The 57,193-nt window shown below is 71.0% G+C and carries 47 protein-coding genes, 1 tRNA gene and 1 pseudogene (1 of these 49 only partly in view); 14 read left to right on the plus strand and 35 right to left on the minus strand.

Features of this window, described 5'->3' with window-relative positions:
• The 4 genes from ACYVAK_RS02580 to pilG form a co-directional block, all read right to left on the minus strand.
• A partial coding sequence (locus tag ACYVAK_RS02580) for an Hpt domain-containing protein (RefSeq protein WP_461057680.1) occupies positions 1-3,546 on the minus strand: 3,546 nt, incomplete at its 3' end.
• Positions 3,547-3,602: 56 nt separating this feature from the next.
• Positions 3,603-5,636, minus strand: coding sequence for a methyl-accepting chemotaxis protein (locus tag ACYVAK_RS02585; protein WP_461057682.1), 2,034 nt, complete (start codon positions 5,634-5,636; stop codon positions 3,603-3,605).
• 65 nt (positions 5,637-5,701) lie between these two features.
• Positions 5,702-6,229 (minus strand): chemotaxis protein CheW, encoded by a 528-nt coding sequence (locus ACYVAK_RS02590; RefSeq protein WP_461057684.1) that lies wholly within the window; start codon positions 6,227-6,229, stop codon positions 5,702-5,704.
• Positions 6,226-6,627: a twitching motility response regulator PilG gene (gene pilG, locus ACYVAK_RS02595; RefSeq protein ID WP_461057686.1), complete on the minus strand. Its 402-nt coding sequence runs from the start codon at positions 6,625-6,627 to the stop codon at positions 6,226-6,228. Before pilG ends, ACYVAK_RS02590 begins: the two co-directional genes overlap by 4 nt.
• A gap of 183 nt (positions 6,628-6,810) precedes the next feature.
• Between pilG and gshB the strand changes: the two genes are divergently transcribed.
• Both gshB and ACYVAK_RS02605 read left to right on the plus strand, forming a co-directional pair.
• Entirely contained in the window at positions 6,811-7,758 is a 948-nt protein-coding gene (gshB, locus tag ACYVAK_RS02600; RefSeq protein WP_461057688.1) for a glutathione synthase, read from the plus strand.
• A 44-nt stretch (positions 7,759-7,802) separates the two neighbouring features.
• The gene (locus ACYVAK_RS02605) at positions 7,803-8,663 is read left to right on the plus strand and encodes an energy transducer TonB (protein ID WP_461057690.1); all 861 of its coding nucleotides are present in this window, start codon (positions 7,803-7,805) and stop codon (positions 8,661-8,663) included.
• Here the strand turns inward: ACYVAK_RS02605 and tsaB are convergent.
• Genes tsaB through mrcB form a run of 5 tightly spaced genes read right to left on the minus strand, consistent with a single transcriptional unit; the run spans position 8,660 to position 14,426 of the window.
• Entirely contained in the window at positions 8,660-9,400 is a 741-nt protein-coding gene (gene tsaB, locus ACYVAK_RS02610; protein WP_461057692.1) for a tRNA (adenosine(37)-N6)-threonylcarbamoyltransferase complex dimerization subunit type 1 TsaB, read from the minus strand. The genes ACYVAK_RS02605 and tsaB overlap by 4 nt on opposite strands.
• Positions 9,397-9,519 carry a hypothetical protein gene (locus ACYVAK_RS02615; RefSeq protein WP_461057694.1) on the minus strand — a complete coding sequence of 41 codons (123 nt, stop codon included), beginning with the start codon at positions 9,517-9,519 and terminating at the stop codon, positions 9,397-9,399. The genes tsaB and ACYVAK_RS02615 overlap by 4 nt, the downstream gene beginning before the upstream one ends.
• Positions 9,509-11,539 carry an ATP-dependent DNA helicase gene (locus tag ACYVAK_RS02620; protein WP_461057696.1) on the minus strand — a complete coding sequence of 677 codons (2,031 nt, stop codon included), beginning with the start codon at positions 11,537-11,539 and terminating at the stop codon, positions 9,509-9,511. The genes ACYVAK_RS02615 and ACYVAK_RS02620 overlap by 11 nt, the downstream gene beginning before the upstream one ends.
• A 41-nt stretch (positions 11,540-11,580) precedes the next feature.
• A complete protein-coding gene (locus ACYVAK_RS02625; protein WP_461057698.1) occupies positions 11,581-12,117 on the minus strand; it encodes a tetratricopeptide repeat protein in 537 nt (178 codons plus the stop codon).
• Between the two features lie 8 nt (positions 12,118-12,125).
• A complete protein-coding gene (gene mrcB / locus ACYVAK_RS02630; RefSeq protein WP_461057700.1) occupies positions 12,126-14,426 on the minus strand; it encodes a penicillin-binding protein 1B in 2,301 nt (766 codons plus the stop codon).
• A gap of 665 nt (positions 14,427-15,091) precedes the next feature.
• On the opposite strand from mrcB, the pseudogene ACYVAK_RS02635 reads away from it, so the two are divergent.
• Positions 15,092-16,081: pseudogene (locus ACYVAK_RS02635) on the plus strand (glycosyltransferase); the annotation flags it as partial.
• Between the two features lie 501 nt (positions 16,082-16,582).
• Positions 16,583-18,694: a glycosyltransferase gene (locus tag ACYVAK_RS02640; RefSeq protein ID WP_461058614.1), complete on the plus strand. Its 2,112-nt coding sequence runs from the start codon at positions 16,583-16,585 to the stop codon at positions 18,692-18,694.
• Here ACYVAK_RS02640 and ACYVAK_RS02645 read toward each other — a convergent pair.
• Together ACYVAK_RS02645 and ACYVAK_RS02650 are read right to left on the minus strand one after the other, a co-directional pair.
• Positions 18,691-19,590 (minus strand): hypothetical protein, encoded by a 900-nt coding sequence (locus ACYVAK_RS02645; protein ID WP_461057702.1) that lies wholly within the window; start codon positions 19,588-19,590, stop codon positions 18,691-18,693. The genes ACYVAK_RS02640 and ACYVAK_RS02645 overlap by 4 nt on opposite strands.
• Positions 19,590-21,728, minus strand: a complete 2,139-nt coding sequence (locus ACYVAK_RS02650; protein WP_461058616.1) for a RelA/SpoT family protein — start codon at positions 21,726-21,728, stop codon at positions 19,590-19,592. Before ACYVAK_RS02650 ends, ACYVAK_RS02645 begins: the two co-directional genes overlap by 1 nt.
• A 123-nt stretch (positions 21,729-21,851) precedes the next feature.
• On the opposite strand from ACYVAK_RS02650, the gene ACYVAK_RS02655 reads away from it, so the two are divergent.
• On the plus strand, positions 21,852-22,325 hold the full coding sequence (locus ACYVAK_RS02655) for a hypothetical protein (protein ID WP_461057704.1): 474 nt from the start codon (positions 21,852-21,854) through the stop codon (positions 22,323-22,325).
• Positions 22,326-22,328: 3 nt separating this feature from the next.
• Here the strand turns inward: ACYVAK_RS02655 and hrpA are convergent, their stop codons facing one another.
• Positions 22,329-26,252 carry an ATP-dependent RNA helicase HrpA gene (gene hrpA / locus ACYVAK_RS02660; RefSeq protein ID WP_461057706.1) on the minus strand — a complete coding sequence of 1,308 codons (3,924 nt, stop codon included), beginning with the start codon at positions 26,250-26,252 and terminating at the stop codon, positions 22,329-22,331.
• Between the two features lie 62 nt (positions 26,253-26,314).
• Between hrpA and ACYVAK_RS02665 the strand changes: the two genes are divergently transcribed.
• Positions 26,315-26,782: a Dps family protein gene (locus ACYVAK_RS02665; RefSeq protein ID WP_461057708.1), complete on the plus strand. Its 468-nt coding sequence runs from the start codon at positions 26,315-26,317 to the stop codon at positions 26,780-26,782.
• Between the two features lie 11 nt (positions 26,783-26,793).
• Here ACYVAK_RS02665 and ACYVAK_RS02670 read toward each other — a convergent pair.
• The 11 genes from ACYVAK_RS02670 to ruvB all read right to left on the minus strand — a co-directional run bounded on the left by ACYVAK_RS02670 (position 26,794) and on the right by ruvB (position 34,901).
• Positions 26,794-26,869, minus strand: a tRNA-Lys gene (locus ACYVAK_RS02670).
• Between the two features lie 85 nt (positions 26,870-26,954).
• A complete protein-coding gene (gene queC, locus ACYVAK_RS02675) occupies positions 26,955-27,674 on the minus strand; it encodes a 7-cyano-7-deazaguanine synthase QueC (protein WP_461057710.1) in 720 nt (239 codons plus the stop codon).
• Positions 27,675-27,699: 25 nt separating this feature from the next.
• Complete coding sequence (gene queE, locus ACYVAK_RS02680) at positions 27,700-28,404, minus strand: 7-carboxy-7-deazaguanine synthase QueE (RefSeq protein WP_461057712.1); 705 nt, start codon at positions 28,402-28,404, stop codon at positions 27,700-27,702.
• 7 nt (positions 28,405-28,411) lie between these two features.
• A complete protein-coding gene (gene ybgF / locus ACYVAK_RS02685; protein WP_461057714.1) occupies positions 28,412-29,269 on the minus strand; it encodes a tol-pal system protein YbgF in 858 nt (285 codons plus the stop codon).
• Positions 29,270-29,281: 12 nt separating this feature from the next.
• Positions 29,282-29,788 carry a peptidoglycan-associated lipoprotein Pal gene (pal, locus tag ACYVAK_RS02690; RefSeq protein WP_461057716.1) on the minus strand — a complete coding sequence of 169 codons (507 nt, stop codon included), beginning with the start codon at positions 29,786-29,788 and terminating at the stop codon, positions 29,282-29,284.
• 68 nt (positions 29,789-29,856) lie between these two features.
• The gene (gene tolB / locus ACYVAK_RS02695) at positions 29,857-31,173 is read right to left on the minus strand and encodes a Tol-Pal system beta propeller repeat protein TolB (protein WP_461057718.1); all 1,317 of its coding nucleotides are present in this window, start codon (positions 31,171-31,173) and stop codon (positions 29,857-29,859) included.
• A 75-nt stretch (positions 31,174-31,248) separates the two neighbouring features.
• A complete protein-coding gene (locus tag ACYVAK_RS02700; RefSeq protein ID WP_461057720.1) occupies positions 31,249-32,202 on the minus strand; it encodes a cell envelope integrity TolA family protein in 954 nt (317 codons plus the stop codon).
• The gene (tolR, locus tag ACYVAK_RS02705) at positions 32,202-32,639 is read right to left on the minus strand and encodes a protein TolR (protein WP_461057722.1); all 438 of its coding nucleotides are present in this window, start codon (positions 32,637-32,639) and stop codon (positions 32,202-32,204) included. Before tolR ends, ACYVAK_RS02700 begins: the two co-directional genes overlap by 1 nt.
• A 33-nt stretch (positions 32,640-32,672) precedes the next feature.
• On the minus strand, positions 32,673-33,452 hold the full coding sequence (tolQ, locus tag ACYVAK_RS02710) for a protein TolQ (protein ID WP_461057724.1): 780 nt from the start codon (positions 33,450-33,452) through the stop codon (positions 32,673-32,675).
• Positions 33,446-33,874: a tol-pal system-associated acyl-CoA thioesterase gene (ybgC, locus tag ACYVAK_RS02715; protein WP_461057726.1), complete on the minus strand. Its 429-nt coding sequence runs from the start codon at positions 33,872-33,874 to the stop codon at positions 33,446-33,448. Before ybgC ends, tolQ begins: the two co-directional genes overlap by 7 nt.
• The gene (gene ruvB, locus ACYVAK_RS02720) at positions 33,864-34,901 is read right to left on the minus strand and encodes a Holliday junction branch migration DNA helicase RuvB (protein ID WP_461057728.1); all 1,038 of its coding nucleotides are present in this window, start codon (positions 34,899-34,901) and stop codon (positions 33,864-33,866) included. The genes ybgC and ruvB overlap by 11 nt, the downstream gene beginning before the upstream one ends.
• Here ruvB and ACYVAK_RS02725 point away from each other — a divergent pair.
• Positions 34,888-35,205, plus strand: a complete 318-nt coding sequence (locus ACYVAK_RS02725; RefSeq protein ID WP_461057730.1) for a hypothetical protein — start codon at positions 34,888-34,890, stop codon at positions 35,203-35,205. The genes ruvB and ACYVAK_RS02725 overlap by 14 nt on opposite strands.
• Before the next feature lies 1 nt (position 35,206).
• Here the strand turns inward: ACYVAK_RS02725 and ruvA are convergent, their stop codons facing one another.
• The 10 genes from ruvA to ACYVAK_RS02775 all read right to left on the minus strand — a co-directional run bounded on the left by ruvA (position 35,207) and on the right by ACYVAK_RS02775 (position 45,211).
• Positions 35,207-35,803 carry a Holliday junction branch migration protein RuvA gene (gene ruvA / locus ACYVAK_RS02730; RefSeq protein WP_461057732.1) on the minus strand — a complete coding sequence of 199 codons (597 nt, stop codon included), beginning with the start codon at positions 35,801-35,803 and terminating at the stop codon, positions 35,207-35,209.
• A 40-nt stretch (positions 35,804-35,843) separates the two neighbouring features.
• Positions 35,844-36,371, minus strand: coding sequence for a crossover junction endodeoxyribonuclease RuvC (ruvC, locus tag ACYVAK_RS02735; RefSeq protein WP_297865810.1), 528 nt, complete (start codon positions 36,369-36,371; stop codon positions 35,844-35,846).
• Positions 36,368-37,096, minus strand: a complete 729-nt coding sequence (locus ACYVAK_RS02740; RefSeq protein WP_461057735.1) for a YebC/PmpR family DNA-binding transcriptional regulator — start codon at positions 37,094-37,096, stop codon at positions 36,368-36,370. Before ACYVAK_RS02740 ends, ruvC begins: the two co-directional genes overlap by 4 nt.
• Before the next feature lie 472 nt (positions 37,097-37,568).
• A complete protein-coding gene (locus ACYVAK_RS02745; RefSeq protein WP_461057737.1) occupies positions 37,569-38,192 on the minus strand; it encodes an alpha/beta fold hydrolase in 624 nt (207 codons plus the stop codon).
• 14 nt (positions 38,193-38,206) lie between these two features.
• Positions 38,207-39,973: an aspartate--tRNA ligase gene (gene aspS / locus ACYVAK_RS02750; protein WP_461057739.1), complete on the minus strand. Its 1,767-nt coding sequence runs from the start codon at positions 39,971-39,973 to the stop codon at positions 38,207-38,209.
• Between the two features lie 68 nt (positions 39,974-40,041).
• The gene (locus ACYVAK_RS02755; RefSeq protein ID WP_461057741.1) at positions 40,042-40,596 is read right to left on the minus strand and encodes a hypothetical protein; all 555 of its coding nucleotides are present in this window, start codon (positions 40,594-40,596) and stop codon (positions 40,042-40,044) included.
• Complete coding sequence (locus ACYVAK_RS02760) at positions 40,593-40,877, minus strand: FmdB family zinc ribbon protein (protein ID WP_461057743.1); 285 nt, start codon at positions 40,875-40,877, stop codon at positions 40,593-40,595. The genes ACYVAK_RS02755 and ACYVAK_RS02760 overlap by 4 nt, the downstream gene beginning before the upstream one ends.
• A 77-nt stretch (positions 40,878-40,954) precedes the next feature.
• The gene (locus ACYVAK_RS02765) at positions 40,955-42,877 is read right to left on the minus strand and encodes an ABC-F family ATP-binding cassette domain-containing protein (RefSeq protein WP_461057745.1); all 1,923 of its coding nucleotides are present in this window, start codon (positions 42,875-42,877) and stop codon (positions 40,955-40,957) included.
• A gap of 292 nt (positions 42,878-43,169) precedes the next feature.
• A complete protein-coding gene (gene rsgA / locus ACYVAK_RS02770) occupies positions 43,170-44,258 on the minus strand; it encodes a ribosome small subunit-dependent GTPase A (protein WP_461057747.1) in 1,089 nt (362 codons plus the stop codon).
• A gap of 32 nt (positions 44,259-44,290) precedes the next feature.
• The gene (locus tag ACYVAK_RS02775; RefSeq protein ID WP_461057749.1) at positions 44,291-45,211 is read right to left on the minus strand and encodes a M23 family metallopeptidase; all 921 of its coding nucleotides are present in this window, start codon (positions 45,209-45,211) and stop codon (positions 44,291-44,293) included.
• A gap of 71 nt (positions 45,212-45,282) precedes the next feature.
• Between ACYVAK_RS02775 and ACYVAK_RS02780 the strand changes: the two genes are divergently transcribed.
• Positions 45,283-45,675 carry a DUF4345 family protein gene (locus ACYVAK_RS02780; protein ID WP_461057751.1) on the plus strand — a complete coding sequence of 131 codons (393 nt, stop codon included), beginning with the start codon at positions 45,283-45,285 and terminating at the stop codon, positions 45,673-45,675.
• Between the two features lie 15 nt (positions 45,676-45,690).
• Here the strand turns inward: ACYVAK_RS02780 and ACYVAK_RS02785 are convergent, their stop codons facing one another.
• The gene (locus ACYVAK_RS02785) at positions 45,691-46,791 is read right to left on the minus strand and encodes a hypothetical protein (RefSeq protein ID WP_461057753.1); all 1,101 of its coding nucleotides are present in this window, start codon (positions 46,789-46,791) and stop codon (positions 45,691-45,693) included.
• 126 nt (positions 46,792-46,917) lie between these two features.
• On the opposite strand from ACYVAK_RS02785, the gene ACYVAK_RS02790 reads away from it, so the two are divergent.
• From ACYVAK_RS02790 to ACYVAK_RS02815, 6 genes are all read left to right on the plus strand, one after another.
• Positions 46,918-48,162, plus strand: a complete 1,245-nt coding sequence (locus ACYVAK_RS02790; RefSeq protein WP_461057755.1) for an aminotransferase class I/II-fold pyridoxal phosphate-dependent enzyme — start codon at positions 46,918-46,920, stop codon at positions 48,160-48,162.
• Positions 48,163-48,170: 8 nt separating this feature from the next.
• Positions 48,171-48,833: an SGNH/GDSL hydrolase family protein gene (locus ACYVAK_RS02795; protein WP_461057757.1), complete on the plus strand. Its 663-nt coding sequence runs from the start codon at positions 48,171-48,173 to the stop codon at positions 48,831-48,833.
• A 230-nt stretch (positions 48,834-49,063) separates the two neighbouring features.
• Positions 49,064-53,536: a glutamate synthase large subunit gene (gltB, locus tag ACYVAK_RS02800; protein WP_461057759.1), complete on the plus strand. Its 4,473-nt coding sequence runs from the start codon at positions 49,064-49,066 to the stop codon at positions 53,534-53,536.
• Positions 53,536-54,951: an FAD-dependent oxidoreductase gene (locus ACYVAK_RS02805; protein ID WP_461057761.1), complete on the plus strand. Its 1,416-nt coding sequence runs from the start codon at positions 53,536-53,538 to the stop codon at positions 54,949-54,951. The genes gltB and ACYVAK_RS02805 overlap by 1 nt, the downstream gene beginning before the upstream one ends.
• Before the next feature lie 88 nt (positions 54,952-55,039).
• The gene (gene grxD, locus ACYVAK_RS02810; RefSeq protein ID WP_461057763.1) at positions 55,040-55,966 is read left to right on the plus strand and encodes a Grx4 family monothiol glutaredoxin; all 927 of its coding nucleotides are present in this window, start codon (positions 55,040-55,042) and stop codon (positions 55,964-55,966) included.
• A 182-nt stretch (positions 55,967-56,148) separates the two neighbouring features.
• A complete protein-coding gene (locus tag ACYVAK_RS02815; RefSeq protein ID WP_461057765.1) occupies positions 56,149-56,475 on the plus strand; it encodes a hypothetical protein in 327 nt (108 codons plus the stop codon).
• Positions 56,476-56,513: 38 nt separating this feature from the next.
• Here the strand turns inward: ACYVAK_RS02815 and ACYVAK_RS02820 are convergent, their stop codons facing one another.
• Positions 56,514-57,193 carry the 3' portion of an AMP nucleosidase gene (locus ACYVAK_RS02820; protein WP_461057767.1) on the minus strand. 94 nt of this gene lie beyond the right edge of the window, so the window shows 680 of its 774 coding nt (coding positions 95-774); its start codon lies beyond the right edge, outside the window; its stop codon occupies positions 56,514-56,516.

Genomic DNA, 57,193 nt, shown 5'->3' on the forward strand with positions numbered 1-57,193 from the left:
TTCGGCGGCAGCGGCTTCGGCGGCAGCGGCTTCGGCGGCAGCGGCTTCGGCGGCAGCGGCTTCGGCGGCAGCGGCTTCGGCGGCAGCGGCTTCGGCGGCAGCGGCTTCGGCGGCAGCGGCTTCGGCGATGGCAAGTGCCATCGCGGCCTCCGAGGCGGCCTGTGCCTCGCGTTCGGCCTGCCTGCGGGCGGCGCTCTCGGACGCGATTCGCGCCGCATCCGCAGCCTCGGCCTCCGCAAGGACCTGCAGCACGCGGCGCTGGGCAGCGTAAGCCGCTTCCTCGGCACGCTCGTCGGCGGGCGGCAGGGCAGGCGCCATCGACGGCGCTTCCGCGACCGCCAGAGTCCCGTCACGGACCTCGTCCGCCCCGGCGATATCGAACTGCGCCGGCAACGGCGCATCGAGGAACGAATCGAGCGTCAAGCGCTCCGGATCCTCGGCGTCGGCAGGGAGGAGAGGCTCGGGGGCGACGGCGTCGTCGGCTTCGAAACGCGGGAGCTCCCCGGTGTCGATGCCGCCCATGTCGACGGCGAGGATGGTGTCCTCTTCACCGAGGCTGATGACCGGGGCACCCGGCTCCGGGAGTGCGTCGCGTGCGGCCAGCAGCGCCGCGGCGAGGGCCGGGAACTGCGGGAGGCGGGCTTCGGCTTCGGCAAGCGCCTCCAGCGTCTGGCGGACTGCGAACGTGGCCTGGCGGGCCAGCACCACGTCGTCGGCACACGGCAACTTCTGCGCCGCGATGATGCGCTTCAGGAGCCCCTCGAGCGGCGAGGTGACACCAGTGATGGCGCTCACTTCCGTCATCGCGAAGGCGCCATTCATCGTGTGCACCGAACGCAACAGGCGCTCCTCGACGCGCTGCGGCCCGAGCGCCTCGGAGCGCGACAGCCATTCTTCGACGACCTCGAGATGACCTTCGACTTCGGGGCGCAAGATTTCGAGCAGCACCGGATCGAGCGCGAACGACACCGCCTCCGGGACAGCCTCGAAGGCCGGAAGCATCGGCCAAGCGCTTGCCGTCGGAGCGGGGACCTGGAACGGCGGGAGTTCCGGGAGCGGCGGCGGCTCCGTGGCCGCCGGTCGGTCGTCGCCCGTGGATGCATCGATGGCCTCGACCACCGCGGGCCCCGGTTCGGGATCATGTGCCGCGGGGGCGACGTAATGGGCGTCCTCGCCGGCCGCCACGCGGTCGGCAATGGCCTTCAGGCCTTCAAGGTCGGCATAACGCTCCTCGCCCGCCAGAGCGGCGCGCAAGTCCGGTAGGACACGCGCCGACTCGGCGACGATGTCGTACACCGCCGACGTCGGCGGCCGCGTGCCGTCCAGCACGCGGTTGAGCATGTTTTCGATCTTCCAGCTGAACTCGCCAAGCGTCTTCGCGCCCACCAAGCGACCGGAGCCCTTGAGCGTGTGGAAAACGCGGCGGATCGGACGCAGGGCGTCGACGTTGTCGAGCTTCGCCCCCCAAGCCGGGAGCAGGTTGGCCAGATTGTCGATTTCCTCGGAGAACTCCTCGAGAAAGACCTCCTGGATCTCGGCATCGACGTCCTCGTTCGACGCGGCGTCGTAGCCCGGGAGGCGCTCCCCGACGACCGGCCCCGCGGGTCGCGCGGCGGTGGCGGGAACCGGCGCCTCGGGCGTGGAGGCCGCAGGTGCGGAAGGAAGCGCGTCCACGGCGGCGACCGGCGCCACCGGCGCCACGGATTCTGGTGCGGGCGCATCGATCGCCGCAACCAGGGCCGGGTCGACCGGCACGACGGACGCCTTGACCGTCTCGGTGGTCGCCGGTTCGTCCGCGGCGGCAATGGCCTCGGGTGGCGCAGCGACGGGCGCCGGGGCGACGACCGCGGGCAAGGGCCAGTAACCGATTGCCGCCAGACTGTCGCGGGCGATGTTGAGGATCTGGTCCGGGTTGGGGCGCCGGTCGCGCACCGCCTCGAGGAAGTATTCGAGCGACGCCAAGGCGTCTGCGAGCCGATCGAGCTGGTGGCCCGTCGGCACGCGACGCTTGCCGGCGAGTTCTTCCACCGTGAAGCGGGAGATCGCCGTCAGCAGGTCGACGGCCGCGGGCACCTCGAGGATTCGAAGGGCGCCTGCCACTTCGGACAGCAGTGGCGCGACGTCCTGCAGGCGCGTGTGGTCCCAATGCGTCTCGACGAAAGCGACGAAGCAGGCGCGCGCGTTGCTGAAGTTGTTCAGCGCCTCGCGGGCGACCACGTCGAGCACGGCGCGCGCCTCGGCGGCCGGCAGCAGCGGCTGCGGCGCGCTGCCATCGGCTTCAGCGTCGCCCAGCCTTGCGACCTGGTCGTCGAGCATGGCCTCGACATAGAGAAGCGCACCCGCGATGTCGAGCAGCGCGGACTCGTCCGGCGCGCGATGGCCGCCGGCGATCGCGTGCATGGTGGCGAGCTGGTCACGCACCACGCGCTGAGGCACGCCGAGACCGAGCACGCCGAGGGTCTCCTTGACGCGATCGAGGGTCTCGATCTGTCCACCAATCTCCGCGACGACGCCCGCCGGCGCGCGCATGTGCAGGTCGAGCGCGTCCTTGACCCGCAGCAGGTCTTCCTTGATGGCATTGGTGACCGTCGACAGCAGAGCACGGTTGTGGCCGGCCATCGCGCTGCGCGCATGCTCGACCTCCCGCTCGCTCGGCATGTAGCTCTCGAGGGCGAACGCGGTGTTGACCTCGCCGAGCCGGCCGGACTTCTCCGGCGCGTGGGCGATGAAGTACAGCAGCTGGCGCGTCAGTTCGAGCGGCGGTTGGGTGCGGAACGCGGCGTCGCCCTCGGTGGCGAGGCGCTTGATCTCGCGCTCGATGCGGGCGATCACCTGCTGGTGCGCGCGCTCCACCGGGAAGGCGCCACGCGCCGCAGCATCGAGCAGCGAGGACGCCACCCAGAACAGCCGGCGCGCCGATTCGGCGCTGGTGAACTCGACCATCTGCAGGCAGACGTCGGCGAGGTCCCGGGCGGAAGCTCTGTCGCCGTCCTTCAGCCACTTCAACAGCGAGCCCTGGAACAACTGGCTGGCGACTTCGGCGCGGCGCTTGACCTGGTCGAGGGGCAGCGGCGTGCCGGGGCCGCGGGCGGACGCAGGAAGCTCGACGCCGAGGTTGGGCGAGAACAGCATCGCCTCGGACACGCCTTTCTCGCCGCGGGCGCCACGCAAATCATTGAGCAGCGGCAGTAGCACCAGCGGAATGTCGCGGAAGCCGGTCTGCAGGCGCTCGAGATAGTCGGGCAACTGCATGATGCCGCGCATCAGCGCGCTGAAGGCGTTGTCGCGATCCTCGATGCCCCCAGCGATCAGCGCCTTGGCCAGCGCGTGCATTTCCTCCGCGACCATCGCCGCGCCGTAGAGCTCGACCATGCGCAGCGCGCCGTGCACCTGGGCGAGCCCGTTGGCGCACAGTTCGAGCTGGGCCGGGTCCTGGCCGTTCTCGACGTAGTCCTCGAGGCCCTGGCGGGCCAGCTTGAGGGTTTCGTCGATCTCCGGCTTGACCCAGGTCAGCGTGGTGTAGTCGTTCTGGTCTTGCAGACGCATCGTGCGCTCTCGGCAGTACGGGGGTCACGCCGCGGCGGATGCCGCGGGAGAGCGGATCAGTCCGGCAGCTTGAAGTCGGCGACCGAGCGGCGCAGGTCGGCAGCGAGCTGTGCCAGGTTGCCGATCGACTCGGCCGTCTGGCTCGCACCTTGCGAGGTCTGCGTGGTGATCTCCTGAATGACGGTCATGGTCGCGGTGATGTTCGTCGCGGCGGCCGACTGCTGGCGCGAGGCCTCGGAGATGCTCTGGATGAGGTCGGCGAGGTCGTTCGACACCTTTTCGATCTCGACCAGCGCGAGGCCGGCGTCCTCGGCGAGGCGGGCACCGGCGACCACTTCCGCGGTCGTCTGTTCCATCGAGGACACCGCTTCGTTGGTGTCGCTCTGAATGGTGGCGACCAGCGCTTCGATTCGCTTGGTGGCGTTCGAGGCGCGTTCGGCGAGTCGCTGCACTTCGTCGGCCACGACCGCGAAGCCGCGGCCCGCCTCACCCGCGGAGGCCGCCTGGATGGCGGCGTTCAGCGCGAGGATGTTCGTCTGTTCCGAGATGTCGTTGATCAGTTCGATGATCGAGCCGATTTCCTGCGAGCTTTCGCCGAGGCGCTTGATTCGCTTCGAGGTTTCCTGGATCTGGTCACGGATGTTGTCCATGCCCTGGATCGTCTGGCGCACCACTTCGGCGCCCTTGGCGGCGATCTGCACGGAGCGCTGGGCCACGTCGGCCGATTCGGCGGAGTTCTTCGACACCTCGTCGATGCTGGCCGCGATTTCGTTGATCTTCGCGGACGCCGAGGTGATCTGCTGCGCCTGGTGTTCGGCGGCGTCGGCGAGGTGCATCGCGGTCGCCTGCGTTTCCTGGGCCGCGGCGGCCACCTGCACGGCGGTCTCGTTGATCGTGCCGACGAGGGTGCGCAGCTGGTCGATGGCGAAGTTGATCGAGTCGGCGATCGCGCCGGTGATGTCTTCCGTCACCGTCGCCTTGGCGGTCAGGTCACCTTCGGCGAGCGATCCCATTTCGTCCAGCAGGCGCAGAATGGCCTCCTGGTTGCGCTGGTTGAGCTCGGTGGCCTGGCGCTCGCGCTTGCGACCGTCGGAGAAGATGGTGAGCAACAGGCCGACGAGGCCACCCAGCAGGCCGAGGCCGGAGCCGATCGCCCACCAGTTGTTCGGGAACACGCGGGTCACGTTGGCGTTGGCGAAGGCGCCGGCGAGCGCCGCGCTGTTCTCGCCGAGCACCTCGGCGTCGCCGGAGAGCACGTCGCCGGAGGCCTGCACCGCGAAGAGGTTCGGGGCGGTGGTTAGGATGCTCTCGAGCTCCTTCTGCGCATCGGCGTACTGGGTCTCCACCGCCTCCACGGCAGCCCGCGCGTTCAGCGAGGTCAGCGCCACGACGCCGAGGTCCTCGTTGCCGCCTTTGAGGCCGGCAAGCACCTGGGCGAACACCGCGGCGTCGCGCGACAGCGCGTCGGACTGGTCGGAGCCAGCGCGGATTTCCGCCACGCGCTGCGCCATTCGGTTGGCGAGCACGATCTGCCGGTTGGCGATGTTGATCTGCGAGGCCGGGGCACCGGCGTCCGACATGGCGCGCACCACCTCGTCGAGGCGGGCGGTCAGGCGCGGGATGCGCCCGGTGAAGGCGTCCGCCGTCTGGGCGAGCGCGAGGATCTCGTCCTGTGCGGCGAGGATCTTGTCGGTGTCGGCAGACATGCGGGTCCAAGTCTCCGTGACCTGGGCCAGCGACGCGCTGACCTGCGGCATGTTCAGGTCGCCCTGGTAGCCGGGAACGCCCTTGTCGCCGGTGCCGTCATTGAGCGCCCCCACCGCGGCGACGATGGTGTCCCGCGTACCCTGCAGCTCGGCGAAGGCCTCTTCGCGGCCGGCGATCGCCTCCGTCGCGTAGCGACCGAGCTTCTGCGCATCCACCTGCAGACCGAAGGCGAGGGCCGAGGCGCTGTTGATCTGCCCGGCGAAAAACGTCGCGGCGAGGAAGTTCGCGGCGAAGATCAAGGCCGAGATCGCGAGCAGGAATGCCCAGGCGCGCAGGCCGACCTTGGTCAGACGGTCTTGGAAGGTGACTTTCGAAGCGCTCATTACATCGGACCTCGGATCGGAACGGGTTGACTCGAGCACGGGCGCGGCTCGAGCGGGTATGGCGGTCAGGCGGCGGCCTGGCGGAATTCGGGGGTGCGGGACAGCAGCGGAATATCGAGGACGCCCCACGTGACGTCGCCGACGCGGTAGGCACGGGCGATGACCGCGGCGTAGCGACCGTCCAGCGATTCCGGGCGGTCGATGATCTGGGCGTCGTTGAACGAACGCTGGCCGTAGAGTTCGTCGGCCAGCAGGATCACGTTGCCACCCGGCTGCTTGACCAGCAGGCAGCGCTGCCCTTCGTTGACGGCGCTGCGCTCGCCCTCGAGGAACTGCTTCAGGTCGACCACGCCGTACAGGCTGCCGCGGACGTTGGCGAGGCCTAGCATCCAGGGCTGCGAGCCGGGAACGGCGGTGATCGCCGGCAGGCTGATGATCTCCACCACGTCGCCGAAGGCGCCGACCAGGCGGTGCTTGCCGATGCGGAAACCGACGCCACGCCAGTGGCCCGGTGCCTCGACGAGCTCGGGACGGCCCGGCTGATGGGCCAGCGAACGGCGCTCGTAGTCGAGGAGGAGGTCGAAGGCACTCATGCGGCGGGGGCGTAGCGACGGACGACGTCGAGCAGCTCGTCGCGGGTGAACGGCTTGGTGAGGTACTGCTCCGAGCCGACGATGCGGCCGCGCGCCTTGTCGAACAGGCCGTCCTTCGAGGACAGCATAATCACCGGCGTGCCCTTGAAGAGCTGGTTGGACTTGATCAGCGCGCAGGTCTGATAGCCGTCCAGGCGGGGCATCATGATGTCGACGAAGATGACCTGCGGCTGCACTTCGGCGATGCGGCCGAGCGCCTCGAAGCCGTCGTTCGCGGTGACGACCTCGCAACCCTCCTTCTTCAGCAGGGTTTCCGCCGTGCGGCGGATGGTCTTCGAATCATCGATGACCATGACCCTGAGGCCCGCCAGTGCGCCGGACTCGTTGCTTTCACTCATCAGCTATCCCCAAAAGTGCCGTCGGCGGAGGCCCGGGCAGGCCTTGGCGCGCCGCAACGCAACCTATATCCCAGTGTCAACAAAACGTGTCAAGCCCGCGCTGCGCTTCATGATTCCATGCTCGGCGATGCCGGCGCCCCCTGATACCCTGTCTCACATTCTCGCACCGAAGGGCGGATCCGCATGCATCGTCGGCTGGCCGTGGTGATGGACCCGATCGAGTCCATCAAAATCGTGAAGGACTCCACATTTGCGATGCTGCTGGAGGCGCAGCGTCGCGACTGGGCCGTGCATTATGTCGTCCCGGGCAGCCTCGGATTCCGGGGCGGGGTGGCCGGAGGGCGCCTGGCCCCCTTGCGGGTGAGGGACGACAAGGCCGGCTGGTTCGAGCTCGGCGACGCCGCCTGGCGCCCCCTGGCCGAGATGGACCAGGTGCTGATGCGCCGCGACCCGCCGGTCGACGCCGACTTCGTGCACGACACCCAGGTCCTCGCGGCGGCCCAGCGGCAGGGCGCGGCCGTCACCAACGACCCGGCCGGCCTGCTGGAGCTCAACGAAAAGCTCGCGGCGCTGATGTTCCCCGACTGCATTCCTCCGACGCTCGTCAGCCGGGAAGCCGCCGAGTTCCGGGCCTTTGCCGCCGAACACGGCGAAATCGTTCTGAAGACCCTGGACGGCATGGGCGGGCGCTCGATCTTCCGCAGCCGCCACGGTGACCCGAACTTCAACGTGATCCTCGAGACCCTGACCGCCGACGGCCGGCATCTCGCCATGGCCCAGCGCTTCCTGCCGGAGATCGCCGACGGCGACAAGCGGGTGCTGCTGGTCGACGGCGAGCCGGTCTCGCATTGCCTCGCCCGCATCCCGCAGGGCACGGAGTTCCGCGGCAACCTCGCGGCGGGTGGGCGGGGCGAAGTGCGTCCGCTGACCGCGCGCGACCGCGAGATCGCCGCGATCGTCGGGCCGGAAATGAGGCGCCGCGGCATGCGCTTCGTCGGGCTCGACGTCATCGGCGGCCACCTGACGGAGGTCAACGTCACCAGCCCGACGTGCATCCGGGAGATCGACGCCGCGGCCGGCCTCAACGTCGCGGGCCTGCTTTTCGACGCACTGGAGCGTGGCCCGGCGTGAGCGCCCGCAGTTTCCCCTCGCCCGCGGGGCGCGAGGATGCACCCGTGACGGACGGCGTCGGCCCCATGCAGCGCCTGACCGCGACCACCCTGCTGGCCCTGGTGGTGATCGGCATCGTCGTGCTCGGCATCAGCTTCGGTCGGGACGACGCCGCCCCCGTGACCCCGACGCTGGACGTGATCCTGACCGAGACGGCCAGCCGCACGCCGCCCGAGAAGGCCGATTTCCTGGCCCAAGCGAACCACCAGGGCGGCGGCGACAGCGAGGAAAGCCAGCGACCGCGGGACGCCGTGAGCGCGCCGGTGCCCAAGCTGGAGGACGGCATCGCGCCGGTGCCGATCCGCGCCCAGTCCCCGCGTCCACAGGACGCGATGCCGATGCCGGTGATCACGACGACGGCGACCGCGGCCGACGACGCGCCGCGGGAACCCCCGGCGCCCGAGACGCCGCCGACGCCGCTACCGCTCGGCGAACAACTGCTCGAGCAGGCGCTGGAGATGGCCCGGCTGGCCGCCGAGGTGGAGCGGCGAGAAGCCGAGTACGCCCGCCGGCCGAAGCGGAAGTTCGTTTCCGCGAGCACGCAGGAGTACGCCTATGCGCAATACCTGAAGGCCTGGGTCGAGCGGGTCGAGCGCGTCGGCAACGCGAACTACCCGGAGCGCGCCCGCGCCGACCGGCTCGAAGGACGGCTGGTGATGACCGTGGCGGTGCGCCGCAACGGCAGCGTCGAATCCGTCGTGCTGAACACCCCCAGCCGATACGAGGTGCTGAACCAGGCCGCCCGGCGCATCGTGGAGCTGGCCGGCCCCTACCCCGCCGTGCCGCAGACCGGCGAACAGGTCGACGTGCTGCACATCACCCGGACGTGGCACTTCCGCAATGGCGCAGTGAGCAGCGAGGACTAGGCCCCGTCGAGGCTGGTCTTCGCGGCGCGGGCCGCCGCCTGCTCTAGCGCGGTGAGCGCGACCTTGTCCCTGAGGTAGGTGGGCTCGAGGCGCTCCGGGGCCAAGGCGAAACCTCGAGCCCAACCATTCGCCGCGATCCGGGCGACGGCCGCAGCGCTAGGCAAGGCCCCGGCATCGATCCGCGCCAGACGATCGGAGAGCGTGGCGCACCACCCTCCCCCGCCGGCGCCAAAGCCGGTTCCAACGCCCGTCCAACGCCCGCCCGTCGTCGGCCCGCGGGACGCCAAGGCCCGGGCGGCGGCGTCGAGCGGCATCAGCGCCTCGTCGGCACGCGCTGCCGGCAGGCCGTCAGCATTCGCTTCGAACTCGCCGACGTACAACTCCCCCATCCGCGCGTCGATGGCGGCAAGCACCGGCCCTTCGACGAGGAAAGGCTCGGCGAGTGCGGCGAGGGTGGACACCGGCACCACCGGACGGTCCAGGCCGAGGGCGATGCCCTGCACCAGGCTGATCGCCAGCCGCACGCCGGTGAACGCGCCCGGCCCCACCCCCACCGCCAGCGCATCGAGTTGCGACTTCGCCACGTCCGCCTCGGCCAACAAGGACTCGGCCCATGGCAGCGCGAGTTCGGCGTGGCGGCGCGGCGCGACCTCGTGGCGGGCCATCAGGCGACCGTCGTGCCACAGCGCGACGGAGCAGGCTTCGGTGGCGAGTTCGAAGGCGAGCAAGGTGCTCATGCAGGCAGCTCCCGCAGGCCGGGCCGGGAAGGCTGCGCACGACCCGCGCCGAGGCGGCGCCCGAACACGCCGCCCACGCCGGTCATGCGGCCGGGGCGCGAAGCAGGGTCAACGGACATCGACGGGCTCCGCGGCGTAGGAGGGATCGAAGAACGCCTGCACGTCGGCCAGCGCCTTCGTGCGCGTCAGCGGCGGCAGGCTGGCCATGAACACGCGGCCGTAGGGCTTGGTCACGAGGCGCGGGTCGCAGAGCACCAGCACGCCACGGTCGTCGTGGCGGCGGATCAACCGGCCCACGCCCTGCTTCAGGGCGATGGCGGCGGTCGGCACCTGTTCGGCAAGGAAAGGATTGCCGCCGCGGCGGCGAACGGCTTCGAGACGCGCTTCGAGCACCGGATCGTCCGGCGCGGCGAAGGGCAGCTTGTCGATGACGACGACGGAGAGCGCATCGCCGGCGACGTCCACGCCCTCCCAGAAACTCGCGGCGCCGAGCAGCACGCCGTTGCCGCTGGCCCGGAACTGCTCGATCAGCTGCAGGCGCGGGGCCGTGCCCTGCACGAACAGCGGCCACGGCCCACCGGCCAAGAGGGTCGCCGCCTCGCGCAGCGCGCGGTGCGAGGTGAACAGCAGGAAGGCGCGGCCCTTCGAGGCCTCGAGCACCGGGCGCACCGCGGCGACCACGCGCTCGGTGTACTCGCGCGCGGACGGCTCGGGCAGGCCGGGCGGGAAGTAGGCCAGCGACTGGGTCTTCCAGTCGAAAGGGCTCTGCTCCAGCAGGGTGCGCGGCTCGTGCAGGCCGAGCTTCCACGCGATATGCCTCAGGTCGCCGCCGACGGCCAGCGTGGCGGAGGTGAAGATCCACGCCGCCTTGCTCTGCTCGCGGTAGCGGCGCAGCGGGCCGGCGACGTCGAGCGGGGTGATCGAGAAGGCGAAACCGCGCTGCGTGAGCTCGAACCAGCGCACCTCGCCGTGCGAGGCCGCATCGGCGCGATCCCCGTCCTCGCCACCCTCGGCCGCGTCGGCGTGCGCGTCCAACGCATCGCTGTCGTCGTCGGCATCGAGCAGGCCCGGTGCGCCGTCCGCCCAGGTGCGCAGCCGCGTGCGGAACAGCTCGAGCCGCGTGAGCACGGCGGCGAACTCCGGCGCGGCCTCTTTCAACGGGGTGACCGCGGCCAGCAATCCGGCCATCGCCGCATCGAGCGTGCGCACGAGGGCCGGCATGTCGGCGTGGTGGTCGAGCAGCAGGGCCAGCGTGCCGCGCTGCGGCAGGCCTTCGCACTGCGCGCGCAGCAGCCGGATCGCCGCCTCCAGCTCGCGCACCGCCGGCGAGACGGCGGCGAGGCTGCCGGCGACCTTGCCGCAGGCGCCGATCGCATCGCGCGTGAGGTCGATGAGCATGCGCGCCGAGACCGATTCGCCGAAGAACTGCGAGGCGAGGTCGGGCAACTGGTGCGCTTCGTCGAGCACGAAGGCCGAAGCGCCCGGCAGGATTTCGCCGAAGCCCTCCTCCTTGATGGCGAGGTCGGCCAGCAGCAGGTGGTGGTTGATGACCACGAGGTCGGCGGCCTGCGCCTCGGCACGCGCCTTCACCACGAAGCAGTCCTGCCAAAACGGGCATTCGCTGCCGAGGCAGTTCTCCACCGTCGAGGTGACGAGGCCGCGCAGCGGCGAGTCCTCGGGCAGGTCCTCGATCTCGGCGAGGTCGCCGCGGCGCGTGCGCTTGCTCCACTGCACGATGCGTTCGAACTGCGCGATCTGCTCGCGGCCGCTGAACACCGGCGCGCCCTTGGCGAGTTCGGTGCGCTGGAGGCACAGGTAGTTGCTGCGGCCCTTCAGCAGCGCGGTGCGCAGGCCGAGGCCGAGCGCTTCGCGCACTTTCGGCAGGTCGCGGTGGTAGAGCTGGTCCTGCAGCGCCTTGGTGCCGGTCGAGACGATCACGCGCTGGCCGGAGAGCAAGGCCGGCACGAGGTAGGCGTAGGTCTTTCCGGTGCCGGTGCCGGCTTCGGCCACCAGCGCCCCGCGCTCGGCCATGGTTTCGGCGATGGCCGCGCCGAGCCGCTGCTGCGCCGGACGCGGCGCATAACCAGGGATCGCGTTCGCCAAGGCGCCGCCCTCGTCGAGCGCGCGGGCGGTCAGCATCGGCAGCACCCCGCGGCCGCCGGACGTGGCGGCCTCGGCCGTCACATCCGCACCGGCGGCGCGATGGTGCAGCGTTCGAGCATCGCCGCGGCGGAGGCGGCGTTTTCTGCCTCGCCGCGCGATTCCCGCAGCAGCTTCACCAGCGTCCAGTTGCGGCGGCACAGCGGGCCGGATTTCGGGCCCAGCGCGATGCTCTGCTTGGCGAGGGACTCCGCCTCGTCGCGGGCCTGGCGCAGCACCGCGAGTTCCGCCCGCCACTGCAGCAGGTCGGGGTCGTCAGGCGTGATCTCAAGCGCCTTCAACAGCTCGCGATCGGCGCGCTGCGGGCGGTTCGACGCCTGCGCCTTCTCGGCGCGCTCGCGCAGGTCCTCGACGTGCGGATCGACGAGCGGCGTGACCACCAGCTCCGCGCCGTCGCGGCCGGCCGCGCGCGTGGCCTCGACGATCTGCGCATCGGTGAGCGGCGGAGGGACGGCCGGGGCTACGGGGGCAGGTGGCGGCGTGGCGCAACTCGCCAGGAGCAGCGCGACGGGAAGTGTCATCGCGCCGCGCAGGGTCATCGCACGTGTCGGGTTCATCCAGTCCTTCACTCGCCGTCCGCTCCAAAACCGAAGAAATCGAGCAGGCCGCGTTCGACGCAGCTGAGGTGCTCGGCAGGCAGGAAGCCTGCGACAAAAGGATAGCGGCGGGCACCGGTGCATTCGGCTTCCGTCGTGGCGAATTGCCCCTGCGCGACATAAGCCCATTCGATGCCCTGCTCGCCCGGCTGCAGCGGCGCGCTCGGCAGCGTCGAGAACAGGCCCTGCCAGACCCGCATCGCGCCGGTGGCGCCGTACAGGCCCGTGGCCTCGTTGCGGTCGTTGCCCACCCACACGACGGCCAAGTGGCTGCCGGTGTAGCCCGCGAACCACGAGTCGCGGCCGTCGTTGCTGGTGCCGGTCTTGCCCGCGGCCGCGAGGCGAGCGGTCTCGCCACCGGCCAGCGCGCGGGCCGTGCCGCGGCGGGCGGCATCCTGCAGCACGAGGGTGACGAGGCGCGCCGCCACGGCGTCGCCTTCCTGCGCCTCGTCCTTGCGGCCGTCGTAGCGCGCCACCGGCTCGCCTTCCGGCGACAGCACGCCGCGCACGGCGCGCAGCGGCTGGATGCGGCCGCCGGAGGCCAGGAACTGGTAGGCCTGCGCCATCGCGAAGGGGGACAGATCGACGCTGCCGAGGATCAGTGAGGGGTTGGGCTCGGCCTCGATTCCCGCCAGTACCTTCAGCAGCGCGACGAGCCGCTGCGGTCCCACGTCCATCCCCAGCCGCACCGTGGCCTGGTTGTAGCTGTGGATCAGGGCGTCCTCGAGCGGCAGCACGCCATGGCTGCGGCCGTCGGAATTCTTCGGCGCCCATTCCTGCCCGTTGGTCAGGCGCATCGACACCGGGCCGTCGTCGATCGGCGAAGCCAGCGACCATCGGCCCGGCTGGGCGAGGGCCAGCAGGTAGACCATGGGTTTGAGCAGCGAGCCGACCGGACGCCGGGCATCCAGTGCGCGGTTGAAGGCCGGCTGGTTGGCGTTGCGGTCGCCGACGATGGCGCGCACGTCGCCGGTCTGCGCGTCGGTGAGCACCAGCGCCGCCTGCAGCGCCGGGCGGTCCGCCTTGTCGAGAGCGCCCAGCGAACGCGCGACGGAGGCCTCCGCGTCGCGCTGCGCGGACGGTGCGAGCGTGGTGTGCACGGTGAGCCCGGCGCCGGTGAGCGCATCCGCGTCGTAATCGCTGGCCAGCTGGCGGCGCACGAGGTCGAGGAAGCCGGGATAGCGGTTGCGCGCGAGGCCCGGGCGGGCGAGCACGCCCAGCGGCTGGCGCCGCGCGGCATCGCGTTGGGCTTCGGTGAGCAGGCCGGTGTCGTGGAAGACGCCGAGCACCAGGTCGCGACGCGCCTTCGCGCGATCCGGGTAGCGGCGCGGGTCGTGGTGGGACGGCCCCTGGACCATCGCGACCAGCAGCGCGATCTCATGGGCCTTGAGGTCGGCGACGTCGCGGCCGAACCAGAAGCGCGAGGCCGCACCGACGCCGTGGATGCTCTGGCCGCCCTGCTGCCCGAGGTAGACCTGGTTGAGGTAGGTCTCGAGGATGCGGCGCTTGTCGAAGCGCGCCTCGATGATCAGCGCATAGGCGGCTTCCTTGGCCTTGCGCGTCGCCGTCTTGGCATTGCTCAGGAACAGGCTGCGCACCAGCTGCTGGGTCAGCGTGCTGCCGCCCTGCTCCAGTTCGCCTTCCTTGAGGTTGACGAACATCGCCCGCAGCACGCCCCAGGGGTCGATGCCGATGTGGTGCTTGAAGTTGCGGTCCTCGACGGCCTGCAGGCCGGCCACCAGCAGCGGCGGCGCATCGTCGAGTCGGATCAGCTCGCGCTCCTCCTGCTTCGCGCCGTACAGGGTGGCGATGCGCGCCGGATCAAGCATGAAGCCGGGGCCACCACCGTCGCTGCGGCGCAGGCCGGCGATGCGGCCGTCGGCGAGACGCACCTCGGCGCGCGCCGGATCGACCGGGCCATCGACGTCGCGGAAGCCGCGGGTGGCAATGCGGAAAACGCCACCCTCGCGCTGGAACGTGCCCGGCGTCCGGCCGTCGCCCTCGCTGAACGCCGCCGCCTCCAATTCCTGCTGCAGTGCCGCCACCGTCATGGGTTGGCCCTCGACGAGGGCCAGCGGGCGGGCGAAGACGCGGGTCGGGATCTGCCAGGTCAGGGCCTCGAACTCCGCACGCACCTCGCGGTCGAGCACCACTGCCACGGGGATGCCGAAGCCAAGGCCGAGGGCGAGCAGGAACAGGGCACCCCACAGCCCAAAGCGCAGCAGCGGCCTGAAACGGGCGGTGGCAGTGGGGGATGGGCGCGAAACCAAGCGTCAACCAAGCGATAATCCGGGTCCCGCAGTCTAGCGCAGCCCCCCTTGACCCCCGCTTGAACACCGCGACGTCGCCGACGGCACGACATGACCTGATCGGGACGATCGAAGGCGATCCGGGGCAAGGCTGGGGCGAGCGGCTCCGCTTGGCCCTGTCCGCCAGCGATGCGCGGCACCTGCTGCTCATCGCGCCGGGGTTGGGGCTCGACGCCTTCACCCTGCGCCAGCTTGCCAACGCACTCGACGAGGCGCCGCAGCTCGATGCCGTGAGCCCGGTGGACGTCGCCGGGATCGCCGCGGCATGGCCGCTGTCCGACCGCGACGACCCGGTCCTGGAAGCCTGGACGTGGGCACCGCATGTCGCGCTTCCAGCCGCCCCCGATCCCCGCTGCGCCCTCTGGCGCCGCGACGCCGCCGAACGCGTGGCGCGTACCGGACGGGACGGTCGCGCCACGATCCGGGGGGCCTGCCTGCCCCACGTCGCCGCATCGCTCGGCGACGGGCCACCGGCGACGGTGCCTGTCGTCGAACGCGACTGGCGTCCGAACTCGCTCGTCCTCCGTCGCCCGCCCACGACGGCCTGTGGCCGGCGCCAGCGGCCCGTCATCCTGCATGTGCTGCACGATTGGGGCGGAGGCGTCGCGCGATTCGTCGACGACCAGATGCACGACGCCCCGGACGCCGACCACCTGGCCCTCGTCAGCAGCGGCGACCGACGGGGGGGGTTCGGCCAGCGCCTTTCGCTGCACACGCGCCTCGACACCGGGCCGATCCGTTCCTGGCGCTGCGCCACCCCCGTGGGTGACACCGGCGACACGCATCCGGCCGTGCGCGCCGCGCTCGCACAGAGCATCGCCAGCTTTGGCGTGAGTGCCGTGCGTGTTTCCTCGCTCATCGGCACCACCCTCGACGTGCTGCGCACCGGCCTCCCGACCGCCTTCGTCGTGCACGACCTGTTCCCGTTCTGGCCTGTTCTGGACGACGTCGAGCCGTTCCCGCGATGGGAGCACGCCCGACTGGCCGAGGCCACCCAGGAGGCCGGCTTTCCGTTCGGCGAACGACGACCCGAAACGTGGCGCAGCCGGTCCGACGACGCGGTGCGCGCCCTCGTCGCCTCCCGCGCGACGATCGTCGCACCCTCGCGGTTCGCCGCGAGGCGGCTGGCGGGCGTCGCACCGGAGCTGCCGGCCGCGGCGGTCATCCCGCACGGTCTGCGGGCCTTCTCCGACCCGCCGGCCCGCGCACCGGAGCGCCGCCCCGGCCCCCTCCGGGTGCTCGTCCCGGGACGCCTCCATGGCGGCAAGGGCGAATGGCTGCTCGACGCACTGCTGCGGCTTCGCCTGCCGGCGATCGACTGGTGTTTCCTGGGCGGCGGTGAGGCGGCACAACGCTACGCGGCGAGCGTCGGCGGCCGGGCCGTTCCCGCGTACCGGCCGGACGAGCTGCCGTCATGGACGGCGGCGTTCTCGCCCGACATCGCCCTGCTCCCGTCCCTGCTGCCGGAAACGTACGGCTATGTGCTGTCGGAGATGCAGGCGCTGGGCCTCCCCGTGCTTGCCGCCGACCGCGGCGCGTATGGCGAGCGTTCCGACCGGCACGGTGCCGGGCTGACCCTCGTCGCGCCGACCGCCGAGGGCTTCGCCGCGGCGCTCCACGCCGCCGCTGCCGACCCGGAGAGAATGGCCCGGCCAGAATCCTTCCCGGTCCGGATGGACGAGGCGCGGCGCGCATGGACCGAGGCGCAACCCGTCGGTGCATCCGATCCGGGATTGGCCGGCGACCCGGCCGTCGTCGTCCCGCAACACAGGGACGGCATCCTGCAGGTCATGGCCTCGATGCTGGCGCAGGAGCGCGATGACGCGTATCGCGCCCACGCCCGGGACACCGACGACCTGATCCACCAGCGCGACGTCGCGATGCGCCGCGCCGAGGAACTGATGCACCAACAGGCCGAAGAACGCGCCCAGGCCGAATCGCTGCGGGAGGCCGCCCTCGACCTCGCCCGCGAGCGCGATGCTGCGTACCGGTATTACGAACGCGATACCGCGGACCTGATCCGCCAGCGCGATATCGCGCTGAGCCAGCGCGACGCGGCGCAGGAGCAGCTGGCCCGGGCGCAACGCGTGCTGGACCACCCGTGGGTCCGCTGGCCGATGCGCGCGCGGGAGCGCGCCGGCGATGCCGTCGCGGCCTTCCGCTACCGCTTCCGCCGCGGCGTCGACCTCGCCCAACGCGGGTTCCGCAGCCTGCGGACGCGCGGGTGGGCAGCGACCTGGGCGGCGATCCAGCGCCGATTCTCGCCGCGCCCGGGCGTCGACCTGCCCGCTCCCGCCAGCGATACCGCGCCGCTGGCCTTCGCCGGGGCCACCGTCGTACGCGCCAGCATCGTGATCCCGGTCTACGGCAAGCTCGCCTACACGCTGGCCTGCCTGCGCAGCCTGGTGCAAACACGGCTCCCCGACGATGTCGAAGTCATCGTCGTCGACGACGCGTCGCCAGACGACACCGGCGCGGTCCTGCCGGCGATTCCCGGCTTGCGCTACCACCGCAATGCCCGAAACCTCGGCTTCGTCGGCAGCTGCAACGCCGGCGCGGCGATGGCCCGCGGCGCCCACTTGGTCTTCCTGAACAACGACACCACGCTGACGCCGGGCTGGCTCGACGCGCTGCTGCGGACGTTCCACAGCCACCCCGACACCGGCCTCGCCGGTGCGCAGCTGGTCTACCCGGATGGCCGACTGCAGGAGTCCGGCGGCATCGTCTTCTCGGACGGCTCAGGCTGGAACTTCGGCCGTTTCGAGGACCCGAAGCACCCTGCCTACACCTTCGTCCGCGAGGCCGACTACTGCTCCGGCGCGGCGATCGCCCTGCCGCGGGCCCTGTTCGAAAGACTCGGGGGCTTCGACGAGCGTTATGCGCCGGCGTACTACGAAGACACGGACCTCGCCATGAAGGTTCGCGAGGCCGGGTTGAAGGTGCGCGTGCAACCCGCGTCCGTGGTCGTGCACCACGAGGGCATCACCGCCGGCACCGATACGGGCAGCGGCGTCAAGGCCTACCAGGTTCGCAACCAGCAGCGCTTCCTTGAACGCTGGCGTGACGTGCTGGCGCGGCGCCATCCGGCACCGTCGCAAGCCGCGCACTACGCGGCCCAGCATCGCGCGCGCGCGCGCGTCCTCGTCATCGACGCCACCACGCCCATGCCCGACCGCGACTCCGGCTCGGTGCGCCTGTTCGAGCTTCTGCGCTTGCTGGTGGACGAAGGCTGCGCCGTGACCTTCTTCCCGGAAAACGGCCTGGACGACGGGCGCTACACGCAGGCACTGCGCGACATCGGCGTCGAGGCATGGACGCAGCCTTGGCTGGGTGCCATCCCGGATTGGCTCTCGAAACACGGTGCACGCTTCCAGCTCGTCATCGTCAGCCGCCACTACGTCCTCTCGCCGTTGCTGCCATTGCTGCGCCGCCATGCGCCCCAAGCCCGGATCGTCTTCGATACCGTCGACCTCCACCACCTCCGCGAGCAGCGCGAAGCGGAGGAACGCGGCGACGACGCCCTGATGCGCGCGGCGGCGCGCACCCGCGCCGAGGAACTCGCGCTGATCGGCAGCGTCGACCGCACCTGGGTGGTCAGCACGGTGGAGAAGGCCCTGCTGGCCGAAAGCGCCCCCGGCGCGGCCATCGACGTGGTGTCGAACATCCACCGCGTGCGCGGCGCGGGGCCGCCCATGGCCGCGCGAAGCGGCCTGCTCTTCGTCGGCGGCTTCCGCCACCCGCCGAACGTCGACGCCGCCCTGTGGCTCGCCAACGACATCCTGCCGAGGATCCGCGAGCATCGTCCGGACATCACGCTCTCGCTCGTCGGCAGCGAGGCGCCCCCGGCCGTCCTCGCCTTGGGCGAGCGCCCGGGGATCACCGTCCACGGCCACGTGCCCGACCTCGAACCGCTGATCGACGCCCATCGCTTCTCGGTGGCGCCCCTGCGCTACGGCGCCGGAGTGAAGGGCAAGGTCAACCAGGCCCTGGCCCACGGCCTGCCCGTGGTGGCGACACGCTGCGCCGTGGAGGGCATGGGACTCGTGCATGGCATCGACGCCCTGGTGGCGGACGATGCGGCAGCGCTGGCGGCGACGATCCTCGCCGCCTACGACGACGAGGCGCTGTGGCGGCGACTGGTGGAGGGCGGGCTCGCCAACACCGAGCGCGAGTTCTCGCCGGAACGGGCACGCGCCACCCTGCGCGCCATGTTCAACCAGCTGCGCTAGCGCACCTCGGGGCGCGCCGCCTCCGCGCGCTCCAGACGCTGCGCGAGGGCGACCAGCTCCGGGGCCGCTGGGGCGAGACGCCGCGCTTCAGCCAAGGCCCGACGCGCCTCCTCGAAGGCTCCGCGCCCGATGGCCTCATCCGCGAGACCGCGCCAGCGGACCGCCTCCGCGCTGTCGACCGATGGGGGCGTCGGCACCCACGCCATGATCTCTCCGCGACCGTAGCCGGAGGCGCCCAAGCGGGCCTCGAGCTCGGGCAACTGCAGGTGCGCGGGATCGATGTCGCGTACGCCGGCGACCATGCTCATGGCCACGCTGGCGTCGCCGCGATCGAGCGCGGCGGCGGCCTCGGCGAGGACCGCGGAAAGCAGTCGGCCACGGCCGGCGAGTGCCAGCGCGTTGGCAGGCTCGCGGCGCAGCACCTGGCGGTAGAGGTGCAAGGACACGGCTGGGTCGCTGGACTCGAGGTCGGCGGCGCGCTGGAGTACCGATTCGATGGACGGCTGGGCCCGCGCCAGCAACGAACGCCGCAGAGCCTCGACCCGCTCACCCGGCATGCCGAGACGCGCCGCCCGCTGCAGGGCCTCGTCCGCGCGCTCGGAATCGCCCGTCCCGACCGCGGCCGCGGCTTCCGCAAGCGAGCGCTCGCCCGTCGAGGCGAGCCCGTCGACGACGCGGGGGTGGTCGGGGGCGCGGGCTTGCGCGGCTTCGAAGCGCGATGCGGCCAGGTCGAGATTCCCCGTTGCGAGGGCCGCCTCCGCCTGCGATAGCAGGCCCGCCAGCGCGGCATCGGGAAACACCGCACGACCGATCGGCTCGCGCAGCAGCAGCACGCCGACCAGCAGCGATGCCGCGACGGCCGCAGCGACCGTCCAGCGCGAGGGACGCGCCGCCATCAGCCCACCCGCCGCGCGTCGCGCACGCCCGGGACGGCCGTCAACCTGGCCAGCAGCTTGGAAAGCTGCTCGAAATCGCTGACCTTCAGGGTGAGCTTGAGGTCGGCGAGTCCGCGGCCGTCGTCACTGCGCGAGGCCACGGCGTTGATGTGGATGCCTTCCTGCGCGATCAGCGTGGTGATGTCCTTCAGCAGGGACTTGCGGTCGAGGCCGTGGATCGCGATATCGACCGCATAGGTGCCGCCGGCGCGGCCCCACGAGACCGGCATCGCCCGGTCGGGATCGCGGGCCACCAGGCGCGACAGCGCGACGCAATCGGCGCGATGCACGCTGATGCCGCGGCCCCGCGTCAGGTAACCGGCGATGGCATCGCCCGGCACCGGTTGGCAGCAGCGGGCGAGCTGCATCAGCAGGTTGCCGACGCCATCGACCACGAAACTGTCGCTGCGCGCACCGACCTTGTCACGCGCGGCGGCGGCGGGAATCGGCGGCAGCGCAGGCGCGTCCCTGGGCTGCTGCGCCTCGTGCAAGGCGCGGCTCACCTGCGCCGGACTGACGTCCCCGAGCGACAGCGCCACGAGCAGGTCGTCCTGCGTCGCGATGCGCAGGCGCGGCAACACCGGCGCGAGGTCGGCACCGAGCAGGCCGAGGCGGCGGAGTTCCTTCTCGAGCAATTCCCGGCCTTCGACGAGGTTCTGCGCGCGATCCAGCTTGTGGAACCAGGCGCGCACCTTGTCGCGGGCGCGGCCGGTGACGAGGAAACCGCTGGCCGGCTGCAGCCAGTCGCGGCGCGGCGCGCTCGCCTTGGCCGTCAGGATCTCGACCATGTCGCCGGTGGCCGGCTTCGAATCCAGCGTGACGATGCGGCCGTTGATCTTCGCACCGCGGCAGCGGTGGCCCACCTCGGTATGCACCGCATAGGCGAAGTCGAGCACCGTCGCGCCGCGCGGCAGGTCGACGACCTTGCCCTGTGGCGTCAGGACGTAGACACGATCCTCGACGAGGTCGGCCTTCAACCCTTCCTGCAGCTTCTGCTCGTCGCCTTCGCTCGATTCGAGCAGCTGGCGCATCCACGCGATCTTCCGCTCGAAGCTGGCGTCCGCGCCGCCACCTTCCTTGTAGCGCCAGTGCGCGGCGACGCCGAGCTCCGCCTGCTCGTGCATCTCCCGCGTGCGGATCTGCACTTCCAGCGCGCGACCCTCGGGGCCGACCACGGCCGTGTGAAGGCTGCGGTAGCCGTTGGCCTTCGGTCGCGCGATGTAGTCGTCGAACTCCTTGGCGATCGGCGTCCAAAGCTGGTGGACCACGCCGAGCGCCGCATAACAGGCCGCGAGGTCGCCGACCAGCACGCGCACGGCGCGGATGTCGTAGAGCTCGCCGAAGGGCACGTCCTTGCGCTGCATCTTCTTCCAGATGCTGTAGATGTGCTTCGGCCGCCCCGCCACGTCGCCATCGATGCCGGACTCCTGCAGGGCCGCTCGCAACTGCGCCTTGACGTCCTCGATGTACTGCTCGCGCGCACCGCGCTTCTCGTCGAGCAGGCGGGCGATGCGCTGGTAGGTCTCCGGCTGCTGGAAGCGGAACGCGAGGTCCTCGATCTCCCACTTCAGTTGCCAGATCCCGAGGCGGTTCGCCAGCGGCGCGAGGATGTCGGCGGCGAGCCGGGCCAACTCGGTTCGCTCCGCGTCCGGGAGCGACGCCGCGTCGCGAAGACGGGCGAGCTGCAGGGCCAACAGCACCGGCACCACCCGGAGGTCACGGACGATGGCGAGCAGCAGCCGGCGCAACCCTTCGGCATCGGCACGCCCGTCGGTACGGGCATGCAGGGCCCAGACCTGCTCGGCCGCCCTGACGCCCTCGAGCATTGCCGGCAAACGTCCCGGCATCGGTGCGGCCGAGGCCTCGGGGGCCTCCGTCCCAAGGGCGACGAGGGCCGTCGCCCAGACCATCTCGCGGTCGGGCGACAGTGCCGCGAGGACCTCCAGCGACCGGCGGCAGAACATGGCCGCTGCCGACCCCCCGGACGACGCGGAGGCGAGCGCCGGCCATTCGGCCAGGGCGTGCGCGGCATTGGGCGTGGTGGTGGATACAGGCTTCACGATGCCCCGAGGGTAGACTTCCGCGTCGACCTCCCACAACTCGGCCAACCGCATTCCGTCATGCCTCCGGTGGCGTGGCCCCCGCCCTCGGTCGCGGCGGGATTCAAGGACCGGACACCACCGTTGAGTTCGCCATTCCCTTTCCTTCGACAAGGACTCGCCATGCGACATGCCACCCCCCTCCTCGCCCTCGCGCTGCTCACCGCCAGCGGGACGACCGCCGCCCAAGGCTTTTCCAGCGTCGAGGAACGCATGAGTGCGGCCGAGTTCCGCGAAGCCGGACTCGACCAACTGACGGAAGCGCAACTGCAGGCCCTGAATGCGTGGCTGCAACGCGACCGGCGCTGCGTCGCCGCGGACGCCGCCGCGGCGGACAACCGCGGCTTGCGCGCGGAAGCCCTCGATGAGGAGGACGACATCGTGTCGACCCTGCCCGGCACCTTCACCGGCTGGCAGGGCGGCGATGTCTTCACGCTCGCCAACGGCCAGGTGTGGCGTTCGATCGATTCCGGCAGTGCACTGCGCGGCGTGAATCTCACGAATCCGCGCGTCACCATCAGCAAGGGCCTGTTCGGGGCGTGGCGCCTCAAGGTCGAGGGCTACAACGCGTCGGTCAAGGTCGAGCGCGTGGAGTAAACCTCAACGCGACGACAGCGCCTCGAGCTGCTTGGCGAGGCGCTTCGCCGATACGGGGCGCTTCGTGCCCAGCTCCTGGGCGAACAGCGAGACGCGCAGTTCCTCGAGATCCCAGCGCAGGGCCTGCCAGCCGGCCTCCAGCGCGATGCCGCGACGACGGGCCTCGTCCAAGGCCTTGGCGAAGGGCTGCACCTCGAGCATGCGCTGCTGGTCTCGCGAGGGATCACGCAGCGCGCGCTCCGCGCGCAGGGCCAGGGCCTTCAGGTAACGCGGCAGCTCGTTGAAGGCCTCGGGCGGCGTGTCGCGCACGAAGGCCGGATGCACGAGGCCGGCCAACTGCGCCCGCAGGTCATCGAGGTTGGCCTTCGCCCAGCCCATCACCGGCGCCTCCAGCTTCGGGCGGATCTCGGCGTACTGCGTCAGCGCGGCCTCGGCGACCTTCAGGCGCGCCATCGCCTCGCCGAAGAGCTTCTGCTTCACCGCGCCGATGGCCTTGAGGAACGCCTCGCGGTCACGGATCGCGGCCAGCGCCACGCCGCCCTGCCCACCGTCGAGCAGTGCCGCCAAGGCCTTGGCGACGAGGTCGGCGCGCAGCTGTTCGGCGGTGGCGACGGCGGTGTAGACCATCGCGGTCTTCGGGTTCAGCGGCAGCTGCTTGCGAGCGGACTTCACCGTATCGGCGAGGGCGATCTCCGCCAGCCTCACGACCCCGCCTGCGTGCGCCGCCGCCGCGGCCTCGCGGTCGGCCAGCACGCGGAGCGCCACGTCCTCGCCGTCGAGCACCAGCGCCGGGAAGGCCGGCAGGCCGCCGGCCCCGGCGATCTCCACCGGGATCGGCTCCGCCGGGAACTCGCGCAGGCCCTCGCGGGCGAGGCGTTCGCCGGCACGCGCCGCGAAGGCCTTCTCCGCTTCGGCACCGAAGCGCGCCTTCAGTTCATCAAGTGAGCGCGACTGGCCGAGCACACGGAAGCCTCGGCCTTCCGCCTCGCCGACGCGGAGGTTCATGCGCAGATGCGACTCCAGCGCGGCCTCGTCGAAATCGAGCGCCGCCACCTCGACGCCCGTGGCCTTGGCGAGGAAGCGGCCCAGCGCGCCCGGAAGGCTGTCGGCATCGCCGTTCGGGTACGCCAGCGCGAACGCCCGGGCGACGTCCGGCGCCGGCACGAAGTTGCGCCGCAGCGCCTTCGGCAGGCCGCGGATCAGCTCGGTCGCCTTCTCCTCGACGAGTCCGGGCACCAGCCACGAGAGCCGCGCGGCATCGAGGGCGGGCAGCAGGTGCAGGGGCACGTCCAGCGTCACGCCGTCCTCGGCGTGGCCGGGCTCGAAGCGGTAGTGCAACGCCAGTCGCGCATCGCCGAGCGGCAGGAACGTCGGGAAGCGCTCGACGCCGCTGCCCTCCACCGACATCAGGTCGGCCAGCGACCACTCCAGCGCCTTCCTCGCCGCCGGGTCGAGCTTGCCGTACCAGCCCTCGAGCGCCGCGGTGTTGTGCACGTCGGACGGCAAACGGTCGAGGTACCAGCGCACCTGCCAGTCCTCGTCGACGACGAGCCCGGCGCGGCGCTGCTTGGCTTCCTCTTCCTGCGCGCGCTCCAGTGTCGCGAGATTGCGCTTCACCAGCGGGATGCGGGTGTCGATCTCGCCGGTCACCAGCGCCTGGCGCACGAAGATCTCGCGCGCCTCGTCGGGGTAGAGCCCGCCGTAGTGCACCGGTTTCTTCGGCAGCAGCACGAGGCCGAACAGGCCGATCTGCTCGGAGCCCTGCACGCGGCCCTGCCGCCGCGACCAGTGCGGGTCGAAGTGCCGGCGCGAAAGCAGGTGCGGCACGGCGTCGATCACCCACTCCGGCTCGATCTTCGCGGCGGTGATGCCCCACACCTTCGCGGTATCGAGCAGGGTGGCGCACAGCACCCACGGCGGCGGCTTCTGCGCCAGCGTCGAGGCGGGGAACAGCCCGAACTTGCGGCTGCGCGGGGCCTCGTACAGTCCCTTCTCGGAGCGATGCCCGGTCTGCAGCGCCAGGCCGCAGAGGAGTGCCCGATGCAGGTCGGCGTAATCGGCCGGCGCGTCGTTCTGCGCCCAACCCAGGGCCTCGCAATTGAGGATGAGCTGGCGATGCAGCTCGCGCCACTCGCGAAGGCGCAGGTAGTTGAGGAAGCGCGAGCTGCACCAGTCGCGCAGCTTCGATTGCGACAGGTCCTCGTGCGCGGCGCGGTAGGCGTCCCAGAGCTTGAGGATGCTGACGAACTCCGAACGCTCGTCGGCGAAGGCGGCATGCGCGCGGTCGGCGGCCTCGCGGGCCTCCTGCGGACGCTCGCGCGGGTCCTGCAGGCCGAGGAAGCTGGCGATGACGATCATCTCCCGCAGCGCCCCGCGCTCCTTCGCGGCGATCAGCATGCGGGCCAGCTTCACGTCGACGGCGAAGGCCGCCATCTGTTTGCCGACCGGCGTCAGCTGGCGGTGCTTGTCGACGGCGCCGAGCTCGGTGAGCTGCTGCCAGCCGTCGGCCACGGCGCGCGAATCCGGCGCATCGATGAAGGGGAAGTCCTCCACGCGGCCGAGACCCAGCGACAGCATCCGCAGGATCACCCCGGCCAGCGAGGAGCGCAGCAGCTCCGGGTCGGTGTAGCGCGGACGGCTGTTGAAGTCGGGCTCGCTGAAGAGCCGATAGCAGATGCCCGACGACACGCGCCCACAGCGGCCTTTCCGCTGGTCGGCGCTGGCCTGCGCGATGTCCTCGATGTGCAGGCGGTCCAGCTTCATGCGCGGGCTGTAGCGCTTCACGCGCGCGGTGCCCGGGTCGACCACGTAGCGGATGCGCGGCACCGTCAGCGAGGTCTCGGCCACGTTCGTGGCCAGCACGATCCGCCGCTTCGGCCCCGGGTTGAACACGCGGTCCTGGTCCTTGGCCGAGAGCCGCGCGTAGAGCGGCAGCACCTCGGTCTCGCGGTACTTGCGGCGCTCCAGCACGTGGTGCACCTCGCGGATCTCGCGCTCGCCCGGCAGGAACACCAGCACGTCGCCCCGGGCGTCCTCGCGGGTGATTTCGTCGCAGGCCGCCAGCAGGCCCTCGTACAGCGACTTCTCGGCGTCCGGCTTCGAGGCGACGTCGGCGTTCGTGTCCTCCAGCGGTCGGTAGCGCACTTCCACCGGGTAGCTGCGACCCTCGACGCTGATCACCGGCGCGCCGTCGAAGTGCTTGGCGAACCGCTCGGTGTCGATGGTCGCCGAGGTGACGATCAGCTTCAGGTCGCGGCGCTTGCGCAGCAGGCCCTTCAGGTAACCGAGCAGGAAGTCGATGTTCAGCGAGCGCTCGTGCGCCTCGTCGACGATGATCGTGTCGTAGGCCGAGAGGTAGCGGTCCTTCTGGATCTCGGCCAGCAGGATGCCGTCGGTCATGAACTTGACCAGCGTGTCCTCGCCCACCTGCTCGGTGAAGCGCACCTGCCAGCCGACCTCCTTGCCCAGCGGCACCTGCAGCTCCTCGGCGACGCGCTTGGCCACCGCGCGCGCGGCGATGCGGCGCGGCTGCGTGCAGCCGATCAGGCCGGCGGCGCCACGCCCCGCCGCGAGGCAGAGCTTCGGCAGCTGGGTGGTCTTGCCCGAGCCGGTCTCACCGGCGATCACCACGACCTGATGTCGCCGGATCAATTCAACGATCGCATCGGCCTCGCGGCCGATCGGCAGCTCGGTGTCGATGCGCGGCTCGGGAAGGCGCGCTTCCCGGGCGGCGAAGGCCTCGCGCGAGCGGGCCAGGGCCTGTTCCAGCGCCTGCTGCGCCGCCGCCTTCGCCTCGCCTTTCGCCTCGGCCAGGCGCTTCTGCAGGCGCAGCAGCGCGCCGCGGTCCCTGGCGAGGACGCGGTCCAGCGGGTCGGGGCGCGCGGCGCGGGGCGCGGGCGCGGCAGGGGTTTCGGCGGGCTCGCGCATGGGGGGCGAAGTTTACCGGCAAGGGCGCTACCCTCGTGGAATCGACCCGTGAGGAGACCGCCATGAAAGTCGACAACGGCATCGCCGCCAAGGACCGCAAGAAGCTCGCCGAGGGCCTTTCGGCCCTGCTGGCCGACACATACACGCTTTACCTGAAGACCCACAGCTTCCACTGGAACGTGACCGGGCCGATGTTCAACAGCCTGCATGCCATGTTCATGACCCAGTACACGGAGCTGTGGACCTCGCTGGACGAGATCGCCGAGCGCATCCGCGCCTTGGACCACTTCGCGCCGGGGTCCGGCGCCCAGTTCGCCAAGCTGGCCAGCGTGCACGAAGAAACCGGCGTCCCGGACTGGCGCGGCATGGTCGCGCAACTGGTCGAAGGCCACGACACCTGCGCCCGCACCGCCCGCAAGGTCTTCAAGGTGGCCGAGGCGGCGAACGACCAGCCCACCGCCGACCTGCTCACGGTGCGCTTGAACGCACACGAGAAGGCCGCGTGGATGCTCCGCGCACTGTTGAAGTGAGATTGGGGAAGTGGTGGGCCGTGATGGATTCGAACCATCGACCAACTAGTTAAAAGCCAGCTGCTCTACCGACTGAGCTAACGGCCCACCGTAACCGGGCCCGTCATCGCGACGGGGCGCGAAGTCTACCGCAAGCCCGGGCACTTGGCAGTGTCCGGATGCCGTCAACCATTCAGCGCGGCTGGTAGCGCGTCGTGTCCGGCGCCCCCGCCTTCACGAAACCCTCCGCCCGCAAGCGGCAGGCGTCGCAGCGGCCGCAGGCGCGGCCCTCCGCGTCGGCCTGGTAACAGCTCACGGTCTGGGCGAAATCGACGCCGAGGCGCAGGCCCTCCGCGACGATATCGGCCTTGGACATCGCGATCAGCGGCGCGTGCACGCGCAGGCCGCCTTCCTCGACGCCAGCCTTGGTGGCCAGGTTGGCGAGGCGCTCGAAGGCGGCGATGAACTCGGGGCGGCAATCCGGGTAGCCGGAGTAATCCACGGCATTCACGCCGCAGAACAGGTCGCGGGCACCGAGGACTTCGGCCCAACCGAGGGCGACGGACAGCATGATGGTGTTGCGCGCCGGCACGTAGGTGACCGGGATGCCCTCGCTGGGCGCTTCCGGCACGTCGATGTCGGCGGTCAGGGCGGAGCCGCCGATGCTGCGCAGGTCGACCTCGACCACCTTGTGCACCACGGCGCCAAGGCTCGCGGCGTTGCGCGCCGCGGCGTCGAGCTCCGCCGAGTGGCGCTGGCCGTAGCGCACGGACAGCGCATAGGTCTCGAAGCCGCGGGCGCGGGCGATCGCCAGCACCACGGCCGAGTCCATGCCACCGGACACCAGCACCACGGCGCGCCGGCCAATGCCGTCCTTCGCCCCACCGTCCGTCGTCGTGTCGTTCGTCGTCATCGCGTCCCTCATCCTCGTCGCGGGCTCAGCGCCCGGGCTCGTCGCCCCAGAGCTGCTTGTGCAACTGCAACTGGAAGCGCACCGGCAGCCGGTCCGCCACGATCCAATCGGCCAACTCGCGCGGCGCCAGCTGTTCGAAGCTCGGCGAGAACAGCACCTCGCAGCGTTCGGCGAGGCCATGCTCCGACACCACCGCCTTCGCCCAGTCGTAGTCGGCACGGCTGCAGAGCACGAACTTCACCTGGTCCTTGGCCTCCATCAAGGGCAAGTTCGCCCAGCGGTTGCGCTTTGCCTCGCCGGAATCCGGCGTCTTCAGGTCGAGCACGATCGACACCCGCGGATCGACCTCCGACACGTCCAGCGCGCCCGAGGTTTCGAGCGAGACGGCGAAGCCGGCGTCGCAGAGCGCCTTCAGCAGGAGCAGGCAGCGCTTCTGGGCCAGCGGCTCGCCGCCGGTCACGCAGACATGGCGCACGCCAAGCGCGCGGGCGTCGTCGACCAGATCGGGAATCGAGCGCCACTCGCCGCCGTGGAAGGCATAGGCGCTGTCGCAGTAGGTGCAGCGCAGCGGGCAGCCGGTCAGGCGGATGAACACCGTCGGCCAGCCGACCGAGCGCGACTCGCCCTGCAGGGAGAGGAAGACCTCGGTGATCTTGAGGCGTTCGGCCTGGACGATCTCGGAGGGCCGCTCGCGATCGCCTGGCTGCTCGCGCAGGCGCGGAGCGCTCATCGGGGCCTCAGCCGGCGTCCAGCGCCAACGAGCGCAGGCGGCTCTGGGCGAGGCGCGCGGCGTCGCTGCCGGGGTAACGCGTGATGACATCACGCAGGGTGGCCTCCCCCTGCGGCGCGCGGCCGAGCTCGAACTGGCAGTAGCCGAGCTTGAGCAGGGCGTCGGGCGCCTTGGCGGAGTCCGGGAAGGCCTGCAGCAGGCTTTCGAACGCGGTCAGCGCGACGTCGTAGTTCTGCGTGACGTAATAGCTCTCGCCCAACCAGTACCAGGCGTTCGGCGCGAGCGTTCCCGCCGGGTAGGTCTCGAGGTAGGCCTGGAAACGACGCGACGCTTCCGCGTACTCGCCGTCGCGCAAGGCCTGGAAGGCGCTGTCGTACATGGGGCGCTCGCCGGCCGGATCGGCGGCCGGAGCCGCCGCGCCGGCAGCGACATCGGCAACGACGCCGCGCGGCGCGGCGGGCGGCGCGCCGGCAGGGGCGACGCTCCCTTGGACGGTGGGCGTTTCAGCGGGAGACGAGGCCACGGCACTGGCGCCCGTCGCAGCGGCCGGTGCGGCGGCCACGGGGGCCGAGCCGCCTTCGAGGCGACCCAGCCGGGAATCGAGGTCGATGTACTGCTCGCGGGCGGCCTGCTTGAGCTGGGCGTTCTCGTTCTGCAGCTGCTCGACGAGCCCGCGCAGCGAGGCGACTTCCTGCTGCAGGGCATTGAGACGGTTCAGCGTCTCGATGTTGGCTTGCGCGTTGTTCTGCGACGCCGCCTGGGCCTCGAGGCGCTCGATGCGCTCGGACAGGCTGGCGCGCTGCGCCGGAACCGCGGTGGCGGCCACGAGGGCCGCCACCACGACTGCGAGCTTCAGGGCACGCAAGACCGGCTCCGCTTAGCGGGCGGTGTAGACGATCTCGACGCGGCGGTTCTTCGCCCACGCCGCTTCCGTCGACGCGGCTTCGACCGGACGCTCTTCGCCGAACGAGACGACCGTCTGCTGGCCAGCCGAACCACCGGCGGCCTGCAGGGCGCCCGAAACGGCGTTGCCGCGGCGCTCGCCGAGGCCCAGGTTGTACTCGCGCGAACCGCGCTCGTCAGCGTGGCCTTCCAGCGTCACGCGCGACTCCGGACGGTCCTGCAGGTACTTCGCATGGCAGGCGAGGATGGCCTGGAACTCCGGCTTGACCGAATCCTGGTCGAAGTCGAAGTACACGGTGCGCTGGCGCAGGCAGGCGTCGGTGTCGAGGTCTTCCGGACCGTACTTGCCGTCGTCGACGACCGCCGGGGCGGCCGGCTGGGCCGGCTGCGTGGCCGGAGCCTCCGGGACGGTCTTCTTGGTGCAGGCGGCGAGGCCGACGGCGATGGCGGCGACCAGCAGGACGCGGGTGGTGTTGTTCATGGATGGAACCTCGTAGTGGAAGATCGGAAAACAGCGGCAGAAAGAAACAGCAAACGGCCCGTCCTTGCTTATCGTTGCCGGTACGGCGACCAGGCGGGCTCCCGGACGTCACCGTCGGTCAAAACCAAACGTTGCCGGACGCGCGCATCGGCCGACACCGCGTACAGCACGCCCCTGCCGCCCTCTTTCGTGGCGTACAGGATCATGCTGGCGTTGGGCGCGAAGCTGGGAGACTCGTCCAGATTGCCCGGCGACAGGGTCTGCCATCGGGGCTGGGCGAGGCTGCGGTCCAGTACCGCGATACGATAAACGTTCCGGTTTCCCTGCGCCATAGCGAATTTTTTACCATCGAAGGACACCGACGCCTTGGCGTTGTAGTCCCCCTCGAAGGTCAGGCGGGCCGGCTCCCCCCCGGTGGCGGGCACCTGATACAGCTGCGGGCGGCCGGCGCGGTCCGACGTGAAGACGAGGCTCTGGCCATCCGGGGTCCATACGGCCTCGGTGTCGATGGAAAAGTGGCGGGTGATCTGGGTCAGACCCTTGGTGGCCAGGTCCATCACGTAGATCTCGGGGTTGCCCGTCCGCGACAGGGTCAGGGCCAGCTTGGTGCCGTCCGGGCTGAAGCTGGGTGCGCCATTGATGCCGCGGAAGCTGGCCACGACCTCGCGGGCGCCGGTGGTCAGTTCCTGGATGTAGATGGTCGAGTTGCCGCGCTCGAAGCTGACGTAGGCCAGCCGACGGCCATCGGGCGACCAGGCCGGCGACAGCAGGGGCTCGCGCGAGCGCACCACCGTCTGCGGATTGAAGCCATCCGCGTCGGCCACCATCAGCGCGTACTGCTGGTTCGGGTAGGTCCCCGTGGCCGTGATGTAGGCGATCCGGGTCCAGAACGCGCCGCGGACGCCGAGGATCTTCTCGTAGATCTGGTCGGAGATCTGGTGGGCGATGTCGCGCATGCCGCGCACCCGCCCGCTCATGGCGAGGCCCAGCAGACGCTCCTGCTTGGCGACGTCATACAGCTCGTACTCGACGCGGTAGCCGCCGTCCGGGGCATCGAGAACCCGACCGACGACGATGAAATCCTGGCGCAGCACGCGCCACGTCGGGAACTGGATCTCACCGCCGCGGATCGGCTTCTCGATGATGTTCGCCTCGGGCAACGTGCGGAACTGGCCCGAGCGGTTGAGGTTCGCGGCGATGACGGCGGCGACGTCGGTGTCCGGCGCGACGTTCGTGCCCAGATAGGGCATCGGCACGATGGCGATCGGCAGCGCGGCGGCGTTGCCGCCCACGATGTCGATCTCCAGCGCCTGGGCGCGGGACTGGAAGGGCAACGCGAAGAACGCGGCGGCGAGCAGGACAAAGGAGGCGAAGGATCGCAGCATGGAGGTTTCCGGGGCCTTGGGCTCGGGGTCGCTGGGGTCGTGCAGGGGTGGGGATGCCGCGCCGGGAGCCACGTTTCAGTCCTGCGGCGCGCGGAACGTGAATACCAGTTCCCGCCTGAACACGGCCTCAAAGCCGGCATAGGGCAAGGGCTGGGCGCGCAGGACGGCCGCCTCGAGCGAACGCTGGCCGATCGGATCGAAGCGGCAGTTGACCTCGACTTCAGCGCTGATGACGTCGCCACCGGGGATCTGGATCACGCGGATGCGGCACGGGGTACCCGGCGGTATGGTCTCCGGGCGGATCCAGTTGCGCTCCACCGCGTTCTGGATGGCGAGGACGTAGGCCGCCTCGAGGCTGGTGTCGACGCCATTGTTGCCGGCCATCGGCGTCGGCGCGCCCTGGCTGGACGATGCGGCAGGCTGCGGCGCGGGCGGCTGGCGGGCGGCGAGGTCCTGCCGCTGCTGCTCGGCCTGCTCCTGCATCCGTGACTGCCGCTCGGCCTGCTCGCGCTGGGTGCGCAGCGCGGCGAGCTGCCGCAGCCGCTCAAGCTGCTGCGCCGACCGACGCTGACGCTCCTCGGCTTCGGCCTGTCGCTCCCGATCGGTCAGGTCGACCTGCTCTTCGCGACGGCGCTCCTCCTGCTCGCGCGGGGCCGGCGGCTCGGGCGAAACCGCATCACGCGAGGCACGATCCTGGTCGCGGGTGTCGGGCACGGCCTGCGGTGTCTGCGGTGCCGGCTGGGGTTCCACGACGGCGTCCTGCGGCGCCGGCTCGGGTTCCGGCTGCGGCGGCGGGGCCGCCTCTTCCTCGACCGGCTCCGGCGCGGCCGGCGGCGGCGTGGCGGCGCTCGGGCGCTCGCGCACCGGCGCGGCCTGCACCAGTTCCACCTCGATGGGCGGCCCGGCGACGGACAGCACCTCCGGGGCCGGCGACCAGAGCCAGGCCAGGAAACCGGTCAGGACAACGAGCAGGTGCAGGCCGACCGCGAGGCCGACCGCGATGCGCGTGTCTTCGGGACGTTCGCGCATCAGCGCTCCGTGGCCCGCGGCTCGCTCATCAGCGCGGCCTTGGAGACGCCGGCGCCCTGCAGCAGCTCCATCGCCTCCATCACCGTCTGGTACTGGAGTTCACGATGCGCGGCGACGAAGACGGGCGTCTGCGGGTTCTGCGCCACGAAAGCGCGGATGCGGTTGCCGAGGTCCTCGCGCGACATCGGGGTGTCGGCGCCGTCGCCGAGCTTCAACGAGTAACTGCCATCGCGGGCGATCGAGACGACCACCGGGTCCTGCGCCTGTTCGACCGGGCGGGCATTGGACTGCGGCAGGTTGACCTCGACGCCGAGGTTCATCACCGAGGCGGTGATCATGAAGATGACGAGCAGCACGAGCATCACGTCGATGTACGGGACGACGTTGATCTCGGCCTTGAGCTTGCGCTTCTTGTGGCGGTTGCTGAACGCGGCCATGGGCCCTCCAACGGATCAGGCGGGGGCTGGGGGTCAGGGCTCGTCGCTGCCGCCCTGGCGGGCGAGGATCGAACTGAAGTCCTCCGCGAAGGCCTCGTAGCGCACGGTCAGGCGCTCGACCCGCGACGAGAAGCGGTTGTAGGCCCACACGGCCGGGATGGCGGCGAACAGGCCAAGGGCGGTGGCGATCAGCGCCTCCGAGATGTGGGGAGCGACCTGCGCCATCGTCGCCTGCTTGACGTTCCCCAGCTCGTGAAAGGCGATCATGATTCCCCACACGGTGCCGACGAGGCCGACGTAGGGCGAGGTCGAGCCGATGTTGGCCAGCATCTCGAGGTTGCGCTCGAGCTCGCCGGTTTCGCGGGCCAGCGTGGCGCGCATGGCACGCTGGGCGCCCTCGAGCTGGGCACGGGCATCGGTGCCCCGCTTCTGGCGCAGGCGGGTGAACTCCCTGAACCCGGCTTCGAAGATCGCCTCCAGACCCTCGACGACGCGGTTGCGGTCGGTGGCCGAGCGGTAGAGCTGGTTCAGGTCGGCACCCGACCAGAAGCGGTTCTCGAAGTCGTTCGCCTCGGCGTCGGCGCGCTTGTAGACGCGCTGCTTGCGGAAAATGATCACCCAGCTCAGCACCGAACCGGCCGTCAGGAGCAGCAGCACCAGCTGCACCGGCACGCTGGCCTTGAGGATCAGCGTCAGGTAGTTGATCCCTCCCGACGCGGCGGCTTCCGTCGCGACCTCGGTGGCGGCCGCGGCGGCCTCCGGGGCGAGCGGCGTGGCAGCGGTGGCGGCGGCGAGGAAGGCGGTCGTCAGCATGGGGCACCAGGGGTTGGCATCAGGTCGGCCAGCAGGCCGGCGGGGATTCGGGTGGGACGGAAATCGGCGGCGCGCAGGCAGGCGACATCGACCTCGGCCGTCAACAGGGTGCGCTCGCCGTGCCGGACGGCCTGGACGCAGCTCAGGCCCGCCCCCTTGGCCGACACCGGGGTGACGGTCACGGTGAGCAGGTCGTCGAGCCGCGCCGGGGCCAGGAAGTCGAGCCGCATCGCGCGCACCACCAGCAGCAGTCCACCCTCCCCGCGCAGCGTGGTCTGGTCGTGCCCGGCGGCGCGCAACCATTCGGTGCGCGCCCGCTCGAGGAACCGGACGTAGCTGGCGTGGTAGACGACCCCACCGGCGTCGGTATCTTCCCAATAGACCCTTAAGGTCAGGCTGAACGCGGGCCGATCAGCCGGCATCGGCGTCGAACAGGTCGGGCATGGCGGCGCCGCGCGGCGGCTTCAGGCCCAGCCAGGTCCAGGCCTTCGGGGCCAGCATGCGGCCGCGGGCGGTGCGGACGAGGAAGCCCTGCTGGATCAGGTAGGGCTCGACGACGTCCTCCAGCGTGCCGCGCTCTTCCGACAGCGCGGCGGCCAGCGATTCGACCCCCACCGGGCCGCCCGCAAAGCTCTCGGCGATGGTCTGCAGCAGGCGGCGGTCGAGCTCGTCGAAGCCTTCCGGGTCGACTTTCAGCATCTTCATCGCCGCATCGGCGATCGGCTTGGTGATGACGCCCTCGCCTTTCACCTGCGCGTAGTCGCGCACGCGGCGAAGCAGGCGGTTGGCGATGCGCGGCGTGCCGCGCGAGCGCTTGGCGATCTCGGCTGCGCCCTCGGGGTCGCAGGCGATGCCGAGGATCTGCGCCGAGCGGCGCACGATGCGGGTGAGCTCCTCGGCGGTGTAGAACTCGAGGCGCTGGACGATGCCGAAACGGTCGCGCAGCGGCGCGGTCAGCAGGCCGGCGCGGGTGGTGGCGCCGATCAGGGTGAAGGGCGGCAGGTCGAGCTTGATCGAACGGGCCGCCGGGCCTTCGCCGATCATGATGTCGATCTGGTAGTCCTCCATCGCGGGGTACAGGACCTCCTCGACCATCGGCGAGAGGCGGTGGATCTCGTCGACGAACAGCACGTCGTGCGGCTGCAGGTTGGTCAGCAGGGCAGCGAGGTCGCCGGCCTTCTCGATCACCGGGCCCGAGGTCTGGCGCAGGTTCACGCCCAGCTCGTTGGCGATCACGTGCGAGAGCGTGGTCTTGCCGAGGCCCGGGGGGCCAAAGATCAGCACGTGGTCCAGCGCCTCGCCGCGCTGCTTGGCCGCCTGGATGTAGATCTGCATCTGCTCGCGCACGGCCTCCTGGCCGAGGTACTCGGCGAGCGACTTCGGGCGGATGCTGGCTTCGAGGGCTTCGTCCTCGGCGGTAGCGCCGGGCGAGACGGTGCGGGTGCTCATCGCGCTATCGTGGCACAAGGTCGCGGGCGGCTTCGCGACGGAGGATGTCGACATGGCGGTGTTCCAAGGGGCGTTGTTCCTGCTGATGGGGGTCGGCGTCTGCGGCGTCTGCGTCCAGTCCCTCCGGAGGGGCGGGCTCCCGATGGGGCCGAATGGCCTGCGTGGTCGGCTCGAGGTGCGCCGCGAGGGCAACCCCGTCGGCTACTGGCTGCTCTTCGCCGCGTACACCGGCGGCGGCGGGGCCATGGCGCTCTTCGGCCTGCGCCTGCTGTTCGGTCTCGCCGAGCCGCTGCCGCTGCAGTGACTCAGGTGCGCAGCGAGGCCTTCAGCGCCTTGCGGATCACCGCTTCGGCCGTGTCCCCGGCCTCGAACGCGTCCTTGGCCATCTTCGCGGCTTCCGCCGGCTTGTAGCCCAGCTGCTGCAGGGCGATGACCGCTTCGGACTGCGGGTCGGCCGGGATCGGCTGGCCCTTGGCGATCGGGCCGCCGACGCCGCCCAGCTCCGCCGCACGATCGCGCAGCTCGACGACAATGCGCTCGGCGGTCTTCTTGCCGATGCCCGGAATGCGGGTGAGCGCGGTGACGTCGCTGGTCGAGACGAGCCGCGCGAAATCATCGACGCTGACGCCGGACAGGATGGCCAGCGCGATCTTGGCGCCGATGCCCGTCACCTTCTGCACGTCGCGGAACAGCCGGCGCTCGCGCTCGGTGAGGAAGCCGTACAGCGCGACGCTGTCCTCCTTCACCGCGTAGTGCGTGAACAGCGTGACCTCGCGGCCGAGGTCCGGCAGGTCGTAGAACGTCGACATGGGCGCGTCGAGTTCATAGCCGACGCCGCCCACTTCCACCATGAGCGCGGGCGGGGCTTTGTGGATCAGGGTGCCGCGGAGACGTCCGATCATTCGTGGATGGCTCGTGGAGAATGGGCGCAGTCTGCCCGAGTCAGCGCCTGCGCAGCGCCGCCACGCCCACCCCGGCGCGCATCGCGGTGGCGGACATATGGGCGTGGGTGAGCGCCACGGCCAGCGCGTCGGCCGCGTCGGCGAACAGGCGCTCGCCCTGCAGGTTCAGCAGGATCTTGACCATGTGCTGCACCTGGTCCTTGTCAGCCGCACCCTTCCCCACCAGCGACTGCTTGATCACGCGCGGCGCGTACTCGGCCAGCGGCAGGCCGCGGCGCACGACGGTCGCGATGGCGGCCCCGCGAGCATGGCCCAGCTTCAGCGCGGAGGTCGCGCTCTTGTCCATGAACACGGTTTCGATGGCCACCTGCTGCGGCTGCCACTGGTCGATGATCGCGTCGATGCCTTCCGCGAGGCGCCCGAGGCGCTCGGGGAAGTTGTCGGTGTCGATCAGCAGGTTCAGCACCTCGCAATGCACGAAGGTGTAGTGGCCGTAGGCGTCGACGTCGATGACCCCGAGGCCCGTGCGCCGGGACCCGGGGTCGATGCCGAGCAGGCGGGTCGTCACTGGTAAGCGCTGTCCGGCAGGTCGGCGTTGTGGTGCACGTGCTGCACGTCGTCGAGGTCCTCGAGCTTGTCGAGCAGCTTCACCACCTGCTGCGCCGTCTCGCCATCGACGGCCACGTCGTTGTCGGCACGCATCGTCACGTTGGCCTCCGCCGGCGCGAGACCAGCAGCCTCCATCGCCTTCTTCACCGCTTCGAAGGCCTCGGGCGAGGTGATCACCTCCACCGCGCCGTCGTCGTAGCTCTTGATGTCGTCGGCACCGGCCTCGATGGCCGCTTCCGTGATCTTTTCCTCGTCGGCACCGGAGGCATAGGCCAGCACGCCGATCTTCTTGAACATGAAGGCCACCGAGCCTTCCGTGCCGAGGTTGCCGCCGAACTTCGAGAAGGCATGGCGCACGTCCGCGACGGTGCGCACGCGGTTGTCGGTGAGGCACTCGACGATCACCGCGATGCCGCCCGGGGCGTAGCCCTCGTAGCGCACTTCCTCGTAGCTCACGCCCTCCAGCTCGCCGGTGGCCTTCTTGATCGCGCGCTCGATGTTGTCCTTCGGCATCGAAGCGCCGAGCGCGCGATCGATGGCGAGGCGCAGGCGCGGGTTGCCGGCGGGGTCGCCGCCGCCCATCCGCGCCGCGACGGAGATTTCGCGGACCAGTTTGGTGAAGACCGCGCCGCGCTTGGCGGCCTGCGCGTTCTTGCGGCCTTCGATGGCCATCAATCGACCCATGGGGTGCCTCGGTGGTGTGTGCGATGGCGGGATTATCGCCGAGTGATGCGCCCACGGGCGGGGTGGCTTGTCGGCGAGGCTGTCCCGCCGTCGCGCCTGCCGCGCGTGAGCGCTGGGCCGCTCTCCGCGGACTCGGGGCTGTCCTGCCCCGAGCCGCGCGCTCGCCATCCCTGGCTCGCTTGTCGCTGGCCCAACGCCACGCGGTCGCGGCGCTCTACCACCATTGCCGCATGCACGGATGCCCCGACGCCAACATCGCAGCGGTGTTGCAGCGACGTCGCGGGGCCCGCGGATGCGGCGAGTTCAGGAGCCCCGGCGCGGTGCCCAGGCGCGAGCCCGAAGGGCGGCTCATGGATGAGCCGTCCGCTCGAGGGGCAGGACGCCCCCTTCGAGCGGACCGCCGGGCAGACTGCCCGGACGGTGACGGGGCGGGCCAGCCGAATCCGCGGGCCTCGCGCCGGACGAATGCCAGCTACCCCGCGAACCGCCCCGTCCGCAGGAAGCTCGCCACCGCCTCGGCGGCGACCCGCGACACCAGCAGGCCCATGTGGCTGGCGCGGACCTCGAAGTGGTCCACGAGGCCCGGCAGGCGGGTTTCATCGACGGCCACGGTGCCGTCGTGGGGGCCATCGAAGGTGCCGAAGACGCGGCCGAGGCCGGCCTCGAGCGTGCCGGCAATGGCACCGACCTCGCGGTGCTGGGGTGCGTGCTCGAGGCCCTTCAGGAGGATGCGGGCACTGCGCCCCATGCCGAAACCGAGACCGCGGCCGTGCACGGCGCGGGCCGCGCCGCTGCCGGTCAGCGGGCTGCCGAGGCAGACAATGCGCTGCACCGGCAGTTCGGCGTCCTGCGCCGCCAGCAACGACACCAACCCGCCGAGGCTGTGCCCGACGAGATGGGCCGGCGACTTCCGCTTGCGCGCATCGAGCCGCAGCTTGGCGGCGAGCTGCTGGGCCGCCGCTTCCGCGCCGCCGAACACGCTGGGGTAGCCGAAGGTCTCGGTCTCGAAGCCGGCGGCACGGAGCCGGGCCGCGAGCGGCCACAGCACCGGGCGGTTGTTCCAGATGCCGTGCAGCAGGACGACGCGTTCGGCCACCGCCCTGCCCCGCCTCAGGCCTTGGGCGCGGCCGGACGCACCTGCACGTGCAGCTCGGCCAACTGCTTGTCGTCGATGGGCGACGGGGCGTTGGTCAGCAGGCACTGCGCGCTGGCGGTCTTCGGGAAGGCGATGACGTCGCGGATCGAATCACTGCCGGCCATGAGGGCCGAGATGCGGTCGATGCCGAAAGCGATGCCGCCGTGCGGCGGGGCGCCGTAGCGCAGGGCTTCGAGCAGGAAGCCGAACTTCGCTTCCGCTTCTTCGGCACCGATGCCGAGCAGCTCGAACACCTTGGCCTGCATGGCGCTGTTGTGGATGCGCACCGAACCGCCGCCGATCTCGTTGCCGTTCAACACCATGTCGTAACCGCGCGACACGGCGATGCGGGCGTTGGCCGCGAGGTCGGCGATGTCGTCGATCTTCGGCGCGGTGAACGGGTGGTGGAGCGCGACGTAGCGCTGCGCTTCGTCGTCCCACTCGAACATCGGGAAGTCGGTGACCCACAGCGGGGCCCAGACGTTGGCCACCTGGCCGAGGTCCTTGGCGGCCTTCAGGCGCAGGGCGCCCATGAAGTCACACACCGTCTTGTACGTGCCGGCGCCGAAGAACAGCAGGTCGCCGTCGGCGGCCTGCGCGGCGTCGAGCACGGCATTCAACGTGGCGTCGTCGAGGAACTTGGCGATCGGCGAGTTGATGCCCTCGCGGCCCTTGGCGCGCGCCTCGACCTTCATCCAGGCCAGGCCCTTGGCGCCGTACTTGGCGCAGTAGGCGCCGTAGTCGTCGATCTGCTTGCGCGAGAGCGACGCACCACCCGGCACGCGCAGCGCGACCACGCGGCCCTCGGCGTGGTTCGCCCAGTCGGTGAACACCTTGAACTCGCAGCCCTTCACGAGCTCGGCGATGTCGGTGAAGGCCCACGCAATCCGCAGGTCCGGCTTGTCCGAGCCGTAGAGGCGCATGGCTTCGGCGTAGGTCATGCGCGGGAAGGGGTCGGCGAGCTCGATGCCGCCGACCTCCTTCAGCACGCTACGGATCATCCCTTCCACGAAGTCCTGGATGTCGGCTTCAGTGATGAAGGCGAACTCCATGTCGAGCTGGGTGAACTCCGGCTGGCGGTCGGCGCGCAGGTCCTCGTCGCGGAAGCAGCGCGCGATCTGGTAGTAGCGGTCGAAGCCCGCCATCATCAACAGCTGCTTGAACAGCTGCGGCGACTGCGGCAGCGCGAAGAACTCGCCCGGATGCACGCGGCTCGGCACCAGGTAGTCGCGCGCGCCTTCCGGCGTGGCCTTGGTGAGGATCGGCGTCTCGATGTCCTGGAAGCCCTTGGCATCGAGGTAGCGGCGCAGCGCCTGCACCAGCGCCACGCGGGTGCGCATCGTGCGCTGCATTTCCGGACGGCGCAGGTCGAGGTAGCGGTACTTCAGCCGCACGTCCTCGCCGGGCGTCTCGTGCAGGTAGAAGGGCAGCGTCTCGGCCTTGTTGAGGATCTCGATGCGCTCGGCCACCACTTCGATGCGGCCGGTCTTCAGCTTGTCGTTGACGCTGTGGCGGGCGCGCACGACGCCCGTCACCTTGAGGCAGTCCTCGTAGCCCACCTGGGCCGCCGCCGCGTAGGCGGCGTTGTCCGGCTCGGCGACGACCTGGACGATGCCCTCGTGGTCACGCAGGTCGATGAAGCAGACGCCGCCGAGGTTGCGGGCGACGTCGGCCCAGCCGCAGAGGGTGACGGTCTGGCCGATCAGCGCTTCGCCGAGCTGGCCGCAGTAGTGGCTACGCATGGGAACTCCACGGGAAACTTGGGGCCGTCGCGGTGCCGCGGCGGCAAGCCCGCCATTGTACCGGGGCTTTAGCGCGGGGCGGCCGGGGTCGGACTTTCCGCACCCCAAGGCGCCGGTGGGGCCGGCACCGGCTTGGTCAGGTCGAAGGCCACGCGGAAGCGCCGGGCCGGATTGTTTCCGGCGGCAGGGCGCGCCAGCCCATAGGCGAACGAACGGCCGGGGCGGTGCTCGAGCGTCCAAGTATTGGTGTTCGACACGGCCCGCCCCTCGCGGGTGAACAACGCGATCGACTCGGCGTCGACCGGGAAGTCCTGGCGCGTGGCCGAGCCGGGGGCCGCGGTGTCGCCGCCATACATCGTCAACACATCGGACGAGCCGTCATCGTGGCGATGGTCATGCTTCAGACGCAAACCGGTGGCCGTGCGCGTGATGACCCAGGTACGCGAGCGGTCGGCCCCCACGTGGAACGGGATGCGGATCTCGTCGTCCGTGCATTCCCGCACGTGCATCACCAGCCGCTGCGCGCCCATCGCGGCGTCGGCCGGGTCGTCGGTGGTCATCCGGCCCTCGAACGCTTGGCCGCACAGGGCCAGCAGGCCCGCGAAGAACGCCGAAGCGCTCACTCGCCGGACGCCTTGGCCGGTGCCGGACTGGCGCTCGCCGGGGCCAACGAACCGCCACCCGAGCCGCTGTCGGCGAGGTTGCGCTTCTTGTCCCCGTCCTTCTTGAAGTCGGTCTCGTACCAGCCGCCGCCGGCGAGGCGGAACTGCGGCGCGGTCAGCTGGCGGGCGACGCTGCCCGCTGCCCCGCAAGCGGGGCAGGTGGTCGGGTCGGCGTCGGAGAGCTTCTGCAGGCGTTCGAAGTCGTGGCCGCAGGCCGAGCAGGCGAAGGCGTAGATGGGCATGGCGGGCGGGTTCCGTGGCTTTTCGCTGCGAGCAGCGGTGGGGTCGGCGGGGCCGGTTTTCAAGGCGGGGGCGGGGTTCAGCCCGCCTCGATCTTCTCGGCGAGCTCCAGCCATTCCAGTTCGAGCGACTCGCGCTCGGCCTGCAGGGCGCTGCGCCGCTGGCCCAGCGCCGCCATCGCCTGTGCCGCCTGCGCGCCGCCCTTCGACGAGGCGGCGGCGAGTTCGGCATCCAGCACGTCGGCCTCGGCGGCCAACGAGGCCAGCTTGGCCTCGACGGCGGCATGGCGCTTCTTGGTGGCCGAGTCGACCGGCTTGGCCGGCTTCGCGGCGGGCTTCGGCGCGGCGACCGGCTCGGCCTTGGCCGCCGGCTTCGCCTCGCCGCCCTTGGGCTTGGCGTTGGCGTTGTTGCCGCGCTGCTTGAGCCAGGTGGCGTAGGCGTCGAGGTCTTCGTCGAAGGGCTCGACGATGCCGTCGGCCACGCGCACGTAGCGGTCGCAGACGAGGCCGATGAGATGCCGGTCGTGCGACACCATGACGATGGCACCGTCGAAGTCAGCCAGGGCCTCGGCCAGCGCCTCGCGCATCTCGAGGTCGAGGTGGTTGGTGGGCTCGTCGAGCAGCAGCACGTTGGGCTTCTTCCACGCGATCATCGCCAGCGCGAGGCGCGCGCGCTCGCCGCCGGAGAAACCGTCGATGACTTCGAAGGCGCGGTCGCCGGGGAAGTTCCAGCGGCCGAGGAAATCGCGGAAATCCTGCGTGGCGGTGTTCGGCGCGATCATCCGTAGGTGGTCGATCGGTGTCTGGCCTTCGTGCAGCGACTCCACCGTGTGCTGGGCGAAGTAGCCGATCACGAGGTCCGGGTGGCCGGTGCGCTCGCCCGACAGCAGCGGCAGTTCGCCGACCAGCGTCTTCACCAGCGTGGATTTACCGGCGCCGTTCGGGCCGAGCAGGCCGAGGCGGTCGCCGGCTTCGATCGACAGGCCGACGTTGCCGAGGATCCTGGTGATGCCGCCCTCGCCCTTCTCGTTCGCGGTGTAGCCGCAATCGGCGTCGCGGATCTGGATCAGCGTGGTGGGCTGCTTCAGCGGCACCGGGAAATCGATGCGCACCTCGCGCTCGGCGCGCACCGCCTCGGTGCCCGCCAGCTTCTCGAGGCGCTTCATGCGGCTCTGCGCCTGCTTGGCCTTGCTCGCCTTGGCCTTGAAGCGGTCGATGAAGGCCTGCAGGTGGGCACGCTCGGCCTGCTCCTTCTCGTGCGCGATCTGTTGCAGGCGCAGGTGCTCGGCGCGCTGGCGCTCGAAGGCGGTGTAGCCCCCGACGTAGGTCTTGGCCTTGCCTTCGTGCAGGTGCAGCGTGTGGGTGCACAGGCCATCAAGGAACTCGCGATCGTGCGAGATCACCAGCAGCGTGCCCGGATACGAACGCAACCACTCCTCGAGCCACAGCACGGCGTCGAGATCGAGGTGGTTGGTGGGTTCGTCGAGCAGCAGCAGGTCGGAGGGCGTCATCAGCGCCCGCGCGACGTTCAGGCGCACGCGCCAGCCGCCGGAGAACTCGCCGACCGGCGTGTCGTGCGTATGCGACGGGAAACCGAGGCCGTGCAGCAGCTTGGCCGCGCGCGAGGGCGCGTCGTAGCCGTTGAGCTCGGCCAGCAGGGTGTGCGCCTCGGCGACCTTCTCGTAGTCCTCGGCGGCCATCGCCTCGGCCTCCATCCGGATCGCCGCGTGCACGGCGGCGTCGCCGGAGAGCACGAAGTCCAACGCCGGGTCCGGGAGGGCCGGGGTCTCCTGCGCCACCGAGGCCATGCGCAGCTTGTTCGGCCGGTCGATGTCGCCCTTGTCGGGCTCGATCTCGCCCCGCACCGCGGCAAACAGGCTGGACTTGCCGCAGCCGTTGCGACCGATCACCCCCACCCGCCAGCCGGCGTGCAGGGTCAGGTCGACATCGGAGAAAAGGAGGCGCGGCCCGCGACGCAGGGCCAGGTTTTTGAAGGCGAGCATGGCGCGGAGTCTACCGGAGCCCGCCTGAGCGGCGGCTCAGCGGCCCGCGTGGAAGCGCCTGCCACGCGGTTCGGCCCCGGCGCGGCGGAGGGCGTCGGGGCGAGGCACGTGCGCGAGGCAATCAAGGAGCCCCGGCCGGATCATCAGGCGTCAGCCCGGAGGGCGGCTCATGGATGAACCGCCGCTCGAGGGACAGGGACGTCCCCTTCGAGCGGGCCGCCGGGCAGATCGCCCGGAAGGTGACGGGGCGGGCCAGCCGAGTGCAGGCGCCTCGCGTCGACGCAAAATCGGCTCAGCGTCGACCGAACTTGTCCTTGCCGCCCGACTTGGGTCGCGCGCCTTTGGGGGCCTGCTTGGCCTCGGCGCGGCGCGCCGCCAGCGTGGTGGCCGCCGCGTCGCGCTCGTCGCGCAGCTTCACGTAGTGCGCCCAGCGCGACTCGTCGAGCTCGCCGGCCTCGAGCGCCGCCTGCACGGCGCAGCCGGGCTCGTTGAGGTGGGCGCAGTCGCGGAAGCGGCATTGGGTGGCCAAGGCTTCAATGTCCTCGAACACCTTGTCGGCGAGGTCCTCCTCGCCCACCAGCTTCAGCTCACGCATCCCCGGCGTGTCGATCAGGCAGCCGCCCTGCGGCAGCGGGATCAGCACGCGCGAGGTCGTCGTGTGGCGGCCGCGCGAATCGGTCTCGCGCACTTCCGCCGTCTTCATCTTCTCGCGGCCGAGCAGCGTGTTCGTCAGCGTGGATTTGCCGGCGCCGGAGCTGCCCACCAGCACGCAGCTGCGGCCCGCCCCGAGGTAGGGCTGCAGCACGGCGGCGCTGGCCGCGTCCTTGCCGTTGACGATGTGCAGCGGGAAGCCGGCTTCGACCAGCGGCTGCAGCAGTTCGGCGGCGTCACCGGCGAGGTCGCCGGCCAGGTCGGCCTTCGACAGCACCAGCACCGGCTGGGCACCGCTGGCCTGCACCAGCAGCAGGTAGCGCTCGATGCGCCGTGGGTTGAAGTCGCCATCGAGCCCGGTGACCACGAGGACGTAATCGATGTTCGCGGCGATCGGCTGCTGCTGGTAATGCTCGCCGGCCGCTGCGCGGCGCAGCAGGGCGTGGCGCGGCAGCAGGTTGGTGATGGCCTCGCCCTTGGCGTCGAGCAGCACCCAGTCGCCGACCACGGCGCGGTCCTCGGCGCGGAAGCGCGGACGCGTCCAGGCGGCGGGCGGCTGCACGCGGCGGGCTTCGTCGAGGGTGGTGGCCACCACGTAGGCATTGCGGTGCTGGCCGACCACGCGGGCCAGCGCGGCGCGGGGCCGCCCGGCCAGGGCGAGGGCGGCGGGCGCGTCGTCGCGCCAGCCCATCGGCCGCACGGCGGCGAAATCGTCGGGGGTCCACGTCATCGGGCGCAGTGTACGCGGCCCCGGCCCTCGACTCAGTCCGGCTGGCGGACGGCCTCGGGCACCTCACCGGCGTGCGGCGTCCACGTCTCGCCCTCGGCGGTGGTGAAGCGGAACGGCACGTGGCGCAGGGGGCCGAGCGTCATCGCCGTGGCCTCGATGACAAGGCGCTCCTCCGGCGTGTCGCCGCTGCGTCCCACGCGGGCCAGCAGCTGCCCTCGTTCGACGCGGTCGCCCGGCGCCACCTGCAGCGAGCCCTGCTGCAGGTGCAGGAATTCGACCCGTAGGCCCTCATCGGCATGCAGGACCAGGCGATTGCGGATCGGAGACGTCGCCAGCCCGTTGGCCAGGCCCGGCGGGCAGCCGAGATCGCGGAAGCGGCCCTCCGTCTCGACAACCACACCGGCCAGCGGGCTCCGCACCTCGGCCCCCATGGCCGCGCGCAGCGTGAGCGTCGGGGAAGCCACGGACACGATCTCCGCGGCGTCGGCCAGCGGAAAGCGCGCCTCGATGCCGCGGGCGACGAGGGCGTCGGCCTCGTCGCCAGACCACAGCTTCGGGCCCAGCTGAAGGACGATCGCACGCGGCTCCATGACTGGCCCCTCCACCCACTCGGATTCGAAGCGCGTCGGCCCATCGAGGCTTGTGCCGGGGACGGGCAGGTCGCGGAAGCGGAAGGGGTCGGTCGGCGCCCGCACGCCGCCCCAGACCAGCGGCACGCCTTCGGGCGGCGTGATCGTGATCGTCGAGCGCTCTCGGTCGCCCTCGGTGTCGCTGCCGACCGTGACGATGCCTTGGAACGCCGGCAGCCGCTTCAACTCGGCGGTGCAGCGGGCATCGACGAGGTCGCGGTGGGCCTCCTGCACAACGCGCTGCGAGCGCCACTGCACCGCCAGGGCGGCAGCGAGGACGGCAGCAAGCGTCAGCGAAAACGCGGTCAGGGCTTTGTTGGCCATCGGGGGGCTTCCGTGCGGGGGGCACCCGATTTTGCCACGCCCTTCAGCGGGGGCCGTGCGAGCCTAGGCGCATGAACGCCTTCCGCATCGCTGTGCTCGCCCTCGCCGGCCTCGGCTTCCTCGGCTTCGGCCTGTGGTTCCTTGTCGACCCCATCGGCCCGCTGGCCGCCATCGGCATCACCGCCACCGGCGCACCGGCACCGACCGAATTCCGCGCCTTCTACGGCGGGCTGGAGGTGGGCCTCGGCGCGCTGATGCTGGTCGCTGCGGCGAAGCCGGACTGGCGCACCGCGGGCCTCTGGCTGGTGATCGCCACCAACGGCGGCATCGCCGCCGGGCGCCTGATCGGCGTGGCCATCGACGGGGTCTGGGTGCCCTTCTTCAGCTACGCCCTGGTGTGGGAGGCGGGCTTCGCGGTGTTGGCGGCCGCGGCCTTGCGCGGGGCGGGACCCGCGCAGGACTGAGGCCGAGCGCCGGGCTCAGCCGAAGAGACGCTGCACCGCGGGCAATGCCCACGCCATGACCGGGCCGATAACCGCCGCCACGAGCATGGGGCCGTTGGCCAGCACCATGCCCATCACATGCGCCCAGCGCGGCGTCGGCTCCTCACCGTCCTCTTCATCCAGCGCGCCGAACAGCGCGTCCCCGAGCAGGTATAGCGCGCCGAGCAGGACGAGCACGGCAGCGCCGGCGAACGACAATTGCAGCGTGTCGCCCTGCTCCAAGGACCCGGGAAGCGAGGCTCCGACCAGCACAGGCGCGGTGAGCAGCGTCGGCACGAGGTAACTCCACTCGCGGGGATGCCACGCCGCGAGTCCCATCGTGGTCAGGACGTTGCGCAGCGACCACGCCCAGATGACCAGCAACAGCGTGCCCCACCAGGCGAGATCGGTGAACACCAACAGGGCGACGCCCACCGCGACGGCCAGAACGATGGGAACCAGCAGGTTGCCGCCGCCGTCCTCGTCCGCCTGCGCATCCTCCTTCGAGGCTGCTAGCGTCGCCTTCAGCGCCGCCGCCATCTCGCCCGGGGTCTGCTTCAGGAGCGCTTCCACGAACTCGGCCGTCTCGGCCTGCCGGCGTTCCGTATCGGCGATCAGATCGGCAAGGGCCTCGGGGGCCCCCGGCGCCTCGAGGTTGAGCAGGCCCTCGTCGGCATCCCGCACCAGCCTTTCGACCACCGGTGCCAGTGTCGGCACGGACGCGCGCAGCTCCGCGGGCCCGACGCGATGGGCACCGCGTACCAGCTCGGCACTGGTCTCCCCCACCTGCGAGTGGAAGGTCTCGAGCACCGCACCGAGCAGCCCGACGCGCTCGGCCAACACCTTCAGCACCGACCACGGCGGCATCTGGTGGGTGCTGGTGTCGAAGCTGGCGACGAGCAATCCGCCCTCGACCTCGCCCTCGACGTTGAGCCAGTCCGCCTGCCGTAGCAAGTCAGAAGGCAGGCCGAGTTCTTGGGCCCAACGGGCCTCGCCTTCGGCGTCCTCACGGGCATGCGCCTCCAGCCAGAGCTGGAACTGGCGCATGGCAACCGGGCTGGAGAACTGGAGGTGCAGGGTGTTGCTGTTCTGGGACATCGGGGGGGCTGGGGCGAAAAAGGGCGCGCAGCCTGACAGCGACGGCACGCGCGGACAAGGCTTGACGAGACCGCCCTCGACGCCCTTGCGCTACTCTCGGGGTTTTCCGCCCCGCCTTTCCGCCCCATGCTGTCGAACACCCTGCAAACCCGCGAACGCCTCCGCGAAGTCCGCTACGAAATCCGCGGCGACCTCGCCCGCCGCGCCCGCGAGCTCGAAGGCCACGGCCACAAGCTGATCAAGCTCAACATCGGCAATCCCGGGGCCTTCGGCTTCCGCGCGCCGGAGCACCTGCAGCGCGCCATCGCCGACCACATCCACGACACCGACCCCTACACGCACCAGCAAGGCCTGCCCCAGGCCCGCGAGGCGCTGGCCGCGCACTACAAGGCCCGTGGTACGCCGCACGTGACGCCGGAGCGCATCTTCGTCGGCAACGGCGTGTCCGAGCTGATCGACATCGCGCTGCGCGCCCTGCTGAACCTCGGCGACGAAGTGCTGCTGCCCAGCCCGGACTACCCGCTGTGGAGCGCCGCGACCATCCTCAACGACGGCATCCCGCGCTACTACAGCTGCCGCGCCGAGAACGGCTTCCTGCCCGATCCCGAAGAAATCGAGCGGATGATCGGCCCGAAGACGCGCGCGCTGGTGCTGATCAACCCGAACAACCCGACCGGCGCCAGCTACCCGAAACCGCTGCTGGAAAAACTCGTCGCGATCGCCGCGAAGTACCGCCTGCTGCTGATGGCCGACGAGATCTACGACGGCATCCTCTACGACGACAACACGTTCCAACCGCTGGCCCCGCTGGCCGGCGACGTGCCCTGCCTCACCTTCAGCGGCCTGTCCAAGGTGCACCGCGCCTGCGGCTGGCGCGTGGGCTGGGCGGTGCTGTCCGGCGACCCGCTGCGTACCGGCGACTACCACCACGCGCTCGACCTGCTCGGCGCGCTGCGCCTTTGCGCCAACGTGCCGGGCCAGTTCGCGATCGAAGCGGCGCTGACCGGCGGCGACACCATCACCGCGCTCACCGCGCCCGGCGGCCGCCTGCACGCGTCGCGCGCGGCGGTGCTCGACGCGGTCGCGAAGAGCCAGTTCCTGTCGGTGGTCGCGCCGCAGGGCGCGCTGTACGCCTTCCCGAAGATCGACACCGCGCGCCTGCCGGCGTTCGACGACTACCGCTTCGCGCTCGATCTCCTCGAAACCGAGCACGTGCTGATCGTGCCTGGCAGCAGCTTCAACGTGCCCTACCGCGACCACTTCCGCGTGACCCTGCTGCCGCAGGCCGAGGAGATCAGCGAGGTGTTCCGTCGCATCGAACGCTCGCTGTCGCAGTACGCCGACCGCGGCGGGGCCCGCCAGAGCGCCTGAGGCCGCGCATGAGCCTGATCCTCGACACGGCGGAAGCCGGTGCCGCGCCCCGGCGCGGCTTCCTGGCGCTGGGCGACAGCTACACCATCGGCGAAGGCGTGCCGGAGGCCGGCCGCTGGCCGGTGCAGCTCACCGCCGTGCTGCGCGCGCGAGGCATCGCGCTGGACGCGCCGCGCATCATCGCCACCACCGGCTGGACCACCGACGAGCTGGACGCCGGCATCGACGCCGCCCACGCGGCCATGCCGATCCCGACCGACCACGCCCTGGTCTCGCTGCTGATCGGGGTGAACAACCAGTACCGCGGACGCCCGCTGGCCGAGTATCAGGTGCAGTTCGCCGCCCTGCTCGAGCGCGCCATCGACTTCGCCGGCGGCGAGGCGTCGCGGGTGATCGTGCTGGCCATCCCCGATTGGGGCGTCACGCCCTTCGCGATCCAGTCCGGCCGCGACCGCGGGCAGATCGCCACCCAGCTCGACGCGTTCAATCTCGCGGCGCAGCGCATGACGGAGGCCCGTGGCGCGCGCTTCGTCGACACCGCGCCGGTGAGCCGCCAGCGCGGCGGCGAAGTGGCCATGCTGGCCGACGACGGCCTGCACCCCTCCGCGGCGCTCTACGCGCTGTGGGCCGAAGCGGCGGTGCCTGCCGCGCAGGCCGCGCTCGCGCCTTGATCCCCGCCCGGCGCGCGTCGTGCCAAGCGCGCCGAACGGTTGCGATCGCAACCATCCCGCGCACTCCCGCCGTGAATACGAATGCAGGCGAAGCGCGCCGCGCCGCGCCATTGCTAGCGTTCGGCGTGACGGCGAGCGATTGAAGTCCCGGCTCTAAACCCGCGTGGTGAAGTCGGGGGCCAACCATCGACGCCACTACTGCGAGGGGAGCAGACGGCATGCGTGAGTGCGTGACTTCGACACAGGAGCCGGACCAGCGAACCGACCCGGTTCGCGGGCTCCACGACCCGTCCTTCGAACATGACGCCTGCGGCTTCGGCCTGATCGCGTCGCTGGACGGGGTGCCGAAACGCCGCCATGTCGACCTCGCCCTCGATGCCCTGAAGCGCATGTCGCATCGCGGCGCGATCGCTGCCGACGGCGCGTCGGGCGACGGTGCCGGCCTGCTGCTGCAGCGCCCGTCCGCCTGGCTGGCCGCCTGCGCTGCCGACATCGGCGTGTCCCTGCCGCCGCAGTTCGCGTCCGGGCTCGTGTTCCTGCCGCGCGACGTCACCCAGGCGCAGGCCTCGCGACAGAAAATTGCCGATGCCGCGCGCGAAAGCGGCCTGATCGTGGCCGGCTGGCGCCGCGTGCCGCTGAACCTCGAGGCCTGCGGCCCCATCGCCGACGCCCGCCGCCCGCACATCGAGCAGGTGTTCGTCGCGCCCGCCGCCACGCTCACGGACGCGGAGTTCCGTCGCGCGCTGTTCGTGGCCCGTCGCCGCGCCGCGCTCGCGCTCGGCGACGACGACGCCGGCTACATCGTCACGCTGTCCGCCGACAGCTTCGGCTTCAAGGCCATGGTCATCCCGGAGCGGCTGCCGCAGCTGTTCCCGGACCTGATGCACCCGGCCTTGGCCAGCACCTGTGTCATCGTCCACCAGCGTTTCTCCACCAACACCTCGCCGCGCTGGCCGCTGGCCCAGCCCTTCCGCCACCTCGCGCACAACGGCGAGATCAACACCATCTCGGGCAACCGCGGCTGGGCGCGCGCGCGCCGCGCGCTGTGGAAGGCCGAAGGCCTCGACTTCGCCACGCTGGGCCCGTTGGTCGGCGAGCACGGCTCGGATTCGCAGAGCCTCGACGACATGCTCGAGGTGATGCTGGCCGGCGGTTTCGACGCGCTGGCCGCGCTGCGCATCCTGATCCCGCCGGCGGCGCACACGCTGTCGACGCTCGACCCCGACCTCGCCGCCTTCTACGAGTACTATGCGCTGCACACCGAGCCGTGGGACGGACCGGCCGCCGTGAGCTTCAACGACGGCCGTTACGCCGGCTGCCTGCTCGACCGCAACGGCCTGCGCCCGGCGCGCTGGGCGCGCACCGACGACGCGCTGGTGATCGCCTCCGAGGCCGGTGCCTTCCGCATCGCCGAGGACCAGATCATCGCCAAGGGCCGCCTCGGGCCCGGCGAGATGATCGCGGTGGAACTGGAATCGGGCCGCGTGCTCGACAGCGGCGCCATCGACCGCATCAACGCCGGGCGCCACCCGTTCAAGCGCTGGCTGAAGGACGGCGTCAGCTACCTCGTTTCCGACCTGATCGACCCGGCGCTCGCCGCCGAGCCCTTCGACGACCTCACGCTGGCGCGCTTCCAGCGCCGTTTCGGCCTCACCCGCGAGGAGCGCGACGGCATCCTGAAAGTGCTGGCCGAGACCGAGGGCGAGGCCATCGGCTCGATGGGGGACGACACGCCGCTGCCGGCGCTATCGCAGCGCCTGCGTTCGCTGTACGACAGCTTCCGCCAGGCCTTCGCGCAGGTCACCAACCCGCCGATCGACCCGCTGCGCGAGACGGTGGTGATGTCGCTGGTGACGCAGATCGGCGCCGAGAAGAACGTCTTCGAGGCCAAGCCCGAACACGCCCGCCAGGTGCAGCTGAACTCGCCGCTGCTGAGCCAGCGCAAGCTGCGCGAACTGCTCGCCCTGCCCGACTACGCCGAGAAGCACGCCCTGCTGCACCTGTACTGCCGCGACGGCGAGGGCATGGAAGCGGCGATCCGCCGCGTGCGCGAGGAGGCCATCGCGGCCGTGCGCGGCGGCGCCGTGGTGCTGCTGCTCTCCGACCGCTACCCGCCGGACGGCGCCCGCGCCATCCACGCCCTGCTGGCCACCGGCGCCGTGCACCATGGCCTCGTCGATGCCGGCCTGCGCTGCGCCTGCAACCTGATCATCGAGACCGGCACGGTGCGCGACGCGCACCACGTGGCCTGCCTCGTCGGCGTGGGCGCGACCTTCGTCTACCCCTACCTCGCCTACCAGACCCTGCACGGCATGCAGCGCCACGGCCAGCTCACCCTGCCGGGCGACGCGAAGGAGCCGGGGCGGCGCTTCCGCCGCGGCGTGAAGAAGGGCCTGCTGAAGATCCTCTCGAAGATGGGCGTGAGCTGCCTGTCGAGCTACCGCGGCGCGCGCCTCTTCGAGATCGTCGGCCTGGCGCCGGAAGTGGTGGACCTGTGCTTCCCCGGCACGCCGAGCCGCATCGGCGGCGCCGGTTTCGCCGAACTCGATGCCGACGCCGCGGAGTTCGCCGAACTGGCCGCCGACGACGCGGCACCGCTCGAGATCGGCGGCCTGATGCAGTACCGCCCCGGCGGCGAGTACCACATGGCCAACCCGGACGTGGTCATCGCCCTGCAGCGCGCGGTGATGAGCGAGGCGCCCGAGGATTGGGACGCCTTCCGCCGCGCGGTGGACGAGCGCCCGCCCTCGGCGCTGCGCGACCTGTTCGCCTTGAAGCCCCTCGGCCCCGCCGTGCCGTTGGACGAGGTCGAGCCGGCCAGCGCGATCCTGTCGCGCTTCGACTCCGCGGGCATGAGCCTCGGCGCCTTGTCGCCGGAAGCGCATGAGGCGCTGGCCACGGCGATGAACCGCCTCGGCTGCCGCAGCAATTCCGGTGAGGGCGGTGAGGACGCCGCGCGCTACGGCACCGAGCGGCGCAGCAAGATCAAGCAGGTGGCTTCCGGCCGCTTCGGCGTGACGCCGCATTACCTCGTCAACGCCGAGGTGCTGCAGATCAAGGTGGCGCAGGGCGCGAAGCCCGGTGAAGGCGGCCAGCTGCCCGGCCACAAGGTCGACGCGCTGATCGCGCGGCTGCGCCACGCCAAGCCCGGCATCGGCCTGATCTCGCCGCCGCCGCACCACGACATCTATTCGATCGAAGACCTCGCCCAGCTGATCTACGACCTGAAGCAGATCAATCCCGAGGCGCTGATCTCGGTGAAGCTGGTCGCGCATGCGGGCGTGGGCACGATCGCCGCCGGCGTGGCCAAGGCGCAGGCCGACTTCATCACCATCTCCGGCCACGATGGCGGCACCGGTGCGAGCCCCATCAGCTCGATCCGCTACGCCGGCTCGCCCTGGGAGCTGGGCCTCGCGGAAGCGCAGGAGACGCTGCGCCGCAACGGTCTGCGCGAGCGCGTGCGCCTGCAGACCGACGGTGGCCTGAAGACCGGCCTCGACGTGATCAAGGCCACGCTGCTCGGCGCCGACAGCTTCGGCTTCGGCACCGTCCCGATGATGGCCCTGGGCTGCAAGTACCTGCGCATCTGCCACCTCAACACCTGCGCCACCGGTGTGGCCACGCAGGAGCCGCGCCTGCGCGCGCAGCACTTCAAGGGGCTGCCCGAGCGCGTCATCGCCTACTTCACGTACCTGGTCGAAGACGTGCGCCGGCACCTCGCCGCGCTCGGCGCCCGCTCGCTGGAAGAACTGATCGGCCGCGCCGACCTGCTGGTCGAGCGCGAGGACGTGCCGCACCGCCAGCAGTTGCTCGACCTCTCGCGCCTGAAGGCGAGTGCATTGCTGCCGGGGCCGGCCTCGCACCGTGCCGCACCGCCGATCGTTGCTGCCCCCAGTCCCTTGGCCCAGCAGCTGCTCGACGAGGCCTTCCCGGAGTTGAAGGCGGGCCGCAGCGTGCGCCGCGACGTGCGCATTGACACGCAGGACCGCAGCCTCGGCGCCGGCTTGGCCGGGGCGCTCGCCAAGACCTTCGGCGACGCCGCGCCGCCCGGCACGCTGGAACTGCACTGCCACGGCAGCGCCGGCCAGAGCTTCGGCGCCTTCAACGCCAAAGGCGTGCACCTGCACCTGCACGGCGAAGCGAATGACGGCGTCGGCAAGGGCATGGCCGGCGGCCGCATCGTCATCGCGCCGCCCGCCGGGCACCGCTACACGGCACAGCACGCCGCGATCCTCGGCAACGCCGCGCTGTACGGCGCCACCGGCGGCGAGCTCTACGCCGTGGGCCGGGGTGGCGAACGTTTCGGCGTGCGCAACTCCGGGGCCACGGCCGTGATCGAGGGCGTGGGCGACCACGGCTGCGAATACATGACGGGCGGCCAGGTGCTGGTGCTGGGCCGCACCGGCCTGAACTTCGGCGCCGGCATGACCGGCGGCTTCGCCTATGTGCTCGACATCGACCGCGGCTTCGTCGACCGCTACAACCACGAACTCGTCGACATCCATCGCCTCGAGGCCGAATCGATGGAAAACCACCTGCAGCACCTGCGGAACCTGCTGCGCACGCACGCGCAGCTGGCCGGCAGCGCGCAGGCGCGCGAGCTGCTCGAGGATTTCCGCGAAGTGATCGGCAAGTTCTGGCTGGTGAAGCCGAAGGCCGCGAGCCTCGATTCGCTGGTCGCCGCATTGAAGAGGGCCGCTTGATGCCACGCGCGCAATTCGATTTCCTCGACCTGCCCCGGCAGATGCCGAAGGAACTGGCCGTCGCCACGCGCCTGGGCCTCGACGTCGAGATCTACGGCAGGTTCGAGCCCGCCGAAGCCAAGGCCCAGGCCGGGCGCTGCCTCGACTGCGGCAACCCCTACTGCAGCAACGGCTGCCCGGTCGGTAACGCGATCCCGCAATGGCTGGAGCTGGTGCGGCAAGGCCGGCTGTTCGAGGCCGCCACGCTGGCGCACGAGACCAACCCGCTGCCCGAGATCTGCGGGCGCGTCTGCCCGCAGGACCGCCTCTGCGAGGGCGCCTGCACGCTGGAGACCGGCTTCGACGCCGTCACCATCGGCAGCATCGAGAAGTACCTCGTCGACGAGGCCTTCAAGCAGGGCTGGCGCCCCGACCTGTCGCGGGTGAAGCCGCGCAAGGAACGCGTCGCCGTCGTCGGTGCCGGCCCGGCCGGCCTCGCCTGCGCCGATCGATTGGTGCGCGCCGGCGTGGGCGTCACCGTGTTCGACCGCCACGACGAGATCGGCGGCCTGCTCACCTTCGGCATTCCGCCGTTCAAGCTCGAGAAGTCGGTGATCGCCACGCGTCGCCAGGTGCTCGAGGGCATGGGCGTGCGCTTCCAGCTCGCCACCGACGTCGGCCGAGACATCGAGTTCGGCAAGCTCCTCGCTGAGCACGACGCGGTGTTCGTCGGCACCGGCGCGACCACGCCGGTCGATGCCCGCTTGGCCGGCCAATCGCTGCCCGGCGTGCTGCCGGCCCTGCCCTTCCTGATCGCCAACGCGCGGCGCGTGCTGGGCCGCACGCTCGACGCCGACGATGCCGCCATGCTCGACCTCAAGGGCAAGCGCGTCCGCGTGCTCGGCGGCGGCGACACCGCGATGGACTGCGTGCGCACCGCGCGTCGCCGGGGCGCCGCCGAAGTCAGCTGCGTGTACCGCCGCGACGCCGAATCGATGCCCGGCTCGCGTCGCGAGGTGAAGAACGCCCGCGACGAGGGCGTCGAGTTCCTGTTCCATCGCGCGCCCCTGGCCATCGAGGGCGAGGGCCGCGTGCAGGCCTTGCGCGTGGCCCGTACCGAAGCGGCGGGCCGCGGGGCCTTCTCGATCGTCGAAGGCGACGCCGAAACGCTGGCCGCGGACGTGGTGATCCTCGCCTTCGGCTACCGCGCCAGCCCGCCGGCCTGGCTCGCCGAGCACGGCGTGCGCCTCGCCGACAGCGGCCTGATCGTCGGCGCCGGCGCCTCCCCGTACCAGACCTCGGTGCCCAAGCTCTGGGCCGGCGGCGACGCCCTGCGCGGCGCCGACCTCGTCGTCACGGCGGTTCGCGACGGCCGCGACGCCGCGACGGCCATGCTGCGGCAGTTCAAGGGCATCACCATCCGCACGGCGGCATGACGCCCACGCGGGCCCGCTCCCGTTCACCCGGGGGCGGTCGCGGGGCGGCGTACAATGCGGCCCTTCCTGTTTTGACCGCCCGCCCGCCATGAGCCTGTCCGCCGACACCCGCGCCCGCATCGAATCGATCCTCACCTCCCACGAGGTCGTGCTGTTCATGAAGGGCAGCCCGCAGCGCCCGCAGTGCGGGTTCTCGATGAAGGCCTCGAGCATCGTGGGTGGCATCGTCGCCGAGTACGCCCACGTCGACGTGCTGCAGGACCCGGAGATCCGCGAGGGCATCAAGGTGTTTGGCCAGTGGCCGACCATCCCGCAGCTCTACGTCAGGGGCGAGCTCATCGGCGGCTCCGACATCATCGAGCAGATGCTGAACTCGGGGGAGCTCCACGCGCTCCTGGGCGGCGCGGCGCCGGACCGCACGCCGCCGACGATCACGATTACCGACGAGGCCGCCACGCAGATCCGCAAGGCCATGGCCGACCAGGGCGAGGGCCTCGCGCTGCACATGGCGGTCGACGCCAAGTTCAACAGCCGCTTCGAACTGAAGCCGGCCACCGGACAGGAGATCAGCGCGACCTCGAACGGCATCACGGTGCACTTCGACCTCGCCAGCGCGCCGCGCGCCAACGGCATCGTGATCGACTGGGTCGACAACGGCGTGCGTGGCGCCGGCCTGTCGATCACCAACCCGAACGCCCCGGCGCAGGTGCGCCCGCTGTCGGTGACGGACCTCGCGGCCCGCCTCGCCGAGTTCACCGTCGTCGACGTGCGCCCGCCGCAGGCCCGTAGCCTCGCGACCTTCCCGCACGGCCATGCCGTGCTGGACGAGACCACCCACGACGACCTCGCCGCACTGCCCAAGGACACCAAGCTCGCCTTCCTCTGCCACCACGGCAACAGCAGCCGCCAGGCCGCCGAGCACTTCCGCGGACTGGGCTTCACGCAGGTCTACAACGTCGAAGGCGGCATCGACGCCTGGTCGACCGAGGTCGACGCTTCGGTGCCGCGCTACTGAGGCACGGGCGGAAAGGCGCCGGGCCGGGCAAGCCCGGCGACCGTCAATCCATGTCAACGGCCGGCGCTTCACGGACAGTCGACCCGTCCATTCATGGCATGTGTAGAGTTTTTGCGCTAAACAACGGGAGCATGCCCCGAACAGTCGGGAAAAAACCCCGACGCGGCGGCACGGAGATGGCGATGAACCGTGGAATGTATTGGATGGCCCCGACCCTGGCCCTCGGCCTGCTGGTCGGCTGCGGCGGCGCCGCCACGCCGGGCGACGTGGCCGCCCAGGCCTGCGACGCGCAGGTGCGCACCCAGCTGGACGGCAAGCCCTACACGCTGGACCTGAAGATGCTCGCCGAAACGATGCGTGACGACGGCCGGGGCGGCTTCCTGCTCGCCTCGCAGGTGACGGTCGAGGCCGGCCTCGCCAACCAGTCGGTGCAAACGCTCGAATGCACGGTCCGCATGGCCGCGGACAATGCCAGCGCCGAGGTGCTCAACGTCCGCTTCATCTGGTGAGCGACGGGGCGGCCCCGCCGCCCCGCCCTCGCCGCGCTTCAGTCGAAGCGCAGGTGCTTGACCGACTTGCCGTGGCGGCGCACCAGCTTCAGCGCCTCGATGCCGATCTGGATATGGCGCTCGACGAAGTTCGCGCTGACCACCTTGTCCGACGCCTCGGTCTTCACCCCTTCCGGGATCATCGGCTGGTCCGACACCAGCAGCAGGGCGCCTGACGGGATGCTGTTGGCGAAACCGGCGGCGAACACCGTGGCCGTCTCCATGTCGATGGCCATGCAGCGCAGTTTGCGCAGGTATTCCTTGAACGCCTCGTCGTGCTCCCAGACACGGCGGTTCGTGGTGTAGACCGTACCGGTCCAGTAGTCGTGCTCGAGGTCGCGGATCATCGTCGACACCGCGCGCTGCAGGGCGAAGGCCGGTAGCGCCGGCACTTCCGGCGGCAGGTAGTCGTTGCTGGTGCCCTCGCCGCGGATCGCCGCGATCGGCAGCACGAGGTCACCGAGCTGGTTCTTCTTCTTCAGGCCGCCACACTTGCCGAGGAACAGCACCGCCTTCGGCGACACGGCGCTGAGCAGGTCCATCACCGTCGCGGCATTGGCGCTGCCCATGCCGAAATTGATCATGGTGATGCCGTCGAAGGTCGCGCTCGGCATCGGCCGGTCGCGGCCGACGATCTCGGCGCCCGTGAGGCGCGAGAACACGTCGAGGTAGCCGCCGA

This window comes from Silanimonas algicola (genome assembly GCF_054777375.1).

Coding starts and splice junctions, on each gene's coding strand:
- tolQ (WP_461057724.1), bottom strand. CDS start 33,452: ATGCTGACGACCGCCTTCCTCGCCGCCGCCACCGCTGCCACGCCGCTC.
- ACYVAK_RS02805 (WP_461057761.1), top strand. CDS start 53,536: ATGCCACGCGCGCAATTCGATTTCCTCGACCTGCCCCGGCAGATGCCG.
- ybgC (WP_461057726.1), bottom strand. CDS start 33,874: ATGCCGGCTGATCGGCCCGCGTTCAGCCTGACCTTAAGGGTCTATTGG.
- ruvA (WP_461057732.1), bottom strand. CDS start 35,803: ATGATCGGACGTCTCCGCGGCACCCTGATCCACAAAGCCCCGCCCGCG.
- tsaB (WP_461057692.1), bottom strand. CDS start 9,400: ATGAGCACCTTGCTCGCCTTCGAACTCGCCACCGAAGCCTGCTCCGTC.
- ACYVAK_RS02790 (WP_461057755.1), top strand. CDS start 46,918: ATGCTGTCGAACACCCTGCAAACCCGCGAACGCCTCCGCGAAGTCCGC.
- queC (WP_461057710.1), bottom strand. CDS start 27,674: ATGACGACGAACGACACGACGACGGACGGTGGGGCGAAGGACGGCATT.
- ACYVAK_RS02645 (WP_461057702.1), bottom strand. CDS start 19,590: ATGGCGGCGCGTCCCTCGCGCTGGACGGTCGCTGCGGCCGTCGCGGCA.
- ACYVAK_RS02665 (WP_461057708.1), top strand. CDS start 26,315: ATGAAAGTCGACAACGGCATCGCCGCCAAGGACCGCAAGAAGCTCGCC.
- tolR (WP_461057722.1), bottom strand. CDS start 32,639: ATGGCCGCGTTCAGCAACCGCCACAAGAAGCGCAAGCTCAAGGCCGAG.
- ACYVAK_RS02625 (WP_461057698.1), bottom strand. CDS start 12,117: ATGAACCCGACACGTGCGATGACCCTGCGCGGCGCGATGACACTTCCC.
- ACYVAK_RS02760 (WP_461057743.1), bottom strand. CDS start 40,877: ATGCCCATCTACGCCTTCGCCTGCTCGGCCTGCGGCCACGACTTCGAA.
- aspS (WP_461057739.1), bottom strand. CDS start 39,973: ATGCGTAGCCACTACTGCGGCCAGCTCGGCGAAGCGCTGATCGGCCAG.
- ACYVAK_RS02765 (WP_461057745.1), bottom strand. CDS start 42,877: ATGCTCGCCTTCAAAAACCTGGCCCTGCGTCGCGGGCCGCGCCTCCTT.
- ACYVAK_RS02740 (WP_461057735.1), bottom strand. CDS start 37,096: ATGGGTCGATTGATGGCCATCGAAGGCCGCAAGAACGCGCAGGCCGCC.
- ACYVAK_RS02700 (WP_461057720.1), bottom strand. CDS start 32,202: ATGCGCGAACGTCCCGAAGACACGCGCATCGCGGTCGGCCTCGCGGTC.
- ACYVAK_RS02585 (WP_461057682.1), bottom strand. CDS start 5,636: ATGAGCGCTTCGAAAGTCACCTTCCAAGACCGTCTGACCAAGGTCGGC.
- pal (WP_461057716.1), bottom strand. CDS start 29,788: ATGAACAACACCACCCGCGTCCTGCTGGTCGCCGCCATCGCCGTCGGC.
- ACYVAK_RS02655 (WP_461057704.1), top strand. CDS start 21,852: ATGCGACATGCCACCCCCCTCCTCGCCCTCGCGCTGCTCACCGCCAGC.
- ACYVAK_RS02815 (WP_461057765.1), top strand. CDS start 56,149: ATGAACCGTGGAATGTATTGGATGGCCCCGACCCTGGCCCTCGGCCTG.
- ACYVAK_RS02780 (WP_461057751.1), top strand. CDS start 45,283: ATGAACGCCTTCCGCATCGCTGTGCTCGCCCTCGCCGGCCTCGGCTTC.
- grxD (WP_461057763.1), top strand. CDS start 55,040: ATGAGCCTGTCCGCCGACACCCGCGCCCGCATCGAATCGATCCTCACC.
- ACYVAK_RS02775 (WP_461057749.1), bottom strand. CDS start 45,211: ATGGCCAACAAAGCCCTGACCGCGTTTTCGCTGACGCTTGCTGCCGTC.
- ACYVAK_RS02640 (WP_461058614.1), top strand. CDS start 16,583: ATGCGCGCGCGGGAGCGCGCCGGCGATGCCGTCGCGGCCTTCCGCTAC.
- ACYVAK_RS02615 (WP_461057694.1), bottom strand. CDS start 9,519: ATGTCCGTTGACCCTGCTTCGCGCCCCGGCCGCATGACCGGCGTGGGC.
- hrpA (WP_461057706.1), bottom strand. CDS start 26,252: ATGCGCGAGCCCGCCGAAACCCCTGCCGCGCCCGCGCCCCGCGCCGCG.
- gshB (WP_461057688.1), top strand. CDS start 6,811: ATGCATCGTCGGCTGGCCGTGGTGATGGACCCGATCGAGTCCATCAAA.
- pilG (WP_461057686.1), bottom strand. CDS start 6,627: ATGAGTGAAAGCAACGAGTCCGGCGCACTGGCGGGCCTCAGGGTCATG.
- ACYVAK_RS02590 (WP_461057684.1), bottom strand. CDS start 6,229: ATGAGTGCCTTCGACCTCCTCCTCGACTACGAGCGCCGTTCGCTGGCC.
- tolB (WP_461057718.1), bottom strand. CDS start 31,173: ATGCTGCGATCCTTCGCCTCCTTTGTCCTGCTCGCCGCCGCGTTCTTC.
- ACYVAK_RS02785 (WP_461057753.1), bottom strand. CDS start 46,791: ATGTCCCAGAACAGCAACACCCTGCACCTCCAGTTCTCCAGCCCGGTT.
- queE (WP_461057712.1), bottom strand. CDS start 28,404: ATGAGCGCTCCGCGCCTGCGCGAGCAGCCAGGCGATCGCGAGCGGCCC.
- ACYVAK_RS02620 (WP_461057696.1), bottom strand. CDS start 11,539: ATGCTGACCGCCCGCGCGCTCGACGAGGGCGGCGCCTTGGCGAACGCG.
- ACYVAK_RS02795 (WP_461057757.1), top strand. CDS start 48,171: ATGAGCCTGATCCTCGACACGGCGGAAGCCGGTGCCGCGCCCCGGCGC.
- rsgA (WP_461057747.1), bottom strand. CDS start 44,258: ATGACGTGGACCCCCGACGATTTCGCCGCCGTGCGGCCGATGGGCTGG.
- ruvB (WP_461057728.1), bottom strand. CDS start 34,901: ATGAGCACCCGCACCGTCTCGCCCGGCGCTACCGCCGAGGACGAAGCC.